Annotated in this window: 55 protein-coding genes (1 of these 55 only partly in view); 36 read left to right on the plus strand and 19 right to left on the minus strand. The window is 73.1% G+C overall.

Going from position 1 to position 54,984, the window contains the following annotated elements; all coding sequences use genetic code 11:
• Positions 1–555: 555 nt before the first annotated feature.
• From ACIGO6_RS07210 to ACIGO6_RS07235, 6 genes are all read left to right on the plus strand, one after another.
• Positions 556–1,860 (plus strand): S1 family peptidase, encoded by a 1,305-nt coding sequence (locus ACIGO6_RS07210; RefSeq protein WP_399872497.1) that lies wholly within the window; start codon positions 556–558, stop codon positions 1,858–1,860.
• A gap of 215 nt (positions 1,861–2,075) precedes the next feature.
• Positions 2,076–4,550: a SpoIIE family protein phosphatase gene (locus ACIGO6_RS07215; protein ID WP_399872500.1), complete on the plus strand. Its 2,475-nt coding sequence runs from the start codon at positions 2,076–2,078 to the stop codon at positions 4,548–4,550.
• 85 nt (positions 4,551–4,635) lie between these two features.
• A complete protein-coding gene (locus tag ACIGO6_RS07220) occupies positions 4,636–5,055 on the plus strand; it encodes a CBS domain-containing protein (RefSeq protein ID WP_399872503.1) in 420 nt (139 codons plus the stop codon).
• Between the two features lie 100 nt (positions 5,056–5,155).
• Entirely contained in the window at positions 5,156–5,335 is a 180-nt protein-coding gene (locus ACIGO6_RS07225) for a hypothetical protein (RefSeq protein WP_399872506.1), read from the plus strand.
• A 154-nt stretch (positions 5,336–5,489) separates the two neighbouring features.
• The gene (gene rfbB, locus ACIGO6_RS07230) at positions 5,490–6,470 is read left to right on the plus strand and encodes a dTDP-glucose 4,6-dehydratase (RefSeq protein ID WP_399872508.1); all 981 of its coding nucleotides are present in this window, start codon (positions 5,490–5,492) and stop codon (positions 6,468–6,470) included.
• Positions 6,471–6,483: 13 nt separating this feature from the next.
• Positions 6,484–6,984: a metallophosphoesterase family protein gene (locus ACIGO6_RS07235; RefSeq protein ID WP_399872510.1), complete on the plus strand. Its 501-nt coding sequence runs from the start codon at positions 6,484–6,486 to the stop codon at positions 6,982–6,984.
• Positions 6,985–7,225: 241 nt separating this feature from the next.
• Here ACIGO6_RS07235 and ACIGO6_RS07240 read toward each other — a convergent pair whose 3' ends face one another.
• Positions 7,226–7,591, minus strand: coding sequence for a nuclear transport factor 2 family protein (locus ACIGO6_RS07240; RefSeq protein ID WP_399872512.1), 366 nt, complete (start codon positions 7,589–7,591; stop codon positions 7,226–7,228).
• A gap of 203 nt (positions 7,592–7,794) precedes the next feature.
• On the opposite strand from ACIGO6_RS07240, the gene ACIGO6_RS07245 reads away from it, so the two are divergent.
• From ACIGO6_RS07245 to ACIGO6_RS07255, 3 genes are all read left to right on the plus strand, one after another.
• Positions 7,795–8,883: an S-(hydroxymethyl)mycothiol dehydrogenase gene (locus ACIGO6_RS07245; RefSeq protein ID WP_399872514.1), complete on the plus strand. Its 1,089-nt coding sequence runs from the start codon at positions 7,795–7,797 to the stop codon at positions 8,881–8,883.
• Positions 8,883–9,512 carry an MBL fold metallo-hydrolase gene (locus ACIGO6_RS07250; protein ID WP_399872517.1) on the plus strand — a complete coding sequence of 210 codons (630 nt, stop codon included), beginning with the start codon at positions 8,883–8,885 and terminating at the stop codon, positions 9,510–9,512. The genes ACIGO6_RS07245 and ACIGO6_RS07250 overlap by 1 nt, the downstream gene beginning before the upstream one ends.
• Positions 9,513–9,636: 124 nt before the next feature.
• Positions 9,637–10,563 carry an SDR family oxidoreductase gene (locus tag ACIGO6_RS07255; RefSeq protein WP_399872518.1) on the plus strand — a complete coding sequence of 309 codons (927 nt, stop codon included), beginning with the start codon at positions 9,637–9,639 and terminating at the stop codon, positions 10,561–10,563.
• Here the strand turns inward: ACIGO6_RS07255 and ACIGO6_RS07260 are convergent.
• Positions 10,547–11,086 (minus strand): hypothetical protein, encoded by a 540-nt coding sequence (locus ACIGO6_RS07260; RefSeq protein WP_399872521.1) that lies wholly within the window; start codon positions 11,084–11,086, stop codon positions 10,547–10,549. The genes ACIGO6_RS07255 and ACIGO6_RS07260 overlap by 17 nt on opposite strands.
• Positions 11,087–11,135: 49 nt before the next feature.
• On the opposite strand from ACIGO6_RS07260, the gene ACIGO6_RS07265 reads away from it, so the two are divergent.
• Both ACIGO6_RS07265 and ACIGO6_RS07270 read left to right on the plus strand, forming a co-directional pair.
• Positions 11,136–11,966: an SDR family NAD(P)-dependent oxidoreductase gene (locus ACIGO6_RS07265; protein WP_399872524.1), complete on the plus strand. Its 831-nt coding sequence runs from the start codon at positions 11,136–11,138 to the stop codon at positions 11,964–11,966.
• A gap of 157 nt (positions 11,967–12,123) precedes the next feature.
• Positions 12,124–12,819 (plus strand): L,D-transpeptidase family protein, encoded by a 696-nt coding sequence (locus ACIGO6_RS07270; protein WP_399872525.1) that lies wholly within the window; start codon positions 12,124–12,126, stop codon positions 12,817–12,819.
• Positions 12,820–12,850: 31 nt separating this feature from the next.
• Here the strand turns inward: ACIGO6_RS07270 and ACIGO6_RS07275 are convergent, their stop codons facing one another.
• The 4 genes from ACIGO6_RS07275 to ACIGO6_RS07290 are packed head-to-tail and all read right to left on the minus strand — an operon-like array spanning position 12,851 to position 17,240.
• Positions 12,851–14,053, minus strand: a complete 1,203-nt coding sequence (locus ACIGO6_RS07275; protein WP_399872528.1) for a Gfo/Idh/MocA family protein — start codon at positions 14,051–14,053, stop codon at positions 12,851–12,853.
• A gap of 14 nt (positions 14,054–14,067) precedes the next feature.
• The gene (locus tag ACIGO6_RS07280; protein WP_399872531.1) at positions 14,068–15,405 is read right to left on the minus strand and encodes an ABC transporter substrate-binding protein; all 1,338 of its coding nucleotides are present in this window, start codon (positions 15,403–15,405) and stop codon (positions 14,068–14,070) included.
• A 10-nt stretch (positions 15,406–15,415) separates the two neighbouring features.
• On the minus strand, positions 15,416–16,327 hold the full coding sequence (locus tag ACIGO6_RS07285; protein ID WP_399872533.1) for a carbohydrate ABC transporter permease: 912 nt from the start codon (positions 16,325–16,327) through the stop codon (positions 15,416–15,418).
• 16 nt (positions 16,328–16,343) lie between these two features.
• Positions 16,344–17,240: a carbohydrate ABC transporter permease gene (locus ACIGO6_RS07290; RefSeq protein ID WP_399872535.1), complete on the minus strand. Its 897-nt coding sequence runs from the start codon at positions 17,238–17,240 to the stop codon at positions 16,344–16,346.
• 164 nt (positions 17,241–17,404) lie between these two features.
• Between ACIGO6_RS07290 and ACIGO6_RS07295 the strand changes: the two genes are divergently transcribed.
• From ACIGO6_RS07295 to ACIGO6_RS07305, 3 genes are all read left to right on the plus strand, one after another.
• On the plus strand, positions 17,405–18,568 hold the full coding sequence (locus tag ACIGO6_RS07295; RefSeq protein ID WP_399872538.1) for an ROK family protein: 1,164 nt from the start codon (positions 17,405–17,407) through the stop codon (positions 18,566–18,568).
• A gap of 150 nt (positions 18,569–18,718) precedes the next feature.
• Complete coding sequence (locus tag ACIGO6_RS07300; protein WP_399872541.1) at positions 18,719–18,904, plus strand: hypothetical protein; 186 nt, start codon at positions 18,719–18,721, stop codon at positions 18,902–18,904.
• A gap of 56 nt (positions 18,905–18,960) precedes the next feature.
• On the plus strand, positions 18,961–19,785 hold the full coding sequence (locus ACIGO6_RS07305) for an EamA family transporter (RefSeq protein ID WP_399872544.1): 825 nt from the start codon (positions 18,961–18,963) through the stop codon (positions 19,783–19,785).
• Positions 19,786–19,802: 17 nt separating this feature from the next.
• Here ACIGO6_RS07305 and ACIGO6_RS07310 read toward each other — a convergent pair whose 3' ends face one another.
• Both ACIGO6_RS07310 and ACIGO6_RS07315 read right to left on the minus strand, forming a co-directional pair.
• Positions 19,803–21,179 (minus strand): S1 family peptidase, encoded by a 1,377-nt coding sequence (locus ACIGO6_RS07310; protein ID WP_399872547.1) that lies wholly within the window; start codon positions 21,177–21,179, stop codon positions 19,803–19,805.
• Between the two features lie 116 nt (positions 21,180–21,295).
• Positions 21,296–22,354 carry a hypothetical protein gene (locus ACIGO6_RS07315; RefSeq protein WP_399872548.1) on the minus strand — a complete coding sequence of 353 codons (1,059 nt, stop codon included), beginning with the start codon at positions 22,352–22,354 and terminating at the stop codon, positions 21,296–21,298.
• Between ACIGO6_RS07315 and ACIGO6_RS07320 the strand changes: the two genes are divergently transcribed.
• Entirely contained in the window at positions 22,353–23,531 is a 1,179-nt protein-coding gene (locus ACIGO6_RS07320) for a MalY/PatB family protein (RefSeq protein WP_399872550.1), read from the plus strand. The genes ACIGO6_RS07315 and ACIGO6_RS07320 overlap by 2 nt on opposite strands.
• A gap of 55 nt (positions 23,532–23,586) precedes the next feature.
• Positions 23,587–23,973, plus strand: a complete 387-nt coding sequence (locus tag ACIGO6_RS07325; RefSeq protein ID WP_399872553.1) for a PPOX class F420-dependent oxidoreductase — start codon at positions 23,587–23,589, stop codon at positions 23,971–23,973.
• Between the two features lie 12 nt (positions 23,974–23,985).
• Here the strand turns inward: ACIGO6_RS07325 and ACIGO6_RS07330 are convergent, their stop codons facing one another.
• Positions 23,986–24,408, minus strand: a complete 423-nt coding sequence (locus tag ACIGO6_RS07330) for a Zn-ribbon domain-containing OB-fold protein (RefSeq protein ID WP_399872555.1) — start codon at positions 24,406–24,408, stop codon at positions 23,986–23,988.
• A 160-nt stretch (positions 24,409–24,568) separates the two neighbouring features.
• Positions 24,569–25,303 (minus strand): TetR family transcriptional regulator, encoded by a 735-nt coding sequence (locus ACIGO6_RS07335; RefSeq protein WP_399872558.1) that lies wholly within the window; start codon positions 25,301–25,303, stop codon positions 24,569–24,571.
• A gap of 130 nt (positions 25,304–25,433) precedes the next feature.
• Between ACIGO6_RS07335 and ACIGO6_RS07340 the strand changes: the two genes are divergently transcribed.
• Together ACIGO6_RS07340 and ACIGO6_RS07345 are read left to right on the plus strand one after the other, a co-directional pair.
• Entirely contained in the window at positions 25,434–26,276 is an 843-nt protein-coding gene (locus ACIGO6_RS07340) for a hypothetical protein (protein WP_399872561.1), read from the plus strand.
• A 231-nt stretch (positions 26,277–26,507) separates the two neighbouring features.
• A complete protein-coding gene (locus ACIGO6_RS07345) occupies positions 26,508–26,999 on the plus strand; it encodes a flavin reductase family protein (RefSeq protein WP_399872564.1) in 492 nt (163 codons plus the stop codon).
• A 33-nt stretch (positions 27,000–27,032) separates the two neighbouring features.
• On the opposite strand, the gene ACIGO6_RS07350 is transcribed toward ACIGO6_RS07345, so the two are convergent.
• Positions 27,033–27,416, minus strand: coding sequence for a hypothetical protein (locus ACIGO6_RS07350; protein WP_399872567.1), 384 nt, complete (start codon positions 27,414–27,416; stop codon positions 27,033–27,035).
• Between the two features lie 316 nt (positions 27,417–27,732).
• Positions 27,733–28,674, minus strand: coding sequence for a MurR/RpiR family transcriptional regulator (locus tag ACIGO6_RS07355; RefSeq protein WP_399872569.1), 942 nt, complete (start codon positions 28,672–28,674; stop codon positions 27,733–27,735).
• Between the two features lie 128 nt (positions 28,675–28,802).
• Between ACIGO6_RS07355 and ACIGO6_RS07360 the strand changes: the two genes are divergently transcribed.
• Positions 28,803–28,964: a hypothetical protein gene (locus ACIGO6_RS07360; protein ID WP_399872572.1), complete on the plus strand. Its 162-nt coding sequence runs from the start codon at positions 28,803–28,805 to the stop codon at positions 28,962–28,964.
• 55 nt (positions 28,965–29,019) lie between these two features.
• Here ACIGO6_RS07360 and ACIGO6_RS07365 read toward each other — a convergent pair whose 3' ends face one another.
• Entirely contained in the window at positions 29,020–29,682 is a 663-nt protein-coding gene (locus tag ACIGO6_RS07365; protein ID WP_399872575.1) for a nucleoside/nucleotide kinase family protein, read from the minus strand.
• Positions 29,683–29,780: 98 nt separating this feature from the next.
• On the opposite strand from ACIGO6_RS07365, the gene ACIGO6_RS07370 reads away from it, so the two are divergent.
• The 4 genes from ACIGO6_RS07370 to ACIGO6_RS07385 all read left to right on the plus strand — a co-directional run bounded on the left by ACIGO6_RS07370 (position 29,781) and on the right by ACIGO6_RS07385 (position 35,070).
• Positions 29,781–30,521 carry a beta-phosphoglucomutase family hydrolase gene (locus ACIGO6_RS07370; protein ID WP_399872578.1) on the plus strand — a complete coding sequence of 247 codons (741 nt, stop codon included), beginning with the start codon at positions 29,781–29,783 and terminating at the stop codon, positions 30,519–30,521.
• Positions 30,518–32,872, plus strand: coding sequence for a glycoside hydrolase family 65 protein (locus ACIGO6_RS07375; RefSeq protein ID WP_399872581.1), 2,355 nt, complete (start codon positions 30,518–30,520; stop codon positions 32,870–32,872). Before ACIGO6_RS07370 ends, ACIGO6_RS07375 begins: the two co-directional genes overlap by 4 nt.
• A gap of 154 nt (positions 32,873–33,026) precedes the next feature.
• The gene (locus ACIGO6_RS07380; RefSeq protein ID WP_399872583.1) at positions 33,027–34,505 is read left to right on the plus strand and encodes a hypothetical protein; all 1,479 of its coding nucleotides are present in this window, start codon (positions 33,027–33,029) and stop codon (positions 34,503–34,505) included.
• 73 nt (positions 34,506–34,578) lie between these two features.
• Positions 34,579–35,070, plus strand: coding sequence for a DUF5709 domain-containing protein (locus tag ACIGO6_RS07385; RefSeq protein ID WP_399872586.1), 492 nt, complete (start codon positions 34,579–34,581; stop codon positions 35,068–35,070).
• A gap of 100 nt (positions 35,071–35,170) precedes the next feature.
• Here ACIGO6_RS07385 and ACIGO6_RS07390 read toward each other — a convergent pair whose 3' ends face one another.
• From ACIGO6_RS07390 to ACIGO6_RS07400, 3 genes are all read right to left on the minus strand, one after another.
• Positions 35,171–35,392: a hypothetical protein gene (locus tag ACIGO6_RS07390; RefSeq protein ID WP_399872588.1), complete on the minus strand. Its 222-nt coding sequence runs from the start codon at positions 35,390–35,392 to the stop codon at positions 35,171–35,173.
• Between the two features lie 118 nt (positions 35,393–35,510).
• A complete protein-coding gene (locus tag ACIGO6_RS07395; RefSeq protein ID WP_399872591.1) occupies positions 35,511–36,620 on the minus strand; it encodes a PP2C family protein-serine/threonine phosphatase in 1,110 nt (369 codons plus the stop codon).
• Between the two features lie 263 nt (positions 36,621–36,883).
• Positions 36,884–37,768, minus strand: a complete 885-nt coding sequence (locus ACIGO6_RS07400) for a Gfo/Idh/MocA family protein (RefSeq protein WP_399872593.1) — start codon at positions 37,766–37,768, stop codon at positions 36,884–36,886.
• A gap of 511 nt (positions 37,769–38,279) precedes the next feature.
• Between ACIGO6_RS07400 and ACIGO6_RS07405 the strand changes: the two genes are divergently transcribed.
• The 9 genes from ACIGO6_RS07405 to ACIGO6_RS07445 all read left to right on the plus strand — a co-directional run bounded on the left by ACIGO6_RS07405 (position 38,280) and on the right by ACIGO6_RS07445 (position 49,828).
• The gene (locus ACIGO6_RS07405; protein ID WP_399872596.1) at positions 38,280–39,200 is read left to right on the plus strand and encodes an alpha/beta hydrolase family protein; all 921 of its coding nucleotides are present in this window, start codon (positions 38,280–38,282) and stop codon (positions 39,198–39,200) included.
• Between the two features lie 219 nt (positions 39,201–39,419).
• The gene (locus tag ACIGO6_RS07410; protein ID WP_399872598.1) at positions 39,420–42,191 is read left to right on the plus strand and encodes a LuxR C-terminal-related transcriptional regulator; all 2,772 of its coding nucleotides are present in this window, start codon (positions 39,420–39,422) and stop codon (positions 42,189–42,191) included.
• A gap of 259 nt (positions 42,192–42,450) precedes the next feature.
• On the plus strand, positions 42,451–43,767 hold the full coding sequence (locus ACIGO6_RS07415) for a PucR family transcriptional regulator (RefSeq protein ID WP_399872600.1): 1,317 nt from the start codon (positions 42,451–42,453) through the stop codon (positions 43,765–43,767).
• Positions 43,768–43,948: 181 nt separating this feature from the next.
• Complete coding sequence (locus tag ACIGO6_RS07420) at positions 43,949–44,740, plus strand: ABC transporter ATP-binding protein (RefSeq protein WP_399872603.1); 792 nt, start codon at positions 43,949–43,951, stop codon at positions 44,738–44,740.
• Positions 44,737–45,564, plus strand: coding sequence for an ABC transporter ATP-binding protein (locus ACIGO6_RS07425; RefSeq protein ID WP_399872606.1), 828 nt, complete (start codon positions 44,737–44,739; stop codon positions 45,562–45,564). The genes ACIGO6_RS07420 and ACIGO6_RS07425 overlap by 4 nt, the downstream gene beginning before the upstream one ends.
• On the plus strand, positions 45,561–46,460 hold the full coding sequence (locus tag ACIGO6_RS07430; RefSeq protein WP_399872608.1) for a branched-chain amino acid ABC transporter permease: 900 nt from the start codon (positions 45,561–45,563) through the stop codon (positions 46,458–46,460). Before ACIGO6_RS07425 ends, ACIGO6_RS07430 begins: the two co-directional genes overlap by 4 nt.
• A complete protein-coding gene (locus ACIGO6_RS07435) occupies positions 46,453–47,586 on the plus strand; it encodes a branched-chain amino acid ABC transporter permease (RefSeq protein ID WP_399872610.1) in 1,134 nt (377 codons plus the stop codon). The genes ACIGO6_RS07430 and ACIGO6_RS07435 overlap by 8 nt, the downstream gene beginning before the upstream one ends.
• On the plus strand, positions 47,583–48,863 hold the full coding sequence (locus ACIGO6_RS07440) for an ABC transporter substrate-binding protein (protein WP_399872613.1): 1,281 nt from the start codon (positions 47,583–47,585) through the stop codon (positions 48,861–48,863). The genes ACIGO6_RS07435 and ACIGO6_RS07440 overlap by 4 nt, the downstream gene beginning before the upstream one ends.
• Before the next feature lie 146 nt (positions 48,864–49,009).
• Positions 49,010–49,828, plus strand: a complete 819-nt coding sequence (locus ACIGO6_RS07445; RefSeq protein ID WP_399872615.1) for an SAM-dependent methyltransferase — start codon at positions 49,010–49,012, stop codon at positions 49,826–49,828.
• Positions 49,829–49,922: 94 nt separating this feature from the next.
• Here ACIGO6_RS07445 and ACIGO6_RS07450 read toward each other — a convergent pair whose 3' ends face one another.
• Together ACIGO6_RS07450 and ACIGO6_RS07455 are read right to left on the minus strand one after the other, a co-directional pair.
• A complete protein-coding gene (locus ACIGO6_RS07450) occupies positions 49,923–50,843 on the minus strand; it encodes a helix-turn-helix domain-containing protein (protein WP_399872618.1) in 921 nt (306 codons plus the stop codon).
• Between the two features lie 140 nt (positions 50,844–50,983).
• Entirely contained in the window at positions 50,984–51,211 is a 228-nt protein-coding gene (locus ACIGO6_RS07455) for a DUF397 domain-containing protein (protein WP_399872621.1), read from the minus strand.
• A gap of 180 nt (positions 51,212–51,391) precedes the next feature.
• On the opposite strand from ACIGO6_RS07455, the gene ACIGO6_RS07460 reads away from it, so the two are divergent.
• From ACIGO6_RS07460 to ACIGO6_RS07475, 4 genes are all read left to right on the plus strand, one after another.
• Positions 51,392–51,919, plus strand: a complete 528-nt coding sequence (locus ACIGO6_RS07460; protein WP_399872624.1) for an ATP-binding protein — start codon at positions 51,392–51,394, stop codon at positions 51,917–51,919.
• A 28-nt stretch (positions 51,920–51,947) separates the two neighbouring features.
• On the plus strand, positions 51,948–52,484 hold the full coding sequence (locus tag ACIGO6_RS07465) for a hypothetical protein (RefSeq protein WP_399872626.1): 537 nt from the start codon (positions 51,948–51,950) through the stop codon (positions 52,482–52,484).
• 148 nt (positions 52,485–52,632) lie between these two features.
• Positions 52,633–54,402 (plus strand): ABC transporter ATP-binding protein, encoded by a 1,770-nt coding sequence (locus ACIGO6_RS07470; protein WP_399872628.1) that lies wholly within the window; start codon positions 52,633–52,635, stop codon positions 54,400–54,402.
• Between the two features lie 185 nt (positions 54,403–54,587).
• Positions 54,588–54,851 (plus strand): DUF5133 domain-containing protein, encoded by a 264-nt coding sequence (locus tag ACIGO6_RS07475; protein WP_399872631.1) that lies wholly within the window; start codon positions 54,588–54,590, stop codon positions 54,849–54,851.
• A 69-nt stretch (positions 54,852–54,920) separates the two neighbouring features.
• Here ACIGO6_RS07475 and ACIGO6_RS07480 read toward each other — a convergent pair whose 3' ends face one another.
• Positions 54,921–54,984 carry the 3' portion of a GlxA family transcriptional regulator gene (locus ACIGO6_RS07480; RefSeq protein WP_399872634.1) on the minus strand. 905 nt of this gene lie beyond the right edge of the window, so only the last 64 of its 969 coding nucleotides appear in the window; its start codon lies beyond the right edge, outside the window; the stop codon is at positions 54,921–54,923.

Consider the following 54,984-nt stretch of genomic DNA (forward strand, 5'->3'; position numbering starts at 1 on the left):
TGGGGACAGATGACGGCCGCGACCGCGGGCGCCGGGCGCCCTTTTCCGGAGCCCTCCGCGGCCCCCGCGGTGCGATGGATCAAAGCACGCGGCCGGTCCGCCCTTCCAATCAATCACCCCCTCCCACCAGGGAACTTGCAACGCCGAGGCACCCAAGCGTGCAGGTGTGCGCACGCCTTCGCGGCGACTTCTTCACATGGGCCGCCACATCGCCCCGTACGACCCCTTGCCCCTGCGGCGGCGAATCCGGCAGTCCCGCCACAAAGACGTGCGGTGTGCCCCCGGCTTGTGCAGATCTTCCAACGAGGGTGACCGGGTTGGGCATTCGATGTGCAGATTCGCTGAAGCAGGGATTCCGCTCCGTGGGCGATACAGAACGTTGCTGACCGAATACGGAGGGTGTCGACCGGCTGTCGATCGAGTGTGCCCGAATGGCTGCGATTGCACGGCCGCGATTGAACGGCCCATCCGTCCCCTGCGTACCAACAGCCATCCAGGCGCCCCCCAACGCTGCCGGACCGGCGGCACGGACCCCGTCCCAGGAGGTCGAGAAGGTTGAGTCACAAGCGAATTCCGAAGCGCAGGGCCGCGATGGCGGCAGGCGGTGTGGTGGCACTCGGCGCGGCCGCCGTCCTGCTGCCGAACGCCAACGCCTCGCAGGACGGCGGGACCTCGGACGGTGCCGCGGCCCCGCCGAGGACCCTCAAGGCGGCGGACGCGTCGGATCTCGCCTCCCAGCTCGAGGGCCTGCTCGGTGACGCCTTCGCCGGCTCGTACTACGACGCCGGCGAGCAGCAGCTCGTCGTCAACGTCATACCCGGCGACAACAACCAGGTCGTCGTGCAGGCGAAGAAGGCGGGCGCGGCCGTCCGCGAGGTCGACAACAGCATGAGCGAGCTGCGGACCGGTGCGCAGACACTGCGGTCGGAGGCGACCATCCCGGGCACCTCGTGGGCGATCGACCCCCGCACCAACAAGATCCTGGTGACCGCCGACCGTACGGTCACCGGCGCCGAGTGGGACCGGCTGGAGTCCACCGTCGACAGTCTCGGCTCCGGCATGGCGACCATCAAGAAGTCCGCCGGCACCTTCAGGACCTTCGCGTCCGGCGGCGACGCCATCTTCGGCGGCGGCGCGCGCTGTTCGCTCGGCTTCAACGTCACCGCGGGCGACGGCTCGCCGGCCTTCCTGACGGCCGGTCACTGCGGCGTCGCGGAGGACCAGTGGTCCGACGCGCAGGGCGGGCAGCCGATCGCCACCGTCGACCAGGCGGTCTTCCCCGGCGAGGGCGACTTCGCCCTCGTCACGTACGACGACCCGGCGACCGAGGCGCCGAGCGAGGTGAACCTCGGGGACCAGACCGTCCCGATCAGCCAGGCCGCGGACGCGGCGGTCGGCCAGCAGGTCTTCCGCATGGGCAGCACGACCGGACTCGCCGACGGCCAGGTCCTCGGCCTGAACGCCACCGTCAACTACCCCGAGGGCACGGTCACCGGCCTCATCCAGACCGACGTCTGCGCCGAACCCGGCGACAGCGGCGGCTCCCTCTTCACCCAGGACGGCCTCGCGATCGGCCTGACCTCCGGCGGCAGCGGCGACTGCACGGCCGGCGGCGAGACCTTCTTCCAGCCGGTGACCACCGCCCTGGAGGCGGTCGGCGCGACACTGGGCGACGACGCGGCCGGCGGGGAAGAGGCCGGGGGCGGCGATGCCGTCGGCGGTGGCAGCGAGGCGGGTGCCGGTGGGCAGGACGCCGGTGCCGGTACGGGAGCTGGAGACGCCGGGGCGGGTACGGGTGCCGGAGACGCGGGCGCGGGCGACGGTGGCGCGGCCGGCTCCGGTCTGACGCAGACGCGCTGACGCGCTGCTGCGCTGAGGCGGCCGACACGGCGGCGCGGGAGGCGCGAGCCCCGGACCCGCCCCGCGCCTCCGGCGCCCTCCAGCCCCGGTCGGCCCATGTGACCGGCCGTTGGTGGCGGTCCGGCCCTCCGGCGGAAGGGCCGGACCGCCGACCGTCTCCGGCCACGCCGGTACCTCGTCCCGCCCGCCGTTTCCCGGTCGCAGGGGCTGCGCCGGTGTCCCATAAGCGCTGTAATGGCGGCGTGGTCAGACAGGGCGCTGCGGAACGCGGATCGAGAACGCTGCGTGCCGAGGGTGCCCTGAAGGCGGTCGCGTCCGGCCCGGACCAGGACGAGCGTCTGCGTCGCGCCCTCGAACAGGCGCTGGTCTTCGCCGGTGCCTCCTTCGTCGCCCTCTACACGCCCGGCGACGACCGCGAGCTGCTCTGTCTGGTCGAGTCGGCCGGCGTGCCGAGGACCCTGTACGGCGTGCGCGACAGCTATCCCGCGTCCGGCGGCAGCCCCGTCGCCGACGCCCACGACGGGACACCGGTGTGGCTCGGCCCCGAGGAGTTCGCCGGGTCGGCCGAGTCCCGGCGCGTGCCGTCGAGCGGCTTCTCCCTGGCCGCCCTGCCCGTACGGGGGAACGGCGGCGGCTGCCTCCTCGCCCTGACCGAACGCCCGGACGGCTTCGACGCCGACGACCGCGCCTGCCTGGAACTGGTCGCCGAGGCCGTCACCTGCCCCGCCCCGGCCGCCGCCGTCGCCGTCGAGGGCGAGGAACTGCCGCCGGACGCCTTCAGCCTGGCCATGGACACGGGCCGGGTCGAGGTCGGCGACGACATCCTGCGCCTGTTCGGCCTCGCCCCGGGCGAGTTCGACGGCAAGGTCGAGACGCTGCTCGGCCTGACCGTGCCCGAGGACCTGCCCTCGCTGATGTCGGTCACGGAGGCCGACCACATGTCCATCGGCGACCGCGAGCTGGAGTTCCGGGTGCTGCAGCCCACCGGCCCGCCGAAGTGGCTGCGGCTGAACGGGCGCCTCCTGCCCGGCGGCGAGGGCCGGCCGGCCCGTCTCGTCGGCACCGTCGCCGACGCCTCCACCCTGCGCCCCGACGTCACCGACGTGGCCCGCGTCCAGCGGCTGGCCGCCGCGCTCGCCACCGCCGGCACCGTCCGCGACGTCAGCCAGGCCGTGGTCGCGGCCCTGCGCAGGCCGCTGCGCGCGGACCGGATCGCGCTGGCCGAGCTGGAGAACGACCGGCTGGTCGTCACCGTCCTCGACCCGCCCGAGCCCGAGTCCTGGCCGGAGCTGTGGCGGCTGGAGTGGCGCACCGAGTGGCCCGACGCGCCCGTACGGGCCATGCCCACCCTCGCCACCGCCCTGCGCGACGGCCGCGCCCAGATCTGGCCCGCCGGCACCGCGCTGGAACCCGCGCTCGCCGAGGTCGGGCCCGGAGGCCTGGCCGTACTGCCGCTGCCCGCCGCGGGTCGCATGGCCGGCGCCTGTCTGATCGGCTGGGACACCCCGCACGACTTCGGCCCCGACGAACGCGCCCTGCTCACCGCCTCCGCAGGCCTCGCCGGTCAGGCCCTGATGCGCGCCCACGCCTTCGACGCCGAGCACGAACTCGTCGGCATGCTCCAGCGCCAGCTGCTCCCGCGCCGCCTGCCCAAGCTGCCCGGCGCGGTCGCCGTCGCCCGCTACCTGCCCAGTACGGCCGGACTGGAGCTGGGCGGCGACTGGTACGACGTGATCCCGCTGCCCGACCACCACGTCGCCCTCGTCATCGGCGACGTCCAGGGCCACAGCGCCGGCGCCGCCACCCTGATGGGCCAGATGCGCACCGCCCTGCGTGCCTACGCCGTGGAGGGGCACCCGCCGGACGTGGTGGTCTCGCACGCCAACCGGCTGCTGACGGACATGGGGACCGACCTCTTCGCCACCTGCGCGTACGTCGACCTCGACATGGAGGAGGGCTCCGCCTGGTGCGTGCGCGCCGGGCATCTGCCGCCGGTGCTCCGCCACCCCGACGGCACCACGGATATCCCGGAGGTGGAGGGCGGCCCGCCGCTCGGCGTGGTCACGCAGGCCGACTTCCCGATGAGCCCTCTGCGACTGCGGCCCGGCACGCTGATCGCCCTCACCACCGACGGTCTCGTGGAGTCCACCGACGCCGACATCGACGAGGGCATGGACCGCTTCGCCCACGCGCTCGCCGCCTCCGACCCCGCCCACCTCGGCCTCGTCGCCGACGCCCTGCTCGGCAACGCCCGCCGCAGCGACGACGTCGCCCTGCTCCTGGTGCGCTACGACGGCATGGCCGTACGCCCCCTGCGGGAGAGCTGGACGGTGTGGCGGCTGCCCGAGGCCGTGCGGCACGCCCGCCGCTTCACCCGGCGCACGCTGCGCACCTGGGGCGTACCGCAGGACGACATCGACCCCACCCTCCTCATCGTCTCCGAGCTGGTCACCAACGCCCTGGTGCACACCGACGGCAAGGTCCGACTCGACCTCACCCTGGTCGGCGACCGGCTGCGCGTCGCGGTCGCCGACGCCTCGCCCCGTACGCCCGTCAAGCCGACCAGCATCGGCTGGGAGGCCACCGGCGGGCGCGGCATCCTCCTCGTCGAGGCGATGTCGGGAACCTGGGGGACCTTGCCGGTCAGCGGGGGCAAGCAGGTGTGGAGCGAGATCCCGCTGGGCCGGTGAGCGCCCCGCCGAGGTGCGGGCACCGCCGCGCCGGGTACCCGGCGGGGGCACACCTCGAGCGCACCAAGGAACGAGGGACCCCACCATGACCCAGTACGTCCGCGACATCATGACCGGCGACCCGGTGACCGTGGAGCCGCTGACCTCCGTCACCGAGGTGGCCCGCATCATGCGCGACCGGGACCTCGGCGCCGTCCTGGTCACCGACGACGACCGGCTGCGCGGCCTGGTCACCGACCGCGACCTGGTGATCCGGGCCGTCGCGGACGGCGGCGACCCGGGACAGACCACCGTGGCCGCCGCGTGCAGCGACGAGCTGCTGACCGTGCGCTCCGACGACGAGCTGGACCACGCCGTCGAGGTGATGCGCGAGCACGCCGTGCGCCGCCTCCCGGTCGTCGACGAGGGCCGCCCGGTCGGCATCCTCTCCCTCGGCGACCTGGCCATGGAGCGCGACCCGGAGTCGGCCCTGGGCGACATCAGCGCGGCCCGGCCCAACCCCTAGGCCCTGTCGGCTCGGGTCCCGGCGCCCGGCGTTTCACGGCGTCGTGCCCGGGGACCCGGAGGGGCAACGGCAGCCGGACGCAGAAGGAAGATGATGCCCCGTGACCACGGACACCAGCGACAAACCCGTTGTCCGTCGCCTGGAGACAGGCTGGTCGAAAGCCCGCCGCCTGCGCAGCAGGGGTGCCGTGCGCACCTGGATACCGGCGGTCGAGGACGACGGCGCCGCTCGCGCACCGCGAACGGGGCAGGAGTCGAACATCGTCCGGGGCGAGGACTGACGAGCGCCGAGGGCGCCACACGCCACCCCACGCGCCGGCCCCAGCGCCGGCGCGGCGCGCGTCGGGGCCGCCCGCGGACCGCGCAGGGCACGCCGGTAACGTCAAGGGCGCCCAGCCCCGCCCCCACCGACCGCAGCAAGGCCCAGCACCGCTCATGAACCTCCTGGTCACCGGCGCCGCCGGATTCATCGGCTCCCGCTACGTCCGGACCCTCCTCGCCCCCGGCACGCCCGAGCCGCCGCACATCACGGTGCTGGACAGCCTCACCTACGCCGGCACGCTCGACAACCTGGAACCGGGCCACCCCCGCCTGGACTTCGTCCACGGCGACATACGCGACGCCGCACTCGTCGACAAGCTGATGGCCGACGCCGACCAGGTGGTGCACTTCGCCGCCGAGTCCCACGTGGACCGCTCGATCGACGCCGCCGCCGACTTCGTGCTCACCAACGTCGTCGGCACCCAGACCCTGCTCGACGCGGCCCTGCGCCACGGCGTCGGGCCCTTCGTGCACGTCTCCACCGACGAGGTCTACGGCTCCGTCGACTCCGGCTCGGCGACCGAGGAGCACCCGCTGCGGCCCAGCTCCCCGTACTCCGCCTCGAAGGCGTCGGGCGACCTGCTGGCCCTCGCCCACCACCGCACCCACGGCCTGGACGTCAGGGTGACGCGGTGCTCCAACAACTACGGCCCGCACCAGTTCCCCGAGAAGCTCGTGCCGCTGTTCGTCACCCACCTCCTGGACGGCCGGCAGGTCCCGCTGTACGGGGACGGACGCAACGTCCGTGACTGGCTGCACGTCGACGACCACTGCCGGGGCGTCGACCTCGTGCGGACCCGCGGCCGGGCCGGCGAGGTCTACAACATCGGAGGCGGGACCGAACTGAGCAACCGCGACCTCACCGGCCTGCTCCTCGACGCCTGCGGAGCCGGCTGGGACCGGGTCGTGCACGTCGAGGACCGCAAGGGCCACGACCTGCGCTACTCGGTCGACTGGAGCAAGGCCCGCGACGAGCTGGGCTACCGCCCCCGCCACGACTTCACGACCGGGCTGGCCGGGACCGTCGCCTGGTACCGCGACAACCGGGCCTGGTGGGAGCCGCTCAAGCGACGCATCCTCCAGCCGTCCGCCTAGCTAGGCTGGATCCGTGCGTCTGCTCCTCATGTCCGACACCCACCTGCCGAAGCGGGCGAAGGAGCTGCCCGCGCGGCTGCTGGCGGAGATCCCGCGCGCCGATGTCGTTCTGCACGCGGGGGACTGGGTCGACACGGCCACGCTCGACCTGCTGGAGAGCCGCAGCCGCAGACTCGTCGGCGTGTACGGCAACAACGACGGCCCCGGCCTGCGCGCCCGGCTGCCCGAGGTGGCGTACGCCGATCTCGGCGGCCTGCGCTTCGGCGTCGTCCACGAGACGGGCGCCGCCCAGGGACGCGAGGCCCGCTGTGCCGCCCGCTTCCCCGGCGTGGACGTCCTGGTCTTCGGGCACAGCCACATCCCCTGGGACACCACCGCGGACACCGGCCTGCGCCTGCTCAACCCGGGCTCGCCCACCGACCGGCGCCGGCAGCCGTACTGCACCTACATGACGACCACGGTCGCCGACGGCCGGCTCGGGGAGGTCGAACTGCACCGCCTGCCGCGGCGGTAGGCGGACCGCCGGGCGGACAGAAGGACGGGCAGCGCCCACGGGGACGCTGCCCGGTGCGGACCGGGCCGCTCCGTGTCGGAGGAAGCGGCCCGGGCGCTTCTGGAGTGCGCTGTCACGGACCTCCTTCCGAGGGGAGTAGTGCCGAGGGCATGCATGCCTCGTCCGATGCGGGGCGACTACCCGTCCTGCGCGGGCTCACACACCTCACGACGGACGAATTGTCCGATTGGTCGTCCAGCTCTTACTCGTCCCAGGCCACGACGGTGGTCTGCTCGACGATCTTGCCGTCCCGCAGCGACAGCATCGACTCGGCGAGGACCCGGACGCCGTCCGGATACGTGCACTCCTCGGCGTACGCGGCCTGGTCGCCCTGGACGACGCAGCGCTCCAGCCGGTGGGTCATGTCGCGGCTGTAGACGTCGTCGAGCATGTCGGCGATCTCCTGCCGGCCGTGCAGGACCTTGGGGCGGCTGGGCTGGTCGTTCCGGTCGACGATGCGGAGCTCCGCGTCCGGCGCGTAGAGCGACAAGAGGGGTGCCGCCGTCTCTCCTTCGATGCCCCGGCGCAGTGCTTCGGTGTCGAAGCCGGGGCCTGCCGTGGTGCTCATGACGACCTCCTTGGAGAAGGCCGCGAGCCGAGGGAGGCGGTCCGCCGCGGCCCTCTCCTTCGAGCTTCCTCCGTCCCGGCGCCCACGGCAACGGTCACGCGGTGGCGACGGCACCACCCGGCACGCCACCACGACGCCCCTTACCGATCAGTTGCGCGTAGGGTCGGGGAGAACGCTGAACGGCCGAAGAAGGGGTCCAGACCATGGCGCAGGAAGTACGCGGCGTGATCGCACCGGGCAAGGACGAGCCGGTGCGGATCGAGACGATCGTCGTGCCCGATCCCGGACCGGGAGAGGCCGTGGTCAAGATCCAGGCCTGCGGGGTGTGCCACACCGACCTGCACTACAAGCAGGGCGGCATCAGCGACGACTACCCCTTCCTGCTCGGCCACGAGGCCGCGGGCGTGGTGGAGTCGGTCGGCGCCGGTGTCACCGACGTGGCCCCCGGCGACTTCGTGATCCTCAACTGGCGTGCGGTGTGCGGCAAGTGCCGGGCCTGTCTGCGCGGACGCCCCTGGTACTGCTTCGACACCCACAACGCCGAGCAGAAGATGACCCTCGCCTCCACCGGGCAGGAGCTCTCCCCGGCCCTCGGCATCGGCGCCTTCGCCGAGAAGACGCTGGTGGCCGCCGGACAGTGCACCAAGGTCGACCCGGCCGTCTCCGCCGAGGTGGCCGGGCTGCTGGGCTGCGGGGTGATGGCCGGCATCGGCGCCGCCATCAACACCGGGAACGTGGGCCGCGGTGACACGGTCGCCGTCATCGGCTGCGGCGGCGTCGGCGACGCGGCGATCGCCGGCTCCCACCTGGCGGGGGCGGCGAAGGTCATCGCCGTGGACATCGACGACCGCAAGCTGGAGACCGCCCGCACCATGGGCGCCACCCACACCGTCAACTCCCGCGAGACCGACCCCGTCGAGGCGATCCGGGAACTGACCGGCGGCTTCGGCGCCGACGTCGTCATCGAGGCGGTCGGCCGCCCGGAGACGTACCGGCAGGCCTTCTACGCCCGCGACCTGGCCGGCACCGTCGTCCTCGTCGGCGTCCCGACGCCCGAGATGAAGCTGGAGCTGCCGTTGCTGGACGTCTTCGGCCGCGGCGGGTCCCTCAAGTCGTCCTGGTACGGCGACTGCCTGCCCTCCCGCGACTTCCCGATGCTCGTCGACCTCCACCTCCAGGGCCGCCTGGACCTCGGCAGGTTCGTCACCGAGACCATCCGGCTCGACGAGGTGGAGAAGGCCTTCGAGCGGATGCACACCGGCGACGTGCTGCGTTCGGTGGTGGTGCTGTGATGACCTCACGCATCGAACGCCTCGTCACCTCGGGACAGTTCAGCCTCGACGGCGGGACCTGGGACGTCGACAACAACGTCTGGCTCGTCGGCGACGACCACGAGGTCGTCGTCATCGACGCCGCCCACGACGCGGAGGCGATCGTCGAGGCGGTGGGCGACCGCAGGCTCACGGCCATCGTGTGCACCCACGCCCACAACGACCACGTGAACGCCGCCCCCGCCCTGGCCGAGCGCACCGGCGCCACCATCTGGCTGCACCGCGACGACATGCCGCTGTGGCAGCAGACCCACCCCGACCGGAACCCCGACGCCTGGCTGACCGACGGCCTGGTCATCGAGGCCGCCGGCGCCGACCTGACGGTGCTGCACACCCCCGGACACGCGCCGGGCGCGGTCTGCCTGTACGACCCCGGCCTGGGCGCCGTCTTCACCGGCGACACCCTCTTCCAGGGCGGGCCCGGCGCCACCGGCCGCTCCTACTCCCACTTCCCGACCATCATCGACTCGATCCGCGACCGGCTGCTCGCGCTCCCGCCCGGGACGCGGGTGCTCACCGGCCACGGAGACGAGACCACCGTCGGCGCCGAGGCCCCGCACCTGGAGGAGTGGATCAAGCGCGGCCACTGACCCGTCGCGGAACACGCGTGGACGTGCCTACGGAACACGCGTCAAAAGCTGACAGAAGATGTCCGGCTTCCCGGGCACTCTCGATCACGACATCACTCGTGCGGGAGAGGAACGGGAGCCGGACATGGCAGCATCACCGAAGAGGCCGTTGGCAGGCAGGGTCGCACTGGTCGCCGGAGCGACCCGGGGCGCCGGACGCGGCATCGCCGTCGAACTGGGCGCGGCCGGCGCCACCGTCTACGTCACCGGCCGCAGCACCCGTACCCGGCGCTCGGAGTACGACCGCCCCGAGACCATCGAGGACACCGCCGACCTGGTCACCGAGGCCGGTGGCCACGGCATCGCCGTCCCGGCCGACCACCTCGATGCGGCCCAGGTCGCCGCGCTCGTCGACCGCGTCGCCCGGGAACAGGACCGCCTGGACGTCCTGGTCAACGACATCTGGGGCGGCGAGCACCTCTTCGAGTGGGACAGCCCCGTCTGGGAGCACGACCTCGACAACGGCCTCAGGCTCCTGCGGCTCGCGGTCGAGACCCACGCCATCACCAGCCACCACGCCCTGCCGCTGCTGCTGCGCCGCCCCGGCGGACTGGTCGTCGAGATGACCGACGGCACCGACGACTACAACCGCGAGCACTACCGCAACTCCTTCTTCTACGACCTCGCCAAGGCATCCGTCCTGCGCATGGCCTTCGCCCTGGGCCACGAAGTCGGGCCGCGCGGTGCCACCGCCGTCGCGCTGACCCCGGGCTGGCTGCGCTCGGAGATGATGCTCGACCATTTCGGCGTACGCGAGGAGAACTGGCGCGACGCCCTCGACCGCGTCCCGCACTTCGCCATCTCCGAGACGCCCCGCTACGTCGGCCGAGCCGTCACCGCCCTCGCCACCGACCCGCGCGCGGCCCGCTTCAACGGCCGGTCCCTCTCCAGCGGCGGCCTCGCCCAGGAGTACGGCTTCACCGACCTGGACGGCAGCCGCCCGGACGCCTGGCGCTACCTCGTCGAGGTCCAGGACGCGGACAAGCCCGCCGACGTCACCGGCTACCGCTGACCGGCGGCAGCGGCCACCGGGCCGCGTGACCCGGCGGCAGGGCCAGGTCCTCCCGTACGGCCGTGTAGTAGCCCTCACGTCCGGCGCGCTGCCGCTCCAGCAGGGCCTCCCAGGCGACCGGGTCGCGCGTGCCGTCGCGCAGGAACCGTTCCATCTCCATCACGGTCACGACCCAGACGCGCGCCTTCTCCACCACCTGCGGACTGCCCAGCATCAGCAGGGCCTCGCCCGCGGGGTCCCGGGCGAGCACGGCCTCCGTCTGCGCGGGCGCCGCCTCCTCGGGAGTCAGGGGATGGGGGTGCGGGTCGTTGCCGAGGTGGGCGGCGATCCGGTACGTCAGCGTGACGGAGGTCTTGAGCGCCCGGGCGTAGTCGCCGTAGACCGCGAGCCTGCGCTCCTCCCAGCGTGCCGCGGTCTCGCGGCGGAACCGGGCCCGGTCGCTGCGGACCACGGCGAGATACGAACCGAGCGCACCGATGACGACACCTATGAGCGCGGGCAGTTGCTGCAAGAACGCGGACATGGACGCACGCTATCTGCCCAAGTGATCGTTCCGGCAGTACCGTCGGGCCATGACGGACGGGACAGGGGCGGACGGGGCAAGGCCGGACACAGGGCGTTTCACGGACCACGGGGTACTGGTCACGGGCGCGGCCAGGGGGATCGGTGCGGCCGTCTCCCGCAGGCTCGCGGCCGAGGGGGCGAGGGTGCTGCTGACCGACGTGGACCTTCCCTCCGCGCGGCGAACGGCGGGGGAGTTGAGGGAGCAGGGGGGCACCGCCGAGGCGTTCGCCTGCGACGTGGCCGACCGGGCGTCCGTCGAGGCGGCGGTCGCCCACGCCGCGGACACCTTCGGCACCCTCGACGTGCTGGTCAACAACGCCTACGCGTGTACCCCCGACGCCCCGCTCTTCGAGGAGGAACCGGATGAGTCCTGGGCGCGCGACCTCGACATCACCCTCACCGGCGCCTACCGCTGCTGCCGTGCCGCGCTGCCCCACCTGGCGGCCTCCGGGCGCGGCGCGATCGTGAACATCGGCTCGGTCAACGGCGTCCAGGACTTCGGCAACCACGCCTACAGCGCCGCCAAGGCCGGCCTCGCCTCCCTGACCCGCACCCTCGCCGGACACGCGGCCGCACGGGGCGTCCGCGTCAACCTCGTGACGCCGGGCACCGTCCGGACCACGGCCTGGGAGGGCCGGGACAGCGAACTCGCGGCGGTCCGACGGCTGTACCCGCTGGGGCGGGTCGGGGAGCCGGAGGACATCGCGGCGGCCGTCGCCTTCCTCGCCTCGCGCGACGCGGCCTGGATCACCGGGACCACCCTGGCCGTCGACGGCGGGCTGACCGCGGTCAACACCGGGTTCCGGCAGGCGCTCCGGGAGTGGGGCGGAACGGACTGACGGGGTGGGCCGCAGGGTGCGGTATGTCACTGTTTCGTCGCGACGCGGAGCCGTGGGCAACCGAGAGCGTCGTGCGGCGGTCCAGCAGGGGGAGGAGCGCACCACGAGTACGGTCCTTTGTCCGTTCCACCCCTTCGACGCGAAAGGCTGACCGGCCATGGGGGACATACGCAGACGGGGCGCCGTCGCACTCGGGGTCACCGCGCTGGTGGCACCGCTCACGCTCGCGCTCGGCACCACTCCGGCGCAGGCGGCGAGTTGCACCACGAAGGCGGGCCCGTACCAGAAGAAGGTGGAGAAGTTCCTCGGCCGCCCGGCCGACGGCAAGCAGTCCACCGCCGACTGCAGGGCGATCAGTGCCTTCCAGACCAAGCACGGCATCAGGCCGAACATCGGCTACGCGGGGCCCGTCACCTGGGGCGTCATGGACCTGATGACGAAGCAGAAGGCCATCGGGAAGAATCCGAACAAAGCGGGTAAATGCCCGGTGAACAAGGGCCGCATCGCCTGCGTGAACCTGTCCCTCCAGCTGAGCTGGATCCAGGACGGCAAGAAGCTCGTGTACGGCCCGGTGCCGGTCCGCACCGGCCGAGACGGCTACGAGACCCGCACCGGCCTGAAGAAGGTCTACTGGCGGAACCTCAACCACCACTCGACCATCTACGACGTGCCGATGCCCTACAGCCAGTTCTTCGACGGCGGCCAGGCCTTCCACTCGGTCGGCGTCAGCATGTGGAACCCGCCGGGCTCGCACGGCTGCGTCAACATGACGAAGACCGACGCCAAGAAGTACTGGTCGCTGTTGAAGAAGGGCGACGACGTCTACGTGTACGGCCGCAAGCCGGGCACCTGACGGACCCGGGTTCCCGGCTCACGCGGCCGCGTCACGGCTGGGGCGCGTCCCCGAAGTCCGGGATCTCCAGCCTGACCCCGCCCTGCCGCGCGGACTCGTGCGCGACGATGCCCGGCAGGGTGTAGCGGGCCGCGACCCAGGCGTTCACGGACGGCAGGGTGCGGGAGTTGACCGCGGTCACGAAGTCGTCCGCCAGGAAGTGATGGCTGCCCTCGTGCCCGTTGTGCATCCGGTCGAACGCCCGCGGCAGCCGAGCGCGGTCGTGCACCGGCGCCGACCCCGAGGTGAAGGCGGCCCGCAGCTCCGGCGCGATGTGCTGGAGGGACGGGTCGTCGGGGGACACGGTGGGCTTGGGTTCGAGCAGTTCGCTGATGTCCTCCACACCGTTCTTGTCCTGCCACAGTGCCACCGTGGCGAGCTGCTCCATGCTCGCCTCGGTGCCGAAGAAGCGGAAACGGGACTCCCGGATGTGCGAGGGATAGCCGACCCGCCGGAACTCGTTCGTACGGAACGACCCGCCGCCGGCCACCTCGAACAGCGCGGTCGCGTTGGAGACGTCGTTGTCGAACCGGCTGACCGACCGGTCGAAGACGCCGTCCCCGCGCTCGTCCACGACCCCGAGCGCCGAGACACTGACCGCGTGCGTCTGCCAGGCGCCCAGCACCCCGCCCACCGAGTGCGTCGGGTAGAGCAGCGGCGGATAGCTGGCGGTGGCCTTCCACCCCTCGCCCCCGCTGTACCGGTACGCCTCGTAGAACCCCAGGTCCATGTCGTGGACGTAGTCGCCCTCGGCGTAGAAGAGCCGGCCGAAGGCGCCCTCGGCGATCCGGTTGCGGGCATGCACGGTCGCCGGGTGGTACTGGCTCGTCTCGCCCATCATGTACGTCAGCCCGGTCGCCCTGACCGCGTCGATGATGTCCGCGATCTCCTGCGCGGTGATCGCCATGGGGACCGCCGAGTACACGTGCTTGCCCGCGCCCAGCGCCTGCAGCACCAGCGGGCCGTGGGTCCAGCGCTGGGTGAAGATCGCGACGGCGTCGACCGCCCCGGACTCCAGCATCGCCCCGTAGCCGGGGAAGGTGCCGGTGAGGCCTTCGGCGGCGGCGAGCCGCTCGGCCCGCTCGGGGAGCAGGTCGGTGACGTACACGTCGCTCACGCCGGGGTGGGCCAGGAACAGCCTGGCGAACTGCCCGGAGAACTGGCCGGCTCCGACGATGCCGAGGGAGAACGTCATGAATGAGGTGCCCTTCACTGGTCGAGGATCAGGTTGATCTGGTCGTTGGTCTCGTCGAGGACGCTCACCGGCTTTCCGCCGCCGTAGACGTCCTGCATGGCGGGGCGCATGAGTGCCTGCACGTCGGCGGCGTAGTTGGTGACGGGGTAGGAGAAGGTCCGGAAGTTCTGCTTGTCGTCGACCGGCCGGGTGAAGGCCGTCACGTCGATGCCCTTCTTCCCGTAGGCCGCGACGGCCGCCTCGGTGCCGCCGGGCGTGGCCGGGAAGACGATGCCGTGGCCGCCCACGGTCCGCTGGCACTCGTCGGAGGCCAGGTACTTCACCCATTTCATGGCGCCCGGCTTGTTGTCGGCGTTCTTGGTGACGGAGTCCGCGAGGCCGTTCATCATCGTGGCCCGCCTGCCGGTCGGGCCGGCGGGGGTGACGGCGGTCGCGATGTCCAGGCCCTGGAATCCGGCGTAGGTCGAGATCATCCACGCCCCGTCGAAGGCGGCGGCCGCCTTGCCCGCGGCCACCTGGGCGTGGGCCTCGTTGGACTGGGAGTAGTCGGTGAAGGGGGCCATGTAACCCTTGTCCGCCAGCCCGAAGTACCACTCGATGACCGACTGGAAGGTGTCGTCGTCGTACTGGTACTCGGTGCCCCACCGCTCCTTGTCCGTGTAGGTCCACCCGGCGGACGCGGCGAAGTGACTCCACGTCGTCTGGCCGTCGCCGTCGCCGCCGCCGTTGGTGGCCAGGCCGTAGACCTCGACGTTGTCCTTGTCGAATCCGGGCTCGTCGCCCCGCCTGCCCCTCTCGTCCACGGTCAGGCGCGCGACGGCCTTCTCGAAGGTGCCGCCGTCCTCGGGGTTCCAGGACAGGCCGCCCAGCTCCTCGGCGCTCAGCCCGGCGTCCTTCGCCGACTCCTCGTTGTAGAAGAGGGCGACGGTGTCCCAGTCCTTCGGGACGCCGTAGCGGTGACCGTCCTCGCCGAGCCAGCCCGCGGCCAGACCGGGCTGGTAGTCGGAGTCCTCGATGCCGAGGTCGTCGAGCGGCTCCAGCACCTCCAGGTCGGCGAACTGGCCGAACTTCTGGATGTGGTCGGTGAACACGTCGGGCTGGGTGCCCGCGATGAAGCTCGCGGTGAGCTTGGTCCAGTAGTCGTCCCAGCCCATCTGGGAGATCCTCACGTCCAGGCCCGGGTTCCGCTTCTCGAAGTCCTTGGCGCACGCCTGGTACGCGGGCAGCTGATTGGTGTCCCAGAGCCAGTACGTCACCGTGTCCGCGGACGACCCGGCGCCGCCCCGCGCACAGCCGCTCACCAGGGACAGCACCAGCGCCCCGGTCAGAGCGGCGGTCGTACGAAATCGCATGTCCGTCCCCTCACTTGATGCCGGTGAAGCTGATGGTGCCGACGATGCGGCGCGCGAAGACGCCGAAGAGCAGCAGCATCGGCAGCGCCGCGATGAGCGTGGCCGCCATCAGGCCGGACCAGTCGACGCCGGACGTCGGGGTCTGTGCGCGGAAGACGGCCAGCGCCACGGTCAGCACACGCGAGGTGTCGCTGTAGGAGACCATCAGCGGCCAGAAGTAGTCGTTCCAGGACGTGATGTACGTCAGCACGGCCAGTGTCAGCACGGGCGTCGCCGCCATCGGCAGCAGCACCCGGAAGAAGACCCGCACCTTCCCGGCGCCGTCCAGCAGGGCAGCCTCCTCCACTTCCCGGGGGACGGCCATGAAGAACTGCCGCAGGAAGAACACCGCGAACGGGGTCATGAACATCGTCGGCAGGGCGATGCCCAGCAGGGTGTCCACCAGGCCGAGCTCCTTGACGAGGACGAAGTTCGGCAGCAGCGTGAAGATGGCCGGCACCATCAGCCCCGCCAGGAACAGGGTGAACACGGTGTCCCGGCCTCGCCAGCGCAGTCGGGCGAAGGCGTACGCGGCCATGGCGGAGAAGAGAATCTGGCAGACGGTGATCAGGGTGGAGACGAACACCGAGTTGAGCAGGTACCGCCAGAACTTCAGGCCGCTGCCCGAGCCGCCCTGCGCGATCGCCTCCTCGGCGGACTGCAGGCCGAGAGCCCGCTCGAAGCCGCCCGTGGTCGGGTCGACCGGCAGCGGGTGGGCCGGGTGGCCGGCCAGCCCGGCGTTGGTGGAGAGAGCCGTGCGCAGGATCCAGTAGAAGGGCAGCAGGGTGACGAGGACGATCGCGGCCAGCACGGCCCAGGCCACGATCCGTCCGGGGGAGAGCCGCCTGCGCCTGCCGCGCCGTACTGTCGTCGTGCCGGTCATCTCGTTCTCCTCCCCGTCAGCCGAGGTCGGTCCGGCCGGCCCGGGTGAGCCGGTACTGGACGAAGGTGATGGCGCTCAGCACGACGAGCAGCGCCACGGACATGGCCGAGGCGTATCCGAACTGGAAGCGGCCGAAGGCGGCGCCGTAGATGTAGAACTGGAGCACGTTGGTGGCGTTCGCCGGTCCGCCGGCGGTGGTCACGGCGACCGTGTCGAAGACCTGGAACGAACCGATCACCGTCATGATCAGGACGACCGCGAGGACCGGCCGCAGCAGCGGCAGCGTGATCCGCCGGAACATCCGCCACTCGCTCGCGCCGTCCACCTTCGCGGCCTCGTACATGTCGCCCGGGATGGCCTGGAGCCCGGCGAACAGCAGCAGCGCGGTGTAACCGACGTGCCGCCACACGTTGATCAGCGCGATGGTCGGGACGGCCCAGGTCTCGTCGGCGAGGAACGGGATGCGGTCCAGGCCGAGGCCCGCGACGAGCTCGTTGCCGATGCCCAGTTGTGTGTCCAGGATCCACAGCCAGACGACGCCGGCCACGACGTTGGACATCAGATACGGCGTGAGCACGATCCCGCGCAGCAGTGACGACTGGGTCAGCCGCTGGAGCAGCACGGCGATGACCAGGGCCGCGACCGTCTGCACGCCGATGTTGACGACCACGTAGACGACCGTGACGCGCAGCGACTCCCAGAAGATGGGGTCGTTCACCATGCGCACGTAGTTGTCCAGGCCCACCCACTGCGCCGGCGTCAGCAGGTTGAAGCGGGTGAAGCTCAGGTAGATGCCGCGCAGTGTCGGCCAGAGCAGGAAGACCACGAAGCCCAGCAGTGCCGGGGCGACGAACACCGCGGCGAGACGTCCGTCGCCCCGGTTCCCGGCACGGCTGCTGGTGGCGACGGCCATCGGGAGACTCCCTCGCATGCGGCGGCTCGACCTCACTTACTTTTGAGGTGGAAGAATCGCCCGTCAAGAGGTCGGGCAGACATCGTCCACGGGGGATGACGGGGGTGATGTGCGGGTTTACAGTGGCCGCATTATTTCCGGTACAGAAGAAACTGGGGGGTGTGATGCCCGTTGGTGCCGAGAGCTGGCTTCCGCTGAGCCCCGGCGAACGGTCCGTGGCGATCGAGGTGCTCGTGCACGGCCCGCTGTCCCGCACCGACCTCGCCCGGCGGCTGGATCTCTCGCCCGGCAGCCTCACCCGGCTGACCAAGCCGCTCATCGAGTCGCGGCTGCTGGTGGAGGTCCAGGAGGCGGGTGTGCCCGCCGGGGGCCGGCAGGGCCGTCCGTCGCAGCCGCTCGACGTGGTCGCCGACTCGCGGTACTTCCTGGGCTTCAAGATCACCCAGGACATGGTGTACGGCGTTCTCACCACCCTCAGGAGCGAGATCGTCGCCCACCACGACCGTCCGCTCGTCACGCGCGACCCCGGCGAGGTCGCCGATCTGCTGGCCGGGATGACCACGGAGCTGTCCCGCGGCCGGCGCCGCGTCGCCGGCATCGGTATCGGGGTCGGCGGGCTGGTGGAGGGGCGGGCCGTGGTCGGCGAGTCCCCCTTCCTGGGGTGGAAGGGCGTTCCGCTGGCCGGACTCGTCGAAGAGCGCACCGGGCTGCCGGTCGTCGTCGAGAACGACACCGCCGCCTTCGTGGAGGCCGAGACCTGGTTCGGGGCGGGGCGCGGCCTGGACCGGTTCGTCGTCCTCACCATCGGCGCCGGCATCGGCTACGGACTCGTACTCGGCGGCAGGCGGGTGCCGTACTCCGGGGATGAGGACCGCGGGTTCGGGCGCCACTGGATCCTCGACCCGTACGGCCCGCTCACCCCGGACGGCCGGCGTGGCAGCGCCGTCTCGCTGCTGACCATCCCCAACATCCGCTACCAGGTCCGGGCCGCCGTCGGGCGCGACCTGACGTACGAGGAGATCCTCGCGTCCGCCGCCGCCGGGGAGCCCGTGGCCGCCCGGGTGATCGAGGAGGCCGGGCGGGCCCTCGGCGCTCTGGTGGCGCAGATCGCCAATTTCGTGATGCCCGAGAAGATCCTGCTCGCAGGGGAGGGGGTGGGGCTGATGGACGTGGCCGGGAAGGTGGTGCAGGACACCGTCCGCGACAACCGGCACCCACGGGCCGCGCCGGTCGGTCTGGAGACCAGGGTGTCCGACTTCCACGACTGGGCGCGCGGCGCCGCCGTGTTGGCGATCCAGGTGCTGGTGCTGGGAGCGACGCAGGTGTGAAGGGGCGGGCAGGGTGTGGCGGAACACACATGCGGTGAACCAACTCGCGGGTGACCCTTGACAGATGGCGGGATCGACGTGATCAGTAACACGGTCCGATATGTCCGATTGGCTCGCGATTACTCACATCGCCTTCACGCCCGGCGCCGTATGCTTCACAGCATGTCCACCACTGTTGAACCCTCCTCCGAGCGATCGGCTGCCGAGGTCAACGAGGAGATCCGGGCCCTGTGGCTCCGGTCGGGCGGGACACTGAGCGTCGAGCAGCGCGCGGAGTACCAGCGGCTCGTCATGGAGTGGGCCGCCGCGGCCCCGGAGCCCGCGAAGGCCGCCTGACCGGCACCTGAGCCTCCTCGTCGCATCGGAGCCCCGGCCCGGGGCACCCCCACCGGATGGGTGCCCTTCTCGCACTGGCCTCGGCCGTCTGTTACGGCATCGTCGACTTCTCCGGCGGCCTGCTGTCCCGGCGTGTCCACTTCGCCGCCGTCACCTTCCTCGGCCAGGTGGGCGGGCTCGCGCTCGCCTGCGTGGCCGCCCTCCTCGTGACCACCCCCGGCGTCCGCACCGCGGACCTGCTGTGGGGCGCCCTGTCCGGCGTCGGCAGCGGCGTCGCCATGCACTTCCTCAACCGCGGCCTGAGCCGTGGCGCGATGAGCGTGGTGGTGCCGGTGAGCGCCGTCACGGGCGTCGCGCTCTCCGTCCTGTGCGGCGTGCTCGTCCTCGGGGACCGTCCGGGCGCCGTCGCCTGGCTCGGGATCCTCGTCACCGTGCCCGCGCTCTGGCTGGTCTCGGGCGGCGGCACCGGCCCCGGCCACGCCGTCTCCGACGGGCTGCTCGCCAGCGCGGGCGTCGCCGTCCAGTACCTCGGCCTCGGACAGGCCGGCCCCGACAGCGGCCTGTGGCCCGTGGCGGCCGGCCGGGTCGCCGCCGTGCTCCTGCTGCTGCCCGGCGCCGTACGCCACACCGGGCGCCTGCGCCTGCCGCCGCGCCGGTCCGCCGAGGCGCTGCTGATCGGCGCCGGTGCCGCCCTCGGCCTGATCCTCTACCTCCTCGCCGCCCAGCGTCAGCTGCTGTCGGTCGCCGTGGTCCTCGCCTCCCTCTACCCGGCGCTGCCCGTGATCCTGGGCCTCGCCCTCCTCCACGAGCGGGTCGACCGACGGCAGGCCGTGGGCCTGATCGGCGCCGCGGCGGCCACGGTGCTGCTGACCGTGGGCTGACACCCGGGGGGAACGGCTCACCCCCAGGTCGCCGAGTAGTGCCGCCGGTAGGCCTTCCGGTCCTGTTCCGTGCGGATCCAGCGGGTCGCCACCAGCGCGATCAGGCTTCCCGCGACGACCAGCATGCCGGGGCCGATGGTGCGCCGGTCGGTGAGACGGGAGAGCAGGGTCGAGCCGCTGACGCCCGTCACGGGTGCCGTGGCCCCCGGTGCCGCCGCGCCCGGGGTGGTGCCACCGCCACCGGTGGCGGCCGGCGAGGACGGCGCGGTCCCCGCCCCCGCCCCCGCGCCCTGCTGCCCGGAGACGATCAGACGGACGCCGAGCGACTCCATGGCCTCGGGCAGCGGCTGGAAGAACGTCGTACCGCCCTTGGCGCAGTCGCCGTTCCCGCCCGACGTCACCCCGAGGGCGAGGCCCTCGGAGAACATCGGCCCCCCGCTGTCCCCGGGTTCGGCGCACACGTCGGTCTCGATGAGGCCGGTCACCGTGCCCTCCGGGTAGTTCACCGTCGCCTCGAGCGCCGTGACCTGCCCGTCGCGCAGCCCGCTGGTGCTGCCGCTGCGGAACACCCGCTGCCCCACGGCCGGTTCGCCCACTCCCGTGATGCGCACCCCCTTGCCGTCGCCGACCGCCACCACGTCGGCGCCGTCGCCCGCCTTGCCGTTCGCGTACTCCACCAGCGAGAAGTCATCCCCGGGGAAGCTCCCGGCGACCGTCGCCCCGACCCGCCGGTCACCCCCGTTGTCACCGAACCAGACGGACCCCGTCGGCCCGCAGTGACCGGCGGTGAGGATGAAGTCGTTGCTTCCGTCGGTCACGTTGAAGCCCGCCGAACAGCGCCCCGCCGTCGACAGGATGGGCTGCGCCCCGTTCAGACGCGTGGTGAAGGTGCCCTCGGTGCGTTCCATGCGGACGAAGCCGCCGATGCCCTCCGCGACCCCGGTCAGCCGGGACCAGTCGGCCCCGGAGACGGTGCTGTCACCGCGTACCACCACCTCGTTGGACCGGTAGTCGAGCGCCCACGCCGTCCCGGGCACCCGGGTCGCCGCACGCAGCGTCGAGGTCGCCGACCGCAGTTCGGACATGCTGTGCCGCACGACCTTCGCCTCGGCGCCGGCCCGCCGTACCTCCTCGGCCGTGCGCTCGTCGGTGACCGCGACGACCGGCCGCCCGTCGGCGCCGACCCAGTGGCCCGCCGTACGGGAGGTGCCCAGCCGTGCCACGAGCGCGCCGCCGGTGCCGGACGCGGTCTGCGCCAACGTGTGCGGCGCCGCGGACCCGTCCGGTGGCTCGCTCGCCATCGCCCGGGTGACCATCGTCCCCCCGAGCAGGAGTCCGCCGACGGCCGCCAGCCGTGCCGCTCGCCGGACGATCCGTCGTCGTGCGTGCCTCATGCGTGCGCTCCCGAACCCGAACTCGCGGTGTCCCCACCGCGGGGGCCTCCGGACGTCGAGCGCCCTCCTCCCATACGGGTACGGGCACGGCCGTGTTCACCGGGCGGCCCTCGGGTTCAGCTCGCCGCGGGTGCGGTGTCCCCGGTGAGCCGGTCCCAACTGGCCTCGTCGCCCCACACGGAGGCGTCGTCGACGTACGGCCGCAGCAGCGCCGTGAGCTCCGCGTCGCCGCGTCCGCCCAGCTCGTCGGAGGCGACCCGGCGGGCGATCCCGGCGAGGAAGTCGGCGAGTTGCACCCGGGGGTCGAGCCCCGCGCGGACCAGCCGCACACCGGCGAGCCGGACACCGGCCAGCCGGGCCGTCTCCTCCACCCAGGCGATGCGCTCCGGGGTCAGCATGTTCTGCCGGTCGTGCACCAGGCGGACCGTCCGCCCGCCCGCGCTCCAGTACGCGGCCGTGGCGACGACGGCGGGCAGCAGCGGATTGAGGAGCGGGACCAGCGCCGGGCCGTCCAGGCGCCGCTCCCGGTAGGCGTCCGCGCGGGGCCGGGCCGCCGCGAGCCGCCCGAGCGTCGCCGCCGCGTCCGTACCGGGATGGGCGCGGCCCAGGGCGTCCACCGTGCGGAAGAAGGTGTCGACGGGCGCCGCCGGGTCCTGTCCGGAGCCGTTGCCGTCGGGGCCGGACCAGCGGACCCACAGCAGCCGGTTGGTCGCCTCCAGGAACTCCCGCCACGCCTCCTCCCCGAAGGTCCGCCGCCCCTCGCGGAAGAGGGGGAGGGCCCCCGCCGGGTCGCCGAGCAGCAATCCGACGGCCCGCTCCACCACGAAGTACGCCTTCTCGGTGAGGTGCACGTGCGCGTGCCCGTGGAGCGGGCCCGACGGGGCGAGCAGCCACTCCAGCACGGCCCGGTGCTTCTCCCGCAGCAGATGGTTGGCCTTGTACTCCTCCGCGGGCGAGCGGATCCGGTCCCGTATCTCCTGCACGGCGGCCGCAGCCGTCGGCACGGGCAGCCGCACGCCGGCATGGGCGAACACGTCCGTGTTCCCGCCGGTCAGGTTCTCGCCGTCCGAACCCGACTCGTCGCACGCGATCTCCCAGAACGCCCCCACCGGCGCGGTCCGTGCGCCGTCGTCCCATTTCCCGGTCACACCACGGCCCCCTATCTTGTGCCCCATGACCAGCATCCCGCACGACCCGCCCGGCGAAGCGAACCCTTTTCTGGCCCTCTCCCTCGACCAGCTGCGCCGCCGTACGAGCATGAAGTGGCGCACCCACCCCGCGGACGTGCTGCCCCTGTGGGTGGCGGAGATGGACGTGCCGCTCGCCGAACCCGTCGTGCGCGCCGTCACGGACGCCGTGGAGACGGGCGACACCGGATACCCCGCCGGCACCGCCTACGCCGAGGCCCTGGCCGCCTTCGCCGGCAAGCGGTGGGGATGGGACGACCTCGCCGTCGAACGCACCGCGATCGTGCCCGACGTGATGCTGGGTGTCGTCGAGATGCTCAAGCTGGTCACCGGGCCCGGCGATCCGGTGATCGTCAACCCGCCGGTCTACCCGCCGTTCTACCAGTTCGTGACGCACATGGACCGGCGCGTCGTCGAGGCACCGCTCGGCGCGGACCTGCGGCTCGACCTCGGGGTGCTGGAAGAGGCGTTCCGGGGGGCCGTCGCCGACGGCGGGCGGGCCGCCCACCTGCTGTGCAGCCCGCACAACCCGACCGGCACGGTGCACACCGCCGCCGAGCTGGCCGCCGTGGCCGAGCTCGCCGAGCGGTACGGGGTCCGGGTCGTCGCGGACGAGATCCACGCGCCGCTCGTCGCCGCGGGCGCGCGGTTCGTGCCGTATCTGAGCGTGCCCGGCGCCGAGCGCGGCCTCGCGCTGATGTCGGCGTCCAAGGGCTGGAACCTGGCCGGGCTCAAGGCGGCGCTCGCCCTCGCCGGCCCCGGCGCCGCCGCCGACCTGGCGCGGATGCCGGAAGAGGTCGGCCACGGCCCCAGCCACGTCGGGGTGCTCGCCCACACCGCCGCCCTGCGGGACGGCACCGCCTGGCTGGACGCCGCACTGGCGGGGATCGCCGACAACCGACGCCTGCTCACCGACCTGCTGGCCGAGCACCTCCCCGGCGTCGTCCACCACCCCGGGGAGGCGACCTACCTCGCCTGGCTCGACTGCCGGGCGCTCGGCCTCGGTGACGATCCGGCGGACGTCTTCCTGCGCCGCGGCCGGGTGGCCCTCAGCTCCGGCCTCCCCTTCGGCACCGGCGGGACGGGGCACGCACGGCTCAACCTGGCGACCTCACCGGACGTACTGACGGAGGCGGTACGGAGGATGGCGGCGGCCGTGGCGTGAGACGGGGGGCCCGTGCCCTGATCCACACCGTGGGTCCTGGCCTAGACTCCGCGCCATGGACGACGCGTCACTGGCCCGGCTCGGGGCCGGCAAGTACCTGCTGCTCACCACCCACCGGAAGAACGGCACACCGGTCGCCACCCCGGTGTGGGTCGTCCGGGACGGGGACGCGCTCGGCGTCTGGACGGCCGCCGACTCCTGGAAGGTCAAGCGCGTCCGCAACCGCGCCGACGTCCTGGTGGGTCCGTGCGACGTGCGCGGCAACCCGACCGGGGACCAGGTCCCGGCGACCGCGGAGATCTGCGACCCGGCCACGACCGTTCGCTACCGGCGGCTGATCGCCCGCAAGTACGGCATCATCGGCCGGCTGACCCTCTTCGGCAGCCGGCTGCGCCGGGGCACGGACGGCACGCTGGGCATCCGGATCACGCTGCCGTCCTGAGCCGCACGGTGCTCAGGTCCACGCCCGGTACGGCTCGTCGACCAGTTGGAAGACCGGCTCGCCCCGCACCGGGTCCTTGGCCGTGGACAGCCGCACCCGGTCGCCGCTGTGAATGCCGATCAGCGGTCCCATGACCCGGCCGCGCAGCACGAAGCCCTCGGCCATCTCGATCAGGGAGACGTTGCGCGCGGCGGGGGTGTTGCGGTGCACCACCGTGGCGTGGCGCACCGTCCCGGTGCCCTCACTGCGCTCGGTCCGCAGATCGCTGCCACGGCAGACCGGGCACAGCACCCGGTGGTACATGGCGGTGCCGCACCAGGTGCAGCGCTGGAAGAAGACCGCCTCGGTGTCCGGGGCCTCGGGGGCCTTGGGGTCGAGCACGCCCGTCGCGGCGCCGACTGTCTGCCGAGCGACGTTTCCTGAGTGGTGGTACACGCTGGTCAACTCCCTGCACTCGGGCCGGAATCCCGCGTGCGCGGTCACCCGGGCACGCGTGTGCGCGGCTCGCCGTGCCGCCGTGCACGCCCGACAGCGTATGGCACTGAGTGCCACTCGTAAAGGCACTCCGTACCCTCGATTTCGGGTGAGAGACCGGTCAGTCGTGTGCGAACGCCGTCTCGATCTCCCGTACGACCTGCCACAGGGGCGTTCCGCGCCGGGACACGACGACCACCACGTCCTCCGGGGCCTGGTCGCGGGGCGGCACCGGAACGCCGCCGAACGTGGACTGCGCGTACCCCAGCGCGTGGTCCACCGCGGCGCCCGCGTCGTCCCGCCCGTCCGAACGCAGCCAGGAACGCAGGGCGTTGTTGTGCGCCGCGACCACCGCGGCCGCGATCACGTCGGCCCGCAGGATCCCGTCCGGCCGGCCGCCCAGCCGTCCGCGCAGGTACGCGGCGAGGGCGCGCTCGTAGCGCCACACCACCGAGAGCTCGTACGCGCGCAGCCCGGGGACCTTCCTGGTGAGGTGGTAACGCTGCACCGAGAAGGGCGGGTTCTCGGCGTACATGCGCAGCACGAGGCGGGCCGCGTCGCAGACCCGCACCACCGGGTCGGCGTCCTCGGGGGAGGCGTCCAGAAAGGCCGTCATGTCCGCCAGGCACCGCTCGTGGTCGGGGAAGACCACGTCCTCCTTGGAGGGGAAGTAGCGGAAGAACGACCGCCGTCCGACGCCGGCGAGCGCGACGATGTCGTCGACGGTGGTCTGTTCGTAACCCCGCTCCAGGAACAGCCGGAAGGCCGCGGCGACCAGCGCCTCACGCATCGGCGGCCGGGCACCCGCCGTGTCCGCCCGGTCCCCGCGGCGGGGCGCCGCACTGCTGGAGCTCATGGAGGGGAACGTAGCAGCTCACCGGCGTCGATGGCACTCAGTGCAGCCCGAACAGGGAACTCGGTGCACCTGTCGCCCGGCCGTACCGATCGCATACGATCACCTCCGGTCAGCCCGCGAGGAGTTCCCCATGCCGTCCCCCCGCCCCCGCATCCTGTACGTCACCGACCTCGCCTACGAGGCGCGCGGGCGGCGCTACTGCGACGAGGACATCTTCCTGACCTCCCGCCTGCGCGAGGACTTCGACCTGGCCCTGTGCCACCCCCGGGACGCCGCCGCGCTGCTGGACGGCTTCGACGCGGTCGTCGTCCGCAACAGCGGCCCCGTCCTCGGGTACCGGGCCGCGTACGACGCCTTCCGCGAGCGCGCGGCCGAACGCGGAACCCCGGTCTACAACCAGCTCACCGGCAGGGCCGACATGGCGGGCAAGCAGTACCTGCTCGACCTGACCGCGGCGGGGTACCCGGTCATCCCCACCGTGGACCGGCCGGAGGATCTGCACCGACTGCCCCCGGCGGACGAGTACGTTGTCAAGCCCAGGCTCGGTGCCGACTCGATAGGACTGCGGACCGTGCCCGCGGACCGCGTCCACGAGGCGCTGCGCGGCGACGCCGGCGACCTCCTCGTCCAGCCGCGCGTCGACTTCTCCCACGAGATCTCGTTCTACTTCGTCGACCACGACTTCCAGTACGCCCTCTACGCGCCGGACCCGGCCCGTCGCTGGGAACTGGAGCCCTACGACGCCACCGCGCACGACCTCGCGTTCGCGCGGCGGTTCGTCGAGTGGAACGGCATCGACCACGGCATCCAGCGCGTCGACGCCTGCCGTGCGCCCGGCGGTGAGCTGCTCCTCGTCGAGCTGGAGGACCTCAACCCCTATCTGTCGCTGGACGCCCTCGACGAGAAGGGCCGCAGCGGCTTCGTCGACGCCCTGCGGAACGCCTTGCGACGCCTGGTGGCGGCCGCCGCCTAGGCCCTGTCCGGCGGATCGGGTCGCAGGAAGGCCGCGGCATCTCATCGTCGCCGGTGAGCGGGGTCTGGGGCGTCCAGCTCCAAGGCGGAGGAGGGCGTCGACGCGATGGGGGCCCCCGCGCGAGCGAAGCCGAGCGTGGGGGAGTCGGCAACCGACGACAACGCGGCAGATGGGCGTGCAGGACCCCGCGTCCGCGGCATGATCCGCCGTACAGGTCCTAGCATGGCCGGCATGGACGACGGCATGGACGTGTTTCTCGGTCGGCTGGACCCGGACATGTGCGTGGTGACGGCCGCGGCGGACGGGGAGCGGGCGGGCTGCCTGGTCGGGTTCTCCTCCCAGTGCTCCCTGGAACCGGTGCGGTTCGTCGTGTGGCTCTCCGAGGTGAACCGGACCTTCCGGGTCGCCCGGTTCGCCGAGTTCCTGGCCGTCCATCTGCTCGCCCCCGAACAGCGTGGCACCGCCGAGGTGTTCGGCGGGCAGACCGGCGACCTGGTGGACAAGTTCCGGCAGGTCCGATGGCGCGCGGGGTACGGCGGGGCCGTCGTGCTGGAGGACGTCGAGGCGTGGTTCGTCGGCCGGGTCCTGGCGCGGGTCGACGGGGGCGACCACGTCGGTTTCGTGCTCGACCCGGTCGAGTGGGGCGGGCGCGACGCGTCCGGCGGACCGGTGCTGCGGCTCGCCGACGCCCGGACCATCGAGCCCGGCCACCCGGTCGACTGACCGCCGCCGGCGCCCTGCGCCTTCGCGCGCCCGTCAGCGTCCGGTGCTGCCCCGGGCGACCAGTGCCTCGGTGACCGCCCGCACGCTGCGCGCGATGTGCTGCAACTGCAGCACCTCCGCCGCGTACAGCTTGATGGTGTGCTCGATGACCGACTCGGGCAGCCCGAGCCGGGGCAGGTCGGCCCGGGCGGTCTGCAGGGCGGTGCGGGCCACCCGGATCTCCTGCTGGACCTGGATCTGCGCGTGGCGGGCGAGCAGCACGGGGTGACGGATCAGCGCGGGGTAGCCGGCGTAGCGGGCCGGGACCAGCTCGCGCAGCCACCTGGCGGCCGAGCGCTCCCAGTCGTAGCTGCCGGGGGTCTTGACCTGGCACGGCCAGTCCGGGCTGATGCGCGTGGTCGTCAGGGGCATGATCATCGCTTCCGGGTGTGCGGCGTCGACGGGGTGGTGCGACGGTGGGGGCGGCCCCGGCCCAGGGGATGACCGGGACCGCCGCGGGCGCTCGCGCAGGCGGTGCCCGACGGAACATCCCGTACGCCGGAGCGGGTAGGAGTCGGCGGCCGGAGATGTTCGCGCAGGTGCGGATGCGGTCCGGGGCGGCCGGGTCGCGATCCGTGAGCAGTATTTATATATGCCATCCACTTTGCAAGACGTATGAAAACATTCATGCCTGCTTTGATGTGGATGGCCCCGTCCGTGCCAACCAATTCACCGGCTTGACCGCGCGGGCGGCTCAGTCCCGCAGGAAGAACTGGTGCTGGTCGGCGACGTGCTCGTACTCCTCGAGCCGGGCCTGCGTCCGCTCGGGGTCGGCGTCGGTCATGGCCTGGAGCAGCGCCGCGCACATCACGCCGGGTGCGGCGTAGGAGTCGAAGACCAGCCGGGACCCGGTGCCCGTGGCGAAGGTCGCGTCGGCCTCGTCCGCGATGGGGCCGAGCGCCAGGTCGGTGATCAGCGCGACCTTCAGCCCGGCATCGCGTGCCACCCGGACGGCTCCCAGGGTCTCGTGGGCATGCCGGGGCATGGAGAAGGCCAGCACCCAGGTGCCGCCCGCCTCCCGGGACTGGAGCAGGGCGTCGTAGGCGACCGTGCCGCCCCGGGTCACCAGGCGCACGTCGGGGTGGACGCGGCGGGCCGCGTAGGCGAAGTACTCGGCGAGGGAGACGGAGATGCGCAGCCCGAGGACGGTGAGCGGTGCCGACGCGGCCAGCTTGCGGCCGATGTCGATCACCCGGTCGGCATCGGCGAAGTCGCGCCGCAGGTTCTCCAGGTTCTCGATCTCGGCATCGACGGCCGCCTGGAGTTCGTTGCCGCGCATCTCCTCGGCCGCACCGGTGCCCCGGCCGCCGAGCGCGATCGCCTGGAGCTGCTCCCGCAGCGCGGGGTAGCCGCTGAAGCCGACCGCCGAGGCGAACCGCGTCACCGACGGCTGGCTCACGCCCACCCGGTCGGCGAGGTCGGTGATCGACAGGAACGCCGCTTCGGTGAGGTGCTCGATCAGGTACTGCGCGATGCGCCGCTGGCCCGGGGAGAGGCGGGGCCGGTCGAAGAGCGTCCTGAGCCGGTAGGTGGGGGAGGCCTCCGTCTCCGGGGCCGCCCGTCCCGAGGTGATCGCCGATGCCTGCGCGCGTGCCTGCTGCGGCGATGGCACGGGTGCGCCTCCTTTGTCTCCCATGTTCCCCACGGAGGTCAACATAGCCCACGGGCCGTGGTCGTCAGGGGCGCGCGACCGGTGGGGATAGCACCGCGCTGTCCGGGAACCCGCCGCCACGGAAGCGACCGCACCGACGAGGAGTCACCGTCATGACCGTCCCGGAAGAGAACCGGCCGAAGACCGACACCACCGACGACGTGCTCGACCGGCGCGAGGAGGAGGCGCCCCGCCCGCCGGGCGGCACCGGCCGGACCATGCGCGAGGCCCTGGAGGAGGCACAGGTCCGCCCCGACGACTACGACGAGCGATGACCGGCCGGTGACCGCGCCACGACCACGGCGCGCCGGCCGGGCGGCCCGACGACGGTCACCCGCCCGCCTCCACGACGGGCAGCGCCGCCGCCGGTACGACGAGGTCCGCGCGGTCCCGGGTCGCGGCGACCAGGCCGGCGTTGCGCTGGTCCGGGCCGTGCACCCAGGCGACCGCGTCCTCGTGGGACTTGCCGAACTCCTCGTGCCGGGCCACCAGCCGGCGGATCCGCTCCGCCTCCTCCAGCTCGCAGAACCACACCTCGTCGAGCCGGGACCGCACTCGTGCCCACGCGCCGGTGCCCAGCAGCAGGTAGTTGCCCTCCGTCACGACCAGCCGCGCCGTCGGCGGCACCGGGACGGCCCCCGCGACCGGCTGCTCCAGCACCCGTTCGAAGCCGGGCGCGTACACGACGTCCCCGTCCGACTCCTCGCGCAGGCGGCGCAGCAGCGCCGCGTACCCGGCCGCGTCGAACGTGTCGGGGGCGCCCTTGCGGCCCCGGCGGCCGAGCCGGTCCAGCTCGGCGTCGGCGAGGTGGAAGCCGTCCATGGGGACGTGCGCGACCCAGGGCTCACCCGTGCCGTTCAGCTCCCGCACCAGCGCCCGGGCGAGCGTCGACTTCCCGGCGCCGGGGCTCCCGGCGACACCGAGGATCGCCCGCCGCCCGTCCCGGGGGAGGGAGCGGGCGCGGGCGAGGAGGTCGTCGAATGTCAGCGGCACACCGCAGAGTGTGTCACCCGACGCCTCTCGAGCACGTCGTGGGCCGTTCCCCCCGATGCACCCGATGGGACCCGCCCCGCCGGGGAACTGGTTCGGGTATGACGAAGCAGCTCGGTCTTCCCGAAGACATCCAGGCCTGCCTCTTCGACCTCGACGGGGTCGTCACCAGGACCGCGGTGGTGCACGCCGCCGCCTGGAAGGAGACGTTCGACGCCTTCCTGCGCGAACGGGACGGCGCGGACTTCCGCCCGTTCACCGACTCCGACTACGACGAGTACGTCGACGGCCGCCCCCGCGCCGACGGCGTCCGCTCCTTCCTCGCCTCCCGCGGCATCGAACTGCCCGAGGGCGACCCGGACGACCCGGCGGACGCGCGCACGGTCAACGGCGTCGGCAACCGCAAGAACGAGCTGCTCCTGGAGAAGATCCGCACCGGCGGCGTGGAGCCGTACGAGGGCACGCTGCGCTACATCGACGCCGTCCGCGCCGCGGGCCTCGCCACCGCGATCGTCTCCTCCAGCGCCAACACCCGGGACGTGCTGCGCGCCATCGACGCCGAGCGCCTGTTCGACGTACGCATCGACGGGGTGGTGGCCCGGACCCGGAAACTCCCCGGCAAACCACGCCCCGACACCTTCCTGGCCGCCGCCCACGACCTCGGCGTCGAGCCGTCCCGTGCCGCCGTCTTCGAGGACGCCCTCGCCGGCATGGACGCGGGCCGCTCCGGACACTTCGGCTACGTCGTCGGCGTCGACCGCGTCGGCCAGAGGGACGCCCTCTACGCCCACGGCGCCGACCGCGTCGTCCAGGACCTCGCCGAACTGGGAGGCCAGGCGTGATCACCAACCGGACGTACGCCGTCGAGCCCTGGTCCGTGCGCGAGACCGCCCTCAACCTCGACCTCCTCGCCCAGAGCGAGTCCGTCTTCGCCCTCTCCAACGGGCACGTCGGCTGGCGCGGCAACCTCGACGAGGGCGAACCCCACGGCCTGCCCGGCAGCTACCTCAACGGCGTGCACGAACTGCACCCGCTGCCGTACGCCGAGGCGGGCTACGGCTACCCCGAGTCCGGCCAGACCGTCATCAACATCACCAACGGCAAACTCCTGCGGCTGCTGGTCGACGACGAACCGTTCGACCTGCGCTACGGACGGCTCGTCACGCACGAACGCATCCTGGACCTGCGGCGCGGGGTGCTGGAGCGGACCTGCGAGTGGACCTCCCCGGCCGGCACGACCGTCCGGGTGCGCTCCACCCGGCTGGTCTCCCTCACCCAGCGGGCCATCGCCGCCGTGCAGTACGAGGTGGAGCCCGTCGACAGCCGCGCCCGGGTGGTCATCCAGTCGGAACTGGTCGCCAACGAGAGCCTGCCCGACCCCGACGGCGACCCGCGCACGGCCAAGGCCCTGCAGGCCCCGCTGGAGCCCGAGGAGCACATGGCCGGCGGGCCCCGGCTGCGACTGGTCCACCGCACCCGGCGCAGCGGCCTGAGGGTCGCGGTGGCCGCCGACCACGACCTCGACGCTCCCGGACAGACCACCACCAACAGCGAGAGCGACACGGACGTGGCCCGTCTGACCATCACTTCCGTGCTGGAGCCGGGACAGCGGCTCAGGGTGCGCAAGACGGTCGCCCACGGCTGGTCGGGCGCCCGGTCCCGGCCCGCGATGAGCGACCAGGTCGAGGCCGCGCTGGCCGCCGCCAATCACAGCGGCTGGGACGGCCTGGTCGCCGAACAGCGGGCCTACCTCGACGACTTCTGGGCCCGGGCGGACGTCGAGGTGCACGGCGACGAGGAGATCCAGCAGGCCGTGCGCTTCGCCCTGTTCCATGTGCTGCAGGCCGGCGCCCGCGCCGAGCAGCGGGCGATTCCGGCCAAGGGACTGACCGGCTCCGGTTACGACGGACACGTCTTCTGGGACACCGAGATGTTCGTGCTGCCCGTGCTGACCTACACCGAGCCCAGGGCCGTCGCCGAGGCGCTGCGCTGGCGCCGGGACACCCTGCCCGCCGCCCGGGACCGCGCGGCCCAGCTCGGACTGCACGGCGCCGCGTTCCCGTGGCGGACGATCGACGGCTCGGAGGGCTCGGCGTACTGGCCGGCCGGCACGGCCGCCTTCCACGTGGGCGCCGACATCGCGCACGCCGTGGTGCGGTACACCGCGGCGACCGGCGACACCGACTTCGAACGCGACACCGGCCTCGAACTCCTCGTGGAGACAGCCCGGTTGTGGCGCTCCCTGGGTCACCACGACCACCACGGCGTCTTCCACATCGACGGCGTCACCGGCCCGGACGAGTACAGTGCCGTCGTCGACGACAACACGTACACCAACCTCATGGCACGGGCCAACCTCCTCGCGGCGGCCGACGCCTGCGAACGCCACCCGGACGACGCGAACCGGCTCGGCGTCGACGACGAGGAGAGCGCCGCCTGGCGGGACGCCGCCGAGTCCGTGAACATCCCCTACAACGAGGAGATCGGCGTCCACGAGCAGCACGCCGGCTTCACCCGCCACCAGCGCTGGGACTTCGCCGGCACCGCCGCCGAGCACTACCCGCTGATGCTGCACTTCCCGTACTTCGACCTCTACCGCAAACAGGTCGTCAAGCAGTCCGACCTGGTGCTGGCCATGTACACCTGCGGCAACTGGTTCGACGCCCACTGCGACGAGGACCAGATCGCCCGCAACTTCGCCTACTACGAGCCGCTGACCGTGCGGGACTCCTCGCTGTCCGCCTGCTGCCAGGCCGTCGTCGCCGCCCAGACGGGACATCTGCGGCTGGCCTACGACTACGCCGCCGAGGCCGCCCTGATGGACCTGGCGGACCTGGAGCACAACACCCGCGACGGACTGCACATCGCCTCGCTCGCCGGTACGTGGATGGCGCTGGTCGCCGGCTTCGGCGGCACCCGGCGCGTCGGCGACAGCCTTCGTTTCACGCCGCGCCTGCCGGAGAAGTTCAGCCGCCTCGCCTTCCGGCTCCAGTTCCGCGGCCGGTGCCTGCGCGTGGAGATCGGCGCCGACAAGGCGACGTACACGCTGCTCACGGGTGATCCCCTGACGATCCACCACCACGGGACCAAGGTGGCGGTGAACGGGAACGGGCCCGTCACGCGTGCCATCCCCGCGCCCAAGTGGCGCCCCACACCCGAACAGCCCCCGCACCGCCGCCCCAACGCCCGCTGAGGGCCGGTTGCGGCTCGACTGGCCGTAATCCACCCTGCGCCTGCGTGGCGGGCGGGTTAGTTTGACCTTGATTTCCGGGATTCCGGGCTCCCGCCACGGGCGGCAGGAGGTGAGGACCGAGTGCCCCGCGAGGCGCGGGGGTGAGGGGTGCACGATGGCCGACGGCACCAATGCCGTTCTCGTCGGCGGACGCCGGGGTGAGCCGGCCACGACGTCCGGTGTCCCCCGGCGCCTGCGCGGCGACGCCCCGCTCGCGGCGGTGGCCGCCGCCTTCACCGTGCTCCAACTGGTCTTCGTCCACCCCGGCATGGGTCTGGGCTGGGACGAGACGGTGTACGTCAGCCAGGTCACCACCCACCACCCCGCCGCGTTCTTCAGCGCGCCCAGGTCCCGCGGTGTCTCCCTGCTGGTGGCGCCCGTGGCGTCCTGGTCGTCCTCCACCGAGCTGCTGCGCGTCTACCTCGCCGTGCTGTCCGGCATCGGCCTGTATCTCGCCCTGCGCGCCTGGAAGGGCCTGTTCCCGGCCCGCGTCCTGGCCACGGCCGGCGCGTTCTTCGCCACCCTGTGGGTGACCCTCTTCTACGGTCCGCAGGCCATGCCCAACTACTGGGTCGCCATCGGCGCCCTCGTCTGCGTCGGCTTTTTCCTGCGATCGTGGCAGGGGCTGTCCGGCCGGGCCGCGCTGTGGGGTGTGGTGGCCGGGGCCGCGCTGATGGCGTGGATGCGGCCCACCGACGCGGTCTGGGTCACCCTGCCCCTGTTCGTCCTCGTCCTCGTGCGCCGCCGCCGGCTGCTGCTGCTCGCCCTCGCGGGCGGCCTCGCCGCCGGGGGAGTGGAGTGGGTGATCGAGGCGTACGGCTGGTACGGCGGCCTCGGGGAGCGGCTCTCCCGGGCCTCCGAGATCCAGGGCGGCCTCGGCTGGAACATCGCCGTCGACGACCAGATGCGCAGCCTGGGCGGGCGGGGCCTGTGCCGCCCGTGCACCGGATCGATGCCGCACCCGGTGGTCACCCTGTGGTGGGTCGTCCTGCCGTTCGTCGCCGTCCTCGGCGTCGTCGCCGCGGTCCGGGCCGGGCGCGCCGCCCGCACCGTGATCCCGTTCGCCTGTGCGGTGACGGCCGCGGCGCCGTACCTGTTCATGATCGGGTACGCGGCGCCCCGCTTCCTGCAGCCCGCCTACGCCCTGCTGGCCGTCCCGGTCGCCGGTGCCCTGTGGCACCTGGTGCGGACGGAGCGCGGCCGGTGGCGGCCGGTGGCGGCGACGGCGGTCGCGCTCGCGGTCGCCGGTCATCTGACGGTGCAGCTCGCGGTCCTCGAGGGCACCGTGGACCGCAACGTCGCCAGCCGCCAGGACTGGGCCCGCGTCGCCGACGAGCTGCACCGGCTCGGCGTCCGCCCGCCCTGCCTGATCACCGGGCACGAGTCCATTCCGATCGGCTACTACACCGGCTGCTCCTCCGGTGCGACCAGCGGCAACAACGAGAACATCACCGCCGGGGAGATCCTGGAGACCGCCCGCCGGATCCCGGTCGCCGACGTCACCGGCCCGGGCGGCACCCCGCCCCGCTACGCCCGCGACTGGACCCCGCACCGCATCACCGACCTGACCATCCGCGTCGCGCCCCCGGGTTAGAGATCGCGTTTCGGGAAACGCGAGACCGGACGACGAGACGACCGAGCCGACGCAGCGCGAGAGGGAGGCAGCGATGGGCACGGACCCGATGGCCGACGACGTGTACCAGCCCACCGGAAGCAACGAGGAGCAGGAGGACGCCGCGCCCCTCGACCTCCAGGACGCCGTCGACGAGCGGAGCTACGACGACACGCTCGACGAGGGGTACTCCCCGCCGGAGAAGCCCCTCGGCGTGACCAAGCACGGCACCACAGCCGCCGAGCAGCACGAGGGCGAGACCCTGGACGAACGGCTGTCCCAGGAGACGCCCGACGTGGCCGCACCGGACGGGGACGGCGTGGGCGACGAGCCCGGCGGCGAGGGCGAACCGGTCGACCCCGAGGCGGGCACCGACCGCTCCGGCCGGCTGGTCGCCCCCGACGAGGGCGTACGCGCCGACACGACCAAGGAGACGATCGCCGACGACGTGGGCATCGACGGCGGAGCCGCAGGCGCCGAAGAGGCCGCCATGCACGTCGTGGAGGACGACACGGCACTGCCGGACGACGAGAAGGACACGCGGTAGGCGCGCAGAAGGGCACAGGGGAGGGGCACAGGGCACGGAGGGGGCGCGGCCGGACCGCCTGGCGGCCCGGCCGCGCCCCCTCGTCCACCGCGGCCCCGGGTCAGGGCAGCAGCTTGTCCATGGCCGCGGGGCCCTCCTCCGCCAGCTTGCGCTTGGCCCATTCGAGGTTCTTCGGGGTGATGTCCCGGCCGGCCGCGAGAACGAGGTCCTCCGGGGCCACGTCCGTGCCGGTGCGGGCGTGGAGCAGGTCGTCCGGGGTGACGCGGTCGTCGCCCGCGCGGGCTTCGGACGCCCGGGAGGCGTCGGGCTGTGACGTAGACATGATCAGTGCTCCTCGCATCCGGATCGCTGCTTCGGTGCCGTGCTGTTATCGGTCCCGAATATCCCGATAACACCATTCAATGCGGAAGCGCGCCGCGCATCCGGAAGGCCCGACGGCCTCAGGGTGCCGTCGGGGGCGAAGGAGCGAGGACGAGCATCGTGACGTCGTCCGCCACGTCCGGGCAGAAGCGCACGAGGTCGGCCCAGACGCGGGCGGGGAGCGCGGCGGCCTCCTCGTCGGCGAAGGCGGCCAGCCGGTCGGCCAGCGGGTAGAAGGCGCCGCCGCCGTCCCGGGCCTCGACCACCCCGTCGGAGGCGAGGAAGAGCCGGTCATCGGGGCGCAGCGACACCCTGCACGCCTCGATCGCGCCCGCGTCCGCGAGCCCCAGCCCGAGCGGCGTCCACGGCGAGACCTCCAGCTCCGTGGCCCGCGCGCCCCGCAGCAGCAGGGGCGGCGGGTTTCCGCAGACCACGACGCGCACGTCCAGGGCGTCGGCGGAGAACTCCAGCAGCGCGGCCGTGGCGAACAGCTCGGCGTGCCGCGTGTCCGCCGAGTCCACCAGCAGCCTGCGGTCGAGCCGCCCCGCCACCCCCGCGAGGTCCGGACGGTCGAGCACCGCCTCCCGGAACGCCCCCAGCAGCGAGGCGACCGTCGACACCGCCGACAGGCCGTGTCCCTGCACGTCGCCCATCACGACGCGCACACCGAAGGGGCCGTCCCGTACGTCGAAGAAGTCGCCCCCGACCAGCGTCCCGCGCTGCGCCGCCCGGTACAGCCCCGCACAGCGCACCGCCCCCACCCGCTCGGGCAGCGGGGGCACGACGGCACGCTGCGCGGCCTCCGCGACCGTGCGTTCCAGACTCAGCTGGGCGTCCCGGCGACTGCGTACGAAGGACACGAAGACGCTGAGCACGGACACGAAGACGATGGTCAGCAGGTCGGCGTCGCCCGGCCGGTCGAGTTGGAAGGCCGGGATGTGCAGCAGCGCGATCACGACGGCGCCCAGCAAGGCGGTCGCCAGCGGGCCGTACGACAGGACGGCCAGCGGTGGGATGGCGCCCAGCAGGAAGCCGACGTCGAGGGGGTCGCGGCTGACGAGCGTCGCCGCGCAGATCGCCACGACGAGAGCCGGCGGCAGCACCCGCACCCAACGGGGCGGCGGAGCCCCGCTCAGCCAGCTCCGCCGCTCCTCGACCGGGCGTGGCGGCAGGTCGGACACCTTGGGCACACCACCACGCTCCTACGCCACCCCGCCCCCCGCACGCCGAGCCGGGGCGGCCCCGGGCCCCCGTGGCATGCTGCTCGGCACGGTGAGCGGCAGCGCGGGCGACGGAGGCGGCGTGGGGGTCGAGGGCGGGATCGGGGAGACCCTGATCGAGGACGCCGACTTCCCGTGGCTGTCGGGCCGATGCAGCGCCGGACCGGCGTTCGGTGCCGTCCGTGACCTGTTGGCCCGCGAACTCGCCCTCGCGGGCCGGCGGCTGACCCCGGTCACCGTCGGTCGGCGAGCAGGGCCTCGACCTCGGCGAGGATCTCGGTGACCCGTAGCCCGAACGCGGCGTCGCACGGGTGGGGCCGCCCGCTCCCGGCGGAGGCGAGGAGCGCGTCCGCGGCCCGCAGGAGAGCGGCCACCGGGCTCTCCGCGCTCTCCGGAAGGAGCCTCACCCCCAACTCCCCGCGCAGCTCCACCGCCGCCCCCGCCGCGGCGGGCGGTGCCGTCAGGCTGAGCGTGAGCGTGCTGGACGCGCCGCCGGTGTGGTCGAGCACCAGATGGACGGTGTCCCCGGGGCCCGGCGCCGCCGCCACCACCCGCCGGGCGTCACCGAGGACCGGCAGCAGCACGGACAGGGCGTGCGGCCCCACGTCCCACAGGGCGCCCTTCTCGCGGCGCCACGGCGACTTCGCGAACGGACTGTCACCGGAGAACAGGGCGCCGAGCCACTGCGCCCGCGCCGTGAACCAGCCGCCCCCGGCCGCCTGCTCGGTGATCCACGCCTCCGTCTCGGACTGGAACCGGGTGGTGAAGAAGACGACCGAGGCGACGCCCGCCGCCCGCACCGCCTCGACCACCGCCCGCCCCTGCGCCACCGTGGCGGCGAGCGGCTTGTCGAGCAGCAGGTGGCACCCGGACCGCGCCGCGCGCACCGCCAGCTCTGCCTGCACGGCCGGGGGCAGCGCGACGGCGACGGCCTCCACGTCGGCGAGCAGGGCGTCCACGTCGTCGTAGGCATGGGTGCCGTGCCGGTCGGCCAGCTCCTTGGCGGCGTCCGGGCGGCGCCCCCACACACCCACGAAGTCCAGCTCGTCGTGGCGGCGCAGGGCGGGGGCGTGCGCCATGTCCGCCCACGGGCCGGTGCCGAGCAGTCCGATGCGCATGCCGTCGCCTCTCCACGGGTGCCGGCCCCGATCCGGGGCAGGCCTGCTGACCTGCTGACCTTGCACGTGCCGACCGGCGGGGCCGGCCGGTCGACGCCGAGCGTGTCAACGTACGGGGCTCCGGCGCAAGACCGCGCGTCCCGGCACACACCGGGCCGGCGGCCTGTCCGGCCCAGGACGCTCGCGCGCACCCTCCCGGCAGCGGTGGCCCACCCCAAGGCATCCCGGCCGCGGGCGGCCGCGGTACGCCCACGGCGGTTCACCGCCGGCCCGCCGGCCCGGCCCACCCGGCCGTCCCGGCCCGGTCCCTCAGCCTCGCTCCATCGCCCCGCGCGTCGTACGAGACCGGTGATTCTGCCGATCCCCTGCACCGCACCGCCCGCCCACAGTGGCACCGCCAGCTCATCGGCGACGCCCGTGCGGTGGATGTCCCGGGACGCGACCCCACGCGTTCCGGGCCGTGTGCGACCACCGGCCGGGCCCCTCGCCACGACAGAGAGGACCCCTCCTCGTGGAGCAGAACCCCCACACCCACGCAGCGCGTCCGGCGTCCGGCGGAACGCGGCGGCGGCTCGCCGGCGTCACGGCGGTGGTCGCCGCCGTCGTCGCGCTCAGCACCCTCACCGGCCCCGGCGCCCAGGCCGCCGACAACCCGTACGAGCGCGGCCCGGCGCCCACCGAGTCGAGCATCGAGGCCCTGCGCGGCCCGTACTCCGTGGCGGACACCAGCGTCTCCTCGCTCGCGGTCACCGGCTTCGGCGGCGGCACGATCTACTACCCGACCAGCACCAGCGACGGCACGTTCGGCGCCGTCGTCATCGCACCCGGCTTCACCGCGTACCAGTCCTCCATGGCCTGGCTCGGTCCGCGACTGGCCTCGCAGGGCTTCGTCGTGTTCACCATCGACACCAACACCACGCTGGACCAGCCCGACTCCCGAGGCCGGCAACTGCTGGCCGCCCTGGACTACCTCACCGAGCGCAGCTCCGTGCGCACCCGCATCGACAGCAGCCGGCTCGGCGTCATGGGCCACTCGATGGGCGGCGGCGGCACCCTGGAGGCCGCCAAGTCCCGGCCCTCGCTCCAGGCCGCCATTCCCCTCACCCCCTGGAACCTCGACAAGTCCTGGCCCGAGGTCAGCACCCCGACGCTGATCGTGGGAGCGGACGGCGACACGATCGCCCCCGTCGCCTCCCACGCCGAGCCCTTCTACTCCAGCCTGCCGTCCGGGACGGACCGCGCCTACCTGGAGCTGAACAACGGCACCCACTTCTCGCCGAACACGTCGAACACGACGATCGCGAAGTACAGCATTTCCTGGCTCAAGCGGTTCATCGACAACGACACCCGCTACGAGCAGTTCCTGTGTCCGCTGCCGCGGCCGAGCCTGACCATCGAGGAGTACCGGGGCAACTGCCCGCACGGCTCCTGACACGCGCACGGCACCAACCGGCGGCGGTCGCGGCACCCGGCGGCCGCCGCCGGCGCGGACTGTGCGGCCGCACGGCCCCGGGCCCGGACCGCTGGGCAACGGCACAGTGCATGACCCACCCGTGCGGTACACACCCGCAGGTGACGCCGCCGACGCCGCACCGGGGCACGGCGGACCGACACCTTCCGCGGGAGGTTACGCGCGCGTAACCTCCCGGGGATGACCGGAGAGACGACCGTACGTACGGCCGTGCGGATCCACGGCCAGCGCGCGCAACGGCAGGCGGTGCGCGCGCTGTTGGACGGACTGCGCACCCGCGCCGGCCACCTCGTGGTGACCGGCGAACCCGGACTCGGCCGGACCGCCCTGCTCCAGTGGGCCGCCCGCACCTTCCGGGCCGGTCCCGTACTGCACCTCGGGCCCCGACCGGAGCACAGCCCCGAAGCCACCGCCGACGAACTGCTCGGCACCCTGCGGGCGGCGGCCTTGGAGAGACCCCTGCTGGTGTGCGTCGACGACGCCCATCTGTGGGACGCCCCCGCCCGCGCCGCGCTGGGCCGCGTCGCCGAGCGCCTGCACGGCGCGGGCCGGGTCGCGCTGCTCCTCTCCGTCGCCGGGCACCGCGCCGTCGCCCCCGAGTACGCCCACCTGCCCGTGGTCCGCCTGGACCCGCTGACAGCGCCCCAGGCCGACGCCCTGCTCGACGAGGTGACCGACGGCACCGCCGACCCGGCCGTCCGGGAGGAACTGCTGGCCGAGGCGGAGGGCAACCCCGCCCTGCTCCGCGCCCTCGTCCGCCGGCTCTCACCCGCCGAACTGCGCGGTCACCAGCCCCTGCCCAGACCCCTGGCCGACGCCGGGACCCTGGCGGAGGTGGCGGGCGGTGCCCTGACCGGCCTCGGCGCGGACGCGCGGGACCTGCTGCTGACGGTGGCGGCGGCCGTGCGGGCGGCGGACGGACCGGACGTCGACGCCGCCCTGGTCCTCGACGCCGTACGGCGACTGCGGCCCCCCGGCGCGCTGCCCGCCGCGCCGGCCACCGCGCCGGCCCCACCTCTGGAACCGCCTCCCGCGCCGCTCGCCCTGGCCGACGACCGGCTCCGCTTCCACAGCCCCCTGGTCGGCCGCACGGTTCACGCCACCGCCGCGCCGGACCGGCGCCGCGCCGCGCACCGCGCGCTGGCCGACGCGCTGGAGGCCGACGGCGGGGGGCTCCCGGGGCTGCTCCACCGCTCCTGGTCGCTGACCGGACCGGCGCCCGCGCCGCCGCTCGCGGACCGGCTGGCGGCGGTGGCGGCCGACGGCACGGTGCCCGCCCCGTACCGGCTGCGCGCGACGGCGTACGCCCGTGCCGCCGAGCTGACGGCCGACGGCCCGGCCCGGGCGGAGCGGTACACGGCCGCGGCCGAGCAGGCCCTGCTCGCCGGCCGCCCCGACCGGGCCCGCCCCCTGCTCGCCGCGGCCCGCGGCTGCGCCGCGCCGGCGGTCGTACGAGGGCGGGCGGAACTGGTGCGCGGCCTCACGGAACTCCGGGACGGCCCCGTCGGCGACGCCCACCAGTCGCTGCTGCTGGCCGCCTCCCTGCTCGCCGCGGACGCCCCCGCCGACGCCGCGACCGCCGCCCTGGCCGCTGCCGACGCCGCCTGGGCGGCGGGAGACCTGCCCGCGTGCCTGGCCACGCTCGCCCCCGACCCGCCCCACCGCACCGAGACCGCGGCACCCCGGCACCCCGCGGCGCCCGTGGCCACCGCCGTGCGCGACCATCGCGACGGCATGCGGGCGTTGCTCGAAGGGCGGCTCGACCGCGCCGCCGTACCGCTGGGACAGGTGGTGGAGCGGGCCAGGACCGACGACCGCCCCGAGGGGCTGCTGCGGTCGGCGGCGGCCGCACTGCTCCTCGGGGACGTGGACGCCGCCCGCCGGGCCGGGGCGCGGGCGCTGGCCGCCGCCCGGCAGTCCGGGTCGGACGCGCTGGTGCCGCAGGCGCTGGAGTACCTCGCCTACGCCGAACTGCGCGCCGGCCGGCACCCGCAGGCGCGTGCCCACGCGGAGGAGGGGCTGCGCACCTCGCTGCGGGCGGGCCAGCGCAACACGGCGGCCCACCACCGGGGCGTACTGGCCCTCGCGGCGTCGATCGAGGAGGAACCGGAGGTCGTCGCCCGGCATGTGACGGCCGCGCTGACTACCGCACGGCGGCACGGACTGGCCCAGGCGGCCACCCTGGCCCAGTGGGCGGTGGCTCGGGCCGACCTCGGCCGGGGGCGCCCACTGGACGCGGCCGACCGGCTCGGGCTCCTGGTCCTGCCCGGACCCGGCCGCGGACACTTCGCGGTGTGGCGGCTCGCCGTGCCCTGTTTCGTGGAGGCCGCGGTCCTCGCCGGACGCCACGAGGACACCCGTGAGGTCCTCACCGACTTCGCCGGCTGGGCGGCGTTCGGCGCCGATCCGCAGGCTGCCGCGCAGCTGGCCCGCTGCCACGCCCTCCTCGCCCCGCCCGACCGCGCCGACGACCTCTACCGGCACGCGCTCGCCCGGCACGACGAGGCGGGCGGCGACTTCGAACGGGCCCGCACCGCGCTGCTGTACGGCAAGTGGCTGCGCCGGCGCCGCAGACCGCGCGAGGCCCGCGGCCGGCTCGGCACCGCCCTGGCCGGCTTCGAGCGCTGCGGCGCCGGCGTCTGGGCGGCACAGGCACGCGGCGAGCTGCGGGCGCTGGGAGCGGCCCCGCAGCAGGAGGGCGCCGGACCACGGAAGGGCGGCGGAGCGCTGACCCGCCTGACGCCCCAGCAACTGCGCATCGCGCGGCACGTCGCCGAGGGCGCCACCAACCGGGAGGTCGCGCTGACCCTGGCGGTGAGCACCCGCACCGTCGACTACCACCTCCGCAAGGTCTTCGCCGCCCTCGGCGTACGGTCCCGCCTGGAGCTGGCCCGCATGGTCGAGCAGGCCGAACAGGCCCGAGGGGCCGAAAAGACCGGTGCGCAACCCTAGGGCCTGTCGCCAAATTCCCGCGGCTTCGCTCGAGCGGGGGGACCCCCCATCGAGGGCGTTCCGGCGCCTTGCGATCGCATGCACCGGACTCCGCCGGGCCGGCCCTCCGGGCGGACGACGGAAATTTGACGACAGGGCCTAGGGACCGACCGGACGGTATGCCATCCTTCGGGCAGGACGAGTCAGGGGGCAGGCCCGGCGCGGGCGGGACAGCCCGTCGCGGGGCGCCCCCGCAAGCCCTGACCCGGGGAGGACCGCGATGCAGCAAGCCGTACGGTCACGAGCAGCGATCCGCGGCGGGCTGACGCCCGTCCCACGGCCGCGGACACCGAGCGTCGCGTCGTTGATGGACGCCGACGCCCTGCGGGTACTGCACCGGGCCGCCCGCGCCCTGCTCGACGACCTGCCCGACCTGACCGACCGGCTCGTGGCGCTGTTGCAGGAGCAGGAGCCGGCGTACCGCGCGGCCCTCACCAAGGACCCCTCCGCCACCTGGCAGGAGGCCCACCGCTCGCTGCGGCACAGCGTGACCTCGCTGCTCGACCCCCGCGGCGCCCGGGACGCCGCCCGCCGCTGCTCCTGGCGGATCGGCGCCACCCGCGCCGAGCACGGCCTCCCGCTGGACGCCCTGCTGCACGCCTTCCGGCTCGGCGGCTCCCTGGTGTGGCAGCGGCTGGTCGAGGAGACCTCCAAGGCCGCCCCCGAGGACGTACGCCTCCTCGTCCACGTGGCCGCCGACGTGTGGAACTTCGTCGACGAGCACTGCACGCTCGTCGCGGACGCCTACCGGCAGACCGAGTGGCAGCTGAGCCGGCGCCGCGAGAACCGCGCCCGGCTGCTGGCGGCCGGCCTGCTCGACGGCACCAGCCGCATCGCCGACCTGCCCGAGACCGCCCAGGCCCTGGGACTGCCGGAGCAGGGCCGGTACGTCGTCGTCGCCGTCACCGGCGGACACCCCGCCCGCCCCGACGCCGCCCGCGCCGCCGCCGTACCGTCCGGCACCCGAGTCCACTGGCACGCCGGGGCGGAGGTCGACTACGGCATCGTCCTGCTGGACGCCGATCAGGACGAGCTCGTGCCGCCGGAGTGGGCGGAGGGGCGGGAGGGGGTGGCACAGGGGCCCGGGCCCGGACCGCGCTTCGTGGCTCCCGGCCTCCGGATCGGCGTCGGCAACCCCGTCGAGGGGCTCGCCGCCGTCGGCGACGCCCGCCGGTCCGCCGACACCGCGCTGGACATCTGTCCCGAGGACGGCGGCACGGTGCGGCTCGCCGACCACCTCCCCGCCGCCCTGGTCGTCTCCAGCCCCGGACTCGGCCGGGCCCTCGCCGGGAAGGTCCTCGGTCCGCTGCTGCGCCTGGAGCCCGCCGACCGGGAGGTGCTGCTGGACACCCTCACGACGTGGCTCGACTGCGACGGCTCGGCGCAGCGGGCGGGCGAGCGCCTCTACTGCCACCGCAACACCGTGCTCAACCGCCTCCGCCGCTGCGAACAACTCACCGGCCGCTCCCTGGCCCGCCCGGCCGACGTCGTCGAGATCACCCTGGCCCTGACCGCGAGGCGCGTACTGCGCGACTGACACGGGCGAAGACCCGGGTCGGCGCCCGGGCCTGGGCATCCGCACAGACTCACCCGCGCCGGACTGGGACGCCGCAGCGTCCCGGCCCGGACCCCCTGTACGGCCGTCGGTGCCCGTGCTGTCGTGAGCTCCCCCGTTCACCCGTCACCGTGCCGCTCGGGCACGGTCCCAAGGAGCCGCGATGCCCGCAGCACCACCGGACGGCGAGCCCGCGCTGCACGTCGAGAACCTCGACGTGACGTACGGGCGCGCACTGTCCGCCCTCCGTTCCGTGTCCCTGACCGTCCCGCACGGCGGTGTCGTCGCCCTGCTCGGCGCCAACGGAGCCGGCAAGACGACCCTGCTGCGGGCCGTGTCGGGCACACTGCGCCTGCACCGCGGCGCGATCACGGCCGGCCGCGTCCGCTACGGCGACACGGTCCTCGACGGCCGGGACCCCGTCGCCGCCGTACGCGCCGGAGTCGTCCAGGTGCCCGAGGGCAGGCGGGTCTTCGCCGGGCTCAGCGTCGACGAGAACCTGCGGGCCGGCGGTCTCGGCCTCTCCCGGCGCGCCCCGGCCCAGGTCCGCGAGGCGCGGGACCGCGTCTTCGCCCTCTTCCCCCGGCTCGCCGAGCGCACCGGCCAGGCCGCCGGCCTGCTGTCCGGCGGGGAGCAGCAGATGCTCGCGATCGGCCGCGCCCTGATGGCCGCACCCCGACTGCTCCTCCTGGACGAGCCCTCGCTCGGACTCGCCCCGCTGATGGTCGACCGGATCGCCGAGGTCGTCCGGGAGATCAACACCCAGGGCACCGCCGTACTGCTGGTCGAACAGAACGCCGGCATGGCGTTGGCGCTCGCCGACCACGCCCACGTCCTGGAGGTCGGCGAGGTCCGGCTGTCCGGCCCCGCCGGCGAACTCGCCCGCACCGACGCCGTACGCCGCCTCTACCTGGGCGACACCACCGAGGGCACCGACGGCAAGGGGGCCGCGTGACCACCCGTACCGCCGCACCCCCCGTGCTCGAGGTCCGGAACGTGACCGTGCGCTTCGCCGGCCTCGTCGCCCTCGACGACGTCTCCTTCACCGTCACCCCGGGCAGCGTGCACGCCGTCATCGGCCCCAACGGCGCGGGCAAGTCCACCTGCTTCAACGTCCTGTCGGGCCTGTACCGGCCCACCGGGGGCACCGTACGGCTCGGTGACGCCGAGCTCACCCGGCTCGCCCCGCACCGGATCGCCGCCCTCGGGGTGGCCCGCACCTTCCAGAACATCGTCACCACCCAGGGCACCGTCGCCGACAACCTGATGCTCGGCCGGCACGCCCTCTCCCACGCCGGTTTCGCCGCCAGCGCCCTGCGGCTGCCGCGCGCCGTGCGCGAACAGCGCCAACACCTCGCCAAGGCCCGCGAGTTCGCCGAACTCACCGGTCTCGGCCCTCATTTCGACGCACCGGTCGCCCTGCTCTCCTACGGCGACCGCAAACGGGTCGAACTCGCCCGTGCCCTCTGCCTGGAGCCCCGTGTGCTACTGCTCGACGAACCCGTGGCCGGCATGAACGCCACCGAACGCATCCGCATGGCCGAGGTCGTCCGGGACGTCCGCGCCGAACTCGGCCTCTCCGTCGTCCTGGTCGAGCACGACATGGGCCTGGTCATGCGGCTCGCCGACGACGTGACCGTCCTCGACTTCGGCAAGGCCATCGCCCACGGCACCCCCGACGAGGTCCGGCGCGACCCCGAGGTGCTCCGCGCCTACCTGGGCACCGACAGCACCGACAGCACCGGCACCACCGACGGCACCGGGGAGGACGCGGCATGACCGGCTTCCTCGACAACCTCCTCAACGGGCTCGCCCTGGGCTCGGTCTACGCCCTGATCGCCCTCGGCTTCGTCACCATCTTCAAGGCGTCCGGCGTCCTGAGCTTCACCCACGGCTCCCTGCTCCTGCTCGGCGGCTACCTCGTCGCCGTCCTCCACGACGACCTCGGCTTCGCCGGCGCGCTGGCCGTCGCGGTCCTCGTGACCGCCGCCGCGGCCGGGGTGCTGGACCGGCTGGTCCTGCAACGCGTCGGGGGAGGCGACCCGCACGCGGCCCATGTGCAGACCATCGTCACCATCGGCATCGACATCGTCCTCGTGACCGACCTGGCCCGCCGCATCGGCGGCGACCTGCTGCCGCTCGGCGATCCCTGGGGCGACTCGGTGACCGACCTGGGCCCCGTCACCGTCGCCGACAGCCGCATCGCCGCGATCCTGGTGTCCGCCGTGGCCATCGCCGGTGCCTTCGCCCTCTTCCGCTTCACCCCCTGGGGTCTGTCGCTGCGCGCGGCCGCCGAGGACGCCGAGGCCGCCGCCCTCATGGGCGTACGGCTGACCCGGGTGCGCACCGTCGCCTGGTGCCTGGCCGGCGGCCTCGCCGCCCTCGCCGCGGTGTTCCTGGTCGCCTTCCCGGCGCCGGGACTGGAGCGCACCACCGGGCAGATCGCCCTGAAGGCCTTCCCGGCCGCGATCCTGGGCGGGATGGCCTCCCCGGTCGGCGCCCTGGTCGGGAGCATGCTGATCGGCCTCACCGAGGCCTTCGTCGCCGGCTACCAGTCCGACCTGCACGTCCTCGGCGAGGGCTTCGGCGACGTCGCCCCGTACGCCGTGATGGTGCTCGTCCTGCTGGTGCGCCCCGCCGGCCTCTTCGCGGCGAAGGGAGCGGCCCGTGTCTGACCGCCTCTCCGCCCTCAAGCGCGGTGGGTTCCTGTTGCCCGCCCTGCTGCTGTGCGCCCTGCCCTTCTACCTGGACGCCTTCTGGCTGCGCATCGGCCTGTTCTCCATGGCCGCGGCCATCGGCGCCGTCGGCCTGGGCGTGCTCAGCGGCACGGCCGGACAACTCTCCCTCGGGCACGCCTTCTTCCTCGCCGTCGGCGCCTACGGCTACGTATGGCTGGCGGGCGAGCCCGGCCCCGGCCTGCCGCCCGCCGTCGCCCTCGTCCTCGCCGTCCTGCTCGCCGGCGCGGCGGGCGGCCTGTTCAGCCCCGTCGCCGGCCGGGTCAAGGGCATCTACCTCGGCGTCGCCACCCTCGCCCTGGTCTTCCTCGGCCACCACGTCCTGCTCACCGCGGACTCCGTCACCGGCGGCTTCAACGGAAGCTCGGTGCCGCCGCTGGAGCTCGGCGGGTTCACCTTCGCCGAGTCCGACCCCGAACTGACCGTCCTGGGCGTGCCGTTCGGCGCCGAGGAACGGCTCTGGTACCTGGGGCTCGCCCTGTTCGCCCTCACCTGGTTCACCGCGCGCGGGCTGCTGCGCGGCCGCCCCGGACGCGCCCTGGTGGCGCTGCGCGACAGCGAGACCGCGGCGTCCGTGATGGGCGTGCACGTGGCGAAGTACCGCTCGGCGGCGTTCGTCGTCTCCTCGATGTACGCGGGCCTCGCCGGCGTCCTGCTGGCGCTCTCCTTCCGCCGCGTCGTACCCGACTACTTCTCCCTCGCCCTCTCCGTCGACTACCTCGCCATGATCGTCATCGGCGGCCTCGGCTCCGTGGCCGGCGCCACCGCCGGCGCCGTCTTCGTCACCGCGCTGCCCCTGCTGATGACCCGCTACGCCGACCAGTTGCCGCTGGTCGCGACGCCCGGCTCCGGCGACGGCACGATCGGCCCGACGGAGGCCTCCCGCTACCTCTACGGAGCCGCGATCGTCGTGATCCTGCTCTACGCCCCCGACGGCCTGCACGGGCTGGCCCGCCGGACCCGCGCCCGCCTGCGCCGCCGGCCACCCGTCACCGACCCTCCCGCCACCGGGCCCGCGCCCCGGATCCCGGACACCACCGCACGAGCCAAGGAGCACACCCCGTGAACGTCACGCACACCAGGCCCCGCACCACCCGGACCGCCGCCCTGGCCGCGGCACTGGCCGCCGTGCTGCTCGCGGGCACCGCCTGCAGCACCAAGGCGGACGGCAAGAGCACCGGCGACGGCGCCGACGGCGTCAAGGCCGGCCCCGGAGTCAGCGACAAGGCCATCAAACTGGGCGCGCTGACCGACCTCACCGGCCCCTACGCCACCCTGGGCAAGAGCATCGTGCAGGCCCAGCAGATGTGGGCCGACGAGACCAACGCCGCGGGCGGCATCTGCGGACGCAAGGTCGAGATCGTCGTCAAGGACCACGGCTACGACGTGCAGAAGGCGGTCACCGCCTACGCCGACATCTCCCCGGACGTCGTCGCCCTGCCCCAGGTGATCGGCTCGCCGGTGGTCGCGGCCCTGCTCGACGACATCGAACGGGACCACGTGCTGACCTTCCCGCAGGCCTGGGCCGCCTCCCTGCTCGGCAAGGACTCCGTCCAGGTCCTCGGCACCACCTACGACCTCGACATGATCGCCGCCGTCGACTTCCTCACCCGTACCAAGAAGGTCGCCAAGGGCGACACGATCGGCCACGTGTACTTCGAGGGCGACTACGGCGCCAACGCGCTGGAGGGCTCCGAGTGGGCCGCCGAACAGGCCGGGATGAAGGTGGTCGGCCAGAAGATCAAGGCGACGGACACCGATCTGACCGCGCAGGTGTCGGCGCTGAGCAAGGCCGGGGTGAAGGCGATCCTGATCAGCGCCGGCCCGGCGCAGACCGCCTCCCTCGCCGGTGTGGCCGCCGCCCGGGGCCTGAAGGTGCCGATCGTCAGCAGTGCCCCCGGCTACTCCCCGCAGCTGATGAAGACGCCCGCGGCGCCGGCGCTGGAGGCCATGGTCCACGTGGCCAGCGCCGCACCGGCGGTCAGCTCCGACCTGCCGGGCGTCAAGAAGATGGTCGCCTCCTACAACAAGAAGTACCCGGGTCAGCCGGTCGACTCCGGCGTGCTCTCCGGGTACAACGCCGCCCAGTTGATGGGCGCCGATCTGAAGAAGGCCTGTGAGGGCGGCAGCCTCACCCGCGAGGACGTGGTGAAGGCGCACCGCTCGCAGAGCAACGCCGACACCGGCCTCGGCACGCCGCAGAACTTCACCGACGTGTCCAAGCCGGCGAGCCGGTCCACCTATGTGCTCAAGCCCGACGCCAAGGCGGTCGGCGGCCTGGTCGGCGTGGAGGAGGCCCACCAGGCGCCCGGGATCGACGCCTACCTGTCGGCCCAGGGCTGAACCGGCCGAACGGCCGTCAAGTCGCCTGCTGCGCAAGCAGCTTGACGGCCGTTCGATCCGAGTACTGGTTTCGCTGACCACCAGGTCCCTAGGATGTACTCTCTGTCATGCCAGTCCAGTTGGCGCGGTACGGAGCTGGGGGAACGATGCAAGCCGACAAGCGGTTGTCCACGGAGATCGACGCCAAGGTGCCCACGGCCGCGCGTATGTACGACTACTACCTGGGCGGCAAGGACAACTACGCGGCCGACCGGGCGGCGGTCGGCGAGCTCGACAAGGTCGTTCCCAGCACCCGTCGCCTGGCGCTGAACAACCGGCGCTTCCTGCAGCGCGTCGTCAGGACCCTCGCCGAGGACTACGGCATCCGCCAGTTCCTCGACCACGGCTCCGGCCTGCCCACCCAGGACAACGTGCACCAGGTCGCCCAGCGCATCGACCCCGAGTCCCGCGTCGTCTACGTCGACAACGATCCGATGGTGCTGGTCCACGGCCGGGCCCTGCTGGACCAGAACGACCGGACGGCCGTGATACACGCCGACATGCGCTCGACGGAGGAGATCTTCTCCCACGCGGACACCCAGCGGCTGATCGACTTCTCGCAGCCGGTGGCGGTGCTGTTCAACTCGGTCTTCCACTGCATCCCGGACAGTGACACCGACGGCCCGACGGCGGTCGTCCGCAGGGTGACCGAGCGGCTCGTGCCCGGCAGCTACGCGGTGATGTGCCAGCTGGTCAGCGAGGACGCCGAGGTACGGAAGTTCGTCACCGAGTTCATGGACCAGGCGACCCAGGGGCACTGGGGCCGGGTCCGCGAGCCGAAGGACGTCGAGGCGTGGTTCGAGGACATGGACATCCTCGAGCCGGGTCTGGTGGAGGTGTCCACCTGGCGCCCCGACAACGAGGTGGCACCGCGTCAGATGACCGACGAGTGGATCGAGTTCGGTGGTCTCGGCCGACTGCGCTGACACACGCCTGAGGGCCGTGCGCGAGCAGCAGAGCGACGCGCACGGCCTCTTTCCTCTGTCCTGCGTGTCCTGCACGTCGACTACCTCTGGCGGCTCACTTGGCCGCGTAGCGCCCCGCCATGGTCTCGCGCAGCATCTCCAGTGACTCCCGCGGAGTCAGCGCCTCGTCGGCCAGCCGGTCCAGCGCGACCCGGTACTCCTCGGTCTCGTCGCGGTCCTCGAGGAAGTTGGCGCTCCTGATGTGCTCGAGGTAGACCACGTCGGGCAGATCGATGCCGCCGAAGCGCAGGTAGGTGATCGGTATCGCGGGCGCGGACGCGTGGGTCACGTCCAACGGCACGATCTGCAGGGTCACATGGGGGCGCGCCGCCATGTCCATCAGATGCGCGAGCTGGTCCCGCATGACCTCGCGGCTGCCCAGCACCCGGAGCAGCACCGACTCGTCGATGATCGCCCACAGCTGCGGCGCGTCGGCACGGTCCAGCAGCTTCGCCCGGCGCATGCGCAGTTCGACCCGCCGGCCCACCTCGGCCGCGGGTGCGTTCGGCAGCCCCCGCTCGACCACGGCGCGGGTGTAGTCCGCCGTCTGGAGGAGGCCCGGGACGTACTGGATCTCGAAAGTCCGGATGGTGGCGGCCGCTTCCTGGAGGCCGACCAGGCGGTCGAACCACTCCGGCATCAGACGCTTGTCGTACCGCTGCCACCACCCCGGTTCGCCGGCGCGCTGCAACAGCTTGAGCAGGACCGAGGCCTCGTAAGGATCCGTGCCGTACCGCTCCAGCAGGGCCCGGACGTCGGTCTCCGTGGGGGGCCTGCGACTCTTGCCCGACTCGATACGGGAGAGCTTCGCCGCGCTGAACCCCAGCTCGCGTGCCGCCTGGTCCTGGGACAGGCCGGCGTCCTCGCGGAAGCCCGCCAGCTGCACGCCGACGAGCATCTTCAGCAGAGTCGGAGCGGGCTCGGCCCGGTCCAGATAGGGTTCGAGGCGGGAGATGCGATGCGGCGCGGCGGACATCCTGACTCCCAGCAGACCGGCAGACTTGAAGAACACACTATCTCATCCCGCCGGTGCCCACCGCATCTGCCCGTGGAAATCGGGTAGTTGGCCTCCGCTTGGCGCGCATCGCGCTCTCCGCTCCGCCTCACGGCAGGTGGTCACAGCAGGTGGTCGAACTCGCCTTCCTTCGCCCCGGCCAGGAAGGCGGCCACCTCCGCGGAGGTGTAGACGAGCGCGGGGCCGTCCGGATCACGGGAGTTGCGCATCGCGATGCCTCCGTCCACGAGAGCGACCTCGACACAGTTGCCCTCGGCGTTGCTGTGCCGACTCTTCTTCCAGCAGGCGTCCAATGAGCTGGCCTGCACTCCGTTGCGCACTGGTGGCACCGCGGTCTCCTTGCCGTTCGGGGGAGCGGACCGAGTCCCGTCGGTCCCCGAGCGCTCCCATCCGATTTTTTTCGCGCAATTTCTCGTGCAATTGCACGCGAGCGCTGTCAGCGTGGATAATAGCCCCGGCGTCAACCCCTCGGTCGATGCCCCGTCCTGACGTCGCATCAGGGAGATGCCGTGTCGTCACCTGCGCACCCCATGCTCCGGTCGCCCGGCGAAGCTCTGTCCCGGGCAGGCATGGTGAGCCGGTTCGGCGGGCTCCCGAGCGCGGCGCTGCCGGCCGTCGGTCGGACGCGCCGGGCCGCGTTGCTGCGCCTCGCATGCAGCGGGGAAGGCTTCGCCCGCGCCCGGGTCTTCACGCGGGAGACGTTGAGCGGCTGGTGCCTCGACCGGCACGCCGACGACGCCGTCCTCGTGATCACCGAACTCGCCTCCAACGCCGTGGCCCACGCGGTGCCGTCGGCGGCGGCGGGCTTGCCGGAGGTCAGGCTGGGACTCGCCCTGGACGCAGGGCGCCTGACACTCAGCGTCTCCGACCCCGGGGGCAGCGCGCCCAAGTTCGGCCCGTCCGACGGCTCCGCCCTTCGGGAGCACGGACGCGGCCTGTGCATCGTCGACGCCCTCGCCGAGGACTGGGGCTGGACCCCGACACCTCCGGCGGGCAAGACCGTCTGGGCCACGTTGCCGACCGGCCCCCTCACCTGACCCGACTGCCGCGGAAGGGCCCCACACCATGCGCAGCGTTCCGACACCGAAGCCGAGCACCCAGCGCATCAACGGGCAGACGTCGCCGCCCGGCTCGGCCCCCCTCGCGGGCCTGGACGGGGTGCCCTGGAGCGAGATCCAGGACTCCAGCGGTTCCGCCGCGGCCATTCCCCGGCTGTTGCACAAGGTCGCCCGGGGTGACGCCGAGACCGCCCGGGCCGCCCTCGACGATCTGCGGAAACGCATCTGCCAGTACGGCTTCGTCGTCGAACAGGCGACCGCCGCGACCGTGCCGTTCCTGTGGGAACTGGCGCAGCGCCCCCAGGTGAACTGCCGGGCGCAGATCATCCAGCTGCTCAAGAACATCGCCGACGCCCGGCAGTGGGAGACCACGGCCACCGCCTATCCCAAGCTGCTCAACCACCGGGAGAACCCCGTGGCATGGGAGCGTGCGGCGCGGCAGGCCGTCCGCGCCCGGCGGGACGAGCTGGAGCGGCTGCTGGCCGAGGACGACAGCGAGATCACGCGGGCCACGTCGGAACTGGCCCGCACGCTCGGAGACTGAGACCCGCGCCCTCCACGGGGGAGAAGGCGCGGGTCTCCCCCTCCGACGTCCCGACCTGCGGAACGGTGTGGCGTACTCCTGGCCGACGGGGTAGTAAAGCGCGGGAAGAAAGCGCTTGCCCCATTCGGTCACCTGGAGGACCACGCCCATGGCGTCGCCGCCCGAAAAGCCGCTCGACCACCGCTACCGGGGCGAACACCCGATACGTACGCTCCTCTATCTGTTCCGCGCCGACCGCCGTCATCTGGCCGGTGCGGTCGCCGTCTTCACCGTCAAGCACAGCCCCGTCTGGTTGCTGCCCCTCATCACCGCGTCGATCATCGACACCGTCGTCCAGCACGGTCCGATCGGCGACCTGTGGACCAGCACCGGGATCATCATGTTCATCCTGGTGGTCAACTACCCGCTGCACCTCCTCTACGTCCGCCTCCTGTACGGCAGCGTGCGCCGCATGGGCACCGCCCTGCGCTCCGCGCTGTGCACCCGCATGCAGCAGCTCTCCATCGGCTACCACTCGCGGGTCAGCGCGGGCGTCCTGCAGGCCAAGGTGGTGCGGGACGTGGAGACGGTGGAGCAGATGGTGCAGCAGACCGCCGAGACGGGGCTCGGCGCGTTCACCGTGCTCACCGGCGGTCTGATCATCATCGCCGTGCGCACACCGGAGTTCCTGCCCGTCTTCCTCGTCGTCGTGCCCGCCGCCGCCCTCCTCGTCGCCCGGCTCCGCGCCCGGCTGCGCAGTCACAACGAGCACTTCCGCCACGAGGTGGAGACCCTGTCCTCGCGGGTCACGGAGATGACCCGGCTCATCCCGGTCACCCGCGCCCACGGCCTGGAGGGCAAGGCGCTGCGCCGCATGGACGGCACCCTGGACCGGCTGCTGACCTCCGGGATGCGCCTGGACCTGGTCAACGGCCGCTTCGGTTCGCTGTCCTGGGTCGTGCTCAACATCCTCGGCGTGCTGGTCCTCGCGGGCGCCGCGCTGGTCTCGTACCACGACGTCTGGGGCGTCACCGCGGGCGACGTCGTCATGCTCAGCGCCTTCCTGACCACCCTCACCAACTCCACGACCACCCTGGCGGGACTGGCCCCGGTCATCACCAAGGGCCTGGAGTCCGTCCGTTCGGTCGGCGAGGTGCTCCAGGCCCCCGAACTCGAGGACAACGAGGGCAAGGCGGAGCTCACCTCGCTGCGCGGCGCCGTCACCTTCGAGGGTGTCGGGCACGTCTACGAGAGCGACGGGCGGCCCGCGGTGAGCGACTTCACGCTCGCCGTCGAGCCCGGCGAGACCGTCGCGCTGGTCGGGGCGTCCGGCGCGGGCAAGTCCACCGTGCTCAACCTGGTCATCGGCTTCCTGCGTCCGACCTCGGGCAGGCTGCTGCTCGACGGCACCGACATGAACACCCTCGACCTGCGCACGTACCGGCGCTTCGTCTCGGTGGTGCCGCAGGAGTCGATCCTGTTCGACGGCACGATCCGGGAGAACGTGGCCTACGGCATGGACGACGCCGACGAGGAGACGGTGCGCGCGGCGCTGCGCGACGCCAACGCGCTGGAGTTCACCGACCGGTTGCCGCAGGGCCTCGACACCCTGGTCGGCGAGCACGGCGCGCGGCTGTCCGGCGGGCAGCGCCAGCGCCTGGCCATCGCCCGGGCCCTGATCCGGGACCCCAAGGTCCTCATCCTGGACGAGGCCACCTCGGCGCTGGACACCCGCTCGGAGGCGCTGGTGCAGCAGGCGCTGGCCCGGCTGCTGCGCGGACGCACCACCTTCGTCGTGGCCCACCGGCTCTCCACGGTGCGGGGTGCGGACCGGATCGTGGTGATGGGCGACGGCCGGATCCAGGAGACCGGTACCCACGAGGAACTCCTGGGCAGGGGAGGGGCGTACACGGCACTGCACAGCGGCCAGGTCGCCTGACCGCGGCCTCGCGCGGCCCGAGGGGAGCCCTCTCGATCAAGGCACCGATCTGTACGCCGATCGTTCGCGGTGAAGGACGGACAGGAAGGGGCGGAATCTGGTCAATCGCGAGCAGGGGCGCGCATGGTGTGCATGTTCCGGCCGTGTCCGGGCATACGCAGCGAAAATCGAGAGAGGGGCGCTTCGTGCTCGAACCGGACCCGAAGGTCGTCAGGGAGTTGCTGACGCGGTACGCGTCGCTGCGGATCGCTCAGGCGGAGCGGGACAGGCCGGCGACGGCGCGCGAACTGGCGGACGTGAGCTACACGCTGTGCGTGATGATGGCGGCGACCAGCATCCACGACGCGGTGGCCAAGGCGGACGCGCTGCTGCTCGCCAAGGGGCAGCAGCCCGAGGCCGCCCGCGCGGCGAACCCGGACGGGGAAAGCGGCCTGTCGCTGGCCGTGTGACACCGTCGCACCCCGGGGCCCGTCTCGCGGGCCGGGCCGGACACACCGGTACGGCCCGCGAGACGGGCCCTACGACTGCTCCACCACGGCGGCCGGCTTCCCGTGGAACGCCGCGCGGTAGGCGTACGGGGTG

Source organism: Streptomyces sp. NPDC053750 (genome assembly GCF_044544295.1).
Taxonomy (GTDB): domain Bacteria; phylum Actinomycetota; class Actinomycetes; order Streptomycetales; family Streptomycetaceae; genus Streptomyces.

What these genes read in the sequence shown, in the direction of transcription:
- ACIGO6_RS07220 (WP_399872503.1), top strand. Translation starts at nt 4,636, where the DNA reads ATGACCCAGTACGTCCGCGACATCATGACCGGCGACCCGGTGACCGTG.
- rfbB (WP_399872508.1), top strand. Translation starts at nt 5,490, where the DNA reads ATGAACCTCCTGGTCACCGGCGCCGCCGGATTCATCGGCTCCCGCTAC.
- ACIGO6_RS07240 (WP_399872512.1), bottom strand. Translation starts at nt 7,591, where the DNA reads ATGAGCACCACGGCAGGCCCCGGCTTCGACACCGAAGCACTGCGCCGG.
- ACIGO6_RS07245 (WP_399872514.1), top strand. Translation starts at nt 7,795, where the DNA reads ATGGCGCAGGAAGTACGCGGCGTGATCGCACCGGGCAAGGACGAGCCG.
- ACIGO6_RS07250 (WP_399872517.1), top strand. Translation starts at nt 8,883, where the DNA reads ATGACCTCACGCATCGAACGCCTCGTCACCTCGGGACAGTTCAGCCTC.
- ACIGO6_RS07255 (WP_399872518.1), top strand. Translation starts at nt 9,637, where the DNA reads ATGGCAGCATCACCGAAGAGGCCGTTGGCAGGCAGGGTCGCACTGGTC.
- ACIGO6_RS07260 (WP_399872521.1), bottom strand. Translation starts at nt 11,086, where the DNA reads ATGTCCGCGTTCTTGCAGCAACTGCCCGCGCTCATAGGTGTCGTCATC.
- ACIGO6_RS07265 (WP_399872524.1), top strand. Translation starts at nt 11,136, where the DNA reads ATGACGGACGGGACAGGGGCGGACGGGGCAAGGCCGGACACAGGGCGT.
- ACIGO6_RS07270 (WP_399872525.1), top strand. Translation starts at nt 12,124, where the DNA reads ATGGGGGACATACGCAGACGGGGCGCCGTCGCACTCGGGGTCACCGCG.
- ACIGO6_RS07275 (WP_399872528.1), bottom strand. Translation starts at nt 14,053, where the DNA reads ATGACGTTCTCCCTCGGCATCGTCGGAGCCGGCCAGTTCTCCGGGCAG.
- ACIGO6_RS07280 (WP_399872531.1), bottom strand. Translation starts at nt 15,405, where the DNA reads ATGCGATTTCGTACGACCGCCGCTCTGACCGGGGCGCTGGTGCTGTCC.
- ACIGO6_RS07285 (WP_399872533.1), bottom strand. Translation starts at nt 16,327, where the DNA reads ATGACCGGCACGACGACAGTACGGCGCGGCAGGCGCAGGCGGCTCTCC.
- ACIGO6_RS07290 (WP_399872535.1), bottom strand. Translation starts at nt 17,240, where the DNA reads ATGGCCGTCGCCACCAGCAGCCGTGCCGGGAACCGGGGCGACGGACGT.
- ACIGO6_RS07295 (WP_399872538.1), top strand. Translation starts at nt 17,405, where the DNA reads ATGCCCGTTGGTGCCGAGAGCTGGCTTCCGCTGAGCCCCGGCGAACGG.
- ACIGO6_RS07300 (WP_399872541.1), top strand. Translation starts at nt 18,719, where the DNA reads ATGCTTCACAGCATGTCCACCACTGTTGAACCCTCCTCCGAGCGATCG.
- ACIGO6_RS07305 (WP_399872544.1), top strand. Translation starts at nt 18,961, where the DNA reads ATGGGTGCCCTTCTCGCACTGGCCTCGGCCGTCTGTTACGGCATCGTC.
- ACIGO6_RS07310 (WP_399872547.1), bottom strand. Translation starts at nt 21,179, where the DNA reads ATGAGGCACGCACGACGACGGATCGTCCGGCGAGCGGCACGGCTGGCG.
- ACIGO6_RS07320 (WP_399872550.1), top strand. Translation starts at nt 22,353, where the DNA reads ATGACCAGCATCCCGCACGACCCGCCCGGCGAAGCGAACCCTTTTCTG.
- ACIGO6_RS07315 (WP_399872548.1), bottom strand. Translation starts at nt 22,354, where the DNA reads ATGGGGCACAAGATAGGGGGCCGTGGTGTGACCGGGAAATGGGACGAC.
- ACIGO6_RS07325 (WP_399872553.1), top strand. Translation starts at nt 23,587, where the DNA reads ATGGACGACGCGTCACTGGCCCGGCTCGGGGCCGGCAAGTACCTGCTG.
- ACIGO6_RS07335 (WP_399872558.1), bottom strand. Translation starts at nt 25,303, where the DNA reads ATGAGCTCCAGCAGTGCGGCGCCCCGCCGCGGGGACCGGGCGGACACG.
- ACIGO6_RS07340 (WP_399872561.1), top strand. Translation starts at nt 25,434, where the DNA reads ATGCCGTCCCCCCGCCCCCGCATCCTGTACGTCACCGACCTCGCCTAC.
- ACIGO6_RS07345 (WP_399872564.1), top strand. Translation starts at nt 26,508, where the DNA reads ATGGACGACGGCATGGACGTGTTTCTCGGTCGGCTGGACCCGGACATG.
- ACIGO6_RS07350 (WP_399872567.1), bottom strand. Translation starts at nt 27,416, where the DNA reads ATGATCATGCCCCTGACGACCACGCGCATCAGCCCGGACTGGCCGTGC.
- ACIGO6_RS07355 (WP_399872569.1), bottom strand. Translation starts at nt 28,674, where the DNA reads ATGGGAGACAAAGGAGGCGCACCCGTGCCATCGCCGCAGCAGGCACGC.
- ACIGO6_RS07360 (WP_399872572.1), top strand. Translation starts at nt 28,803, where the DNA reads ATGACCGTCCCGGAAGAGAACCGGCCGAAGACCGACACCACCGACGAC.
- ACIGO6_RS07370 (WP_399872578.1), top strand. Translation starts at nt 29,781, where the DNA reads ATGACGAAGCAGCTCGGTCTTCCCGAAGACATCCAGGCCTGCCTCTTC.
- ACIGO6_RS07380 (WP_399872583.1), top strand. Translation starts at nt 33,027, where the DNA reads ATGGCCGACGGCACCAATGCCGTTCTCGTCGGCGGACGCCGGGGTGAG.
- ACIGO6_RS07385 (WP_399872586.1), top strand. Translation starts at nt 34,579, where the DNA reads ATGGGCACGGACCCGATGGCCGACGACGTGTACCAGCCCACCGGAAGC.
- ACIGO6_RS07390 (WP_399872588.1), bottom strand. Translation starts at nt 35,392, where the DNA reads ATGTCTACGTCACAGCCCGACGCCTCCCGGGCGTCCGAAGCCCGCGCG.
- ACIGO6_RS07400 (WP_399872593.1), bottom strand. Translation starts at nt 37,768, where the DNA reads ATGCGCATCGGACTGCTCGGCACCGGCCCGTGGGCGGACATGGCGCAC.
- ACIGO6_RS07410 (WP_399872598.1), top strand. Translation starts at nt 39,420, where the DNA reads ATGACCGGAGAGACGACCGTACGTACGGCCGTGCGGATCCACGGCCAG.
- ACIGO6_RS07415 (WP_399872600.1), top strand. Translation starts at nt 42,451, where the DNA reads ATGCAGCAAGCCGTACGGTCACGAGCAGCGATCCGCGGCGGGCTGACG.
- ACIGO6_RS07420 (WP_399872603.1), top strand. Translation starts at nt 43,949, where the DNA reads ATGCCCGCAGCACCACCGGACGGCGAGCCCGCGCTGCACGTCGAGAAC.
- ACIGO6_RS07430 (WP_399872608.1), top strand. Translation starts at nt 45,561, where the DNA reads ATGACCGGCTTCCTCGACAACCTCCTCAACGGGCTCGCCCTGGGCTCG.
- ACIGO6_RS07445 (WP_399872615.1), top strand. Translation starts at nt 49,010, where the DNA reads ATGCAAGCCGACAAGCGGTTGTCCACGGAGATCGACGCCAAGGTGCCC.
- ACIGO6_RS07450 (WP_399872618.1), bottom strand. Translation starts at nt 50,843, where the DNA reads ATGTCCGCCGCGCCGCATCGCATCTCCCGCCTCGAACCCTATCTGGAC.
- ACIGO6_RS07465 (WP_399872626.1), top strand. Translation starts at nt 51,948, where the DNA reads ATGCGCAGCGTTCCGACACCGAAGCCGAGCACCCAGCGCATCAACGGG.
- ACIGO6_RS07470 (WP_399872628.1), top strand. Translation starts at nt 52,633, where the DNA reads ATGGCGTCGCCGCCCGAAAAGCCGCTCGACCACCGCTACCGGGGCGAA.